Origin of the sequence: Nocardia sp. NPDC049149, from assembly GCF_043197455.1 — a bacterium.
Classification (GTDB): domain Bacteria; phylum Actinomycetota; class Actinomycetes; order Mycobacteriales; family Mycobacteriaceae; genus Nocardia.
Window position 1 is genome coordinate 706857 of record NZ_JBICTD010000005.1, and the last position, 57671, is coordinate 764527.

39 protein-coding genes and 2 tRNA genes (2 of these 41 cut by a window edge) are annotated in these 57671 nt (G+C 66.8%); 16 read left to right on the top strand and 25 right to left on the bottom strand.

The features are described 5' to 3' along the window. The 5 genes from ACGFNJ_RS23615 to ACGFNJ_RS23635 form a co-directional block, all read right to left on the bottom strand. Positions 1-860, bottom strand: partial view of an amino acid adenylation domain-containing protein gene (locus ACGFNJ_RS23615; RefSeq protein WP_393451891.1) — the start only. 15802 nt of this gene lie to the left of the window's left edge; 860 of the gene's 16662 nt are visible here — the first part of the coding sequence; its start codon is at positions 858-860; its stop codon lies off the left edge, out of view. 462 nt (positions 861-1322) lie between these two features. Beyond that, complete coding sequence (locus ACGFNJ_RS23620) at positions 1323-8759, bottom strand: amino acid adenylation domain-containing protein (protein ID WP_393451894.1); 7437 nt, start codon at positions 8757-8759, stop codon at positions 1323-1325. 188 nt (positions 8760-8947) lie between these two features. Then, positions 8948-16240: an amino acid adenylation domain-containing protein gene (locus ACGFNJ_RS23625; protein WP_393451897.1), complete on the bottom strand. Its 7293-nt coding sequence runs from the start codon at positions 16238-16240 to the stop codon at positions 8948-8950. A 221-nt stretch (positions 16241-16461) separates the two neighbouring features. After that, complete coding sequence (locus ACGFNJ_RS23630; protein ID WP_069165374.1) at positions 16462-17448, bottom strand: LuxR C-terminal-related transcriptional regulator; 987 nt, start codon at positions 17446-17448, stop codon at positions 16462-16464. 91 nt (positions 17449-17539) lie between these two features. Next, positions 17540-18391, bottom strand: a complete 852-nt coding sequence (locus tag ACGFNJ_RS23635) for a M23 family metallopeptidase (RefSeq protein WP_393451901.1) — start codon at positions 18389-18391, stop codon at positions 17540-17542. Between the two features lie 252 nt (positions 18392-18643). On the opposite strand from ACGFNJ_RS23635, the gene ACGFNJ_RS23640 reads away from it, so the two are divergent. Both ACGFNJ_RS23640 and ACGFNJ_RS23645 read left to right on the top strand, forming a co-directional pair. After that, complete coding sequence (locus ACGFNJ_RS23640; RefSeq protein WP_393451904.1) at positions 18644-19690, top strand: nitronate monooxygenase; 1047 nt, start codon at positions 18644-18646, stop codon at positions 19688-19690. Between the two features lie 63 nt (positions 19691-19753). Next, the gene (locus ACGFNJ_RS23645; protein WP_393451907.1) at positions 19754-20146 is read left to right on the top strand and encodes an SCO5389 family protein; all 393 of its coding nucleotides are present in this window, start codon (positions 19754-19756) and stop codon (positions 20144-20146) included. Positions 20147-20246: 100 nt separating this feature from the next. On the opposite strand, the gene ACGFNJ_RS23650 is transcribed toward ACGFNJ_RS23645, so the two are convergent. From ACGFNJ_RS23650 to ACGFNJ_RS23670, 5 genes are all read right to left on the bottom strand, one after another. Further along, positions 20247-21884, bottom strand: coding sequence for a long-chain fatty acid--CoA ligase (locus tag ACGFNJ_RS23650; protein WP_393451910.1), 1638 nt, complete (start codon positions 21882-21884; stop codon positions 20247-20249). Between the two features lie 30 nt (positions 21885-21914). Next, on the bottom strand, positions 21915-23210 hold the full coding sequence (locus ACGFNJ_RS23655; RefSeq protein WP_393451913.1) for a serine hydrolase domain-containing protein: 1296 nt from the start codon (positions 23208-23210) through the stop codon (positions 21915-21917). Positions 23211-23409: 199 nt separating this feature from the next. Continuing rightward, on the bottom strand, positions 23410-24423 hold the full coding sequence (locus ACGFNJ_RS23660) for a cation diffusion facilitator family transporter (RefSeq protein WP_393452267.1): 1014 nt from the start codon (positions 24421-24423) through the stop codon (positions 23410-23412). Between the two features lie 56 nt (positions 24424-24479). Further along, positions 24480-24869, bottom strand: coding sequence for an ArsR/SmtB family transcription factor (locus tag ACGFNJ_RS23665; RefSeq protein ID WP_393451916.1), 390 nt, complete (start codon positions 24867-24869; stop codon positions 24480-24482). 342 nt (positions 24870-25211) lie between these two features. After that, positions 25212-26183, bottom strand: coding sequence for an alpha/beta hydrolase family esterase (locus tag ACGFNJ_RS23670; protein WP_393451919.1), 972 nt, complete (start codon positions 26181-26183; stop codon positions 25212-25214). A 223-nt stretch (positions 26184-26406) separates the two neighbouring features. On the opposite strand from ACGFNJ_RS23670, the gene ACGFNJ_RS23675 reads away from it, so the two are divergent. The 12 genes from ACGFNJ_RS23675 to ACGFNJ_RS23730 all read left to right on the top strand — a co-directional run bounded on the left by ACGFNJ_RS23675 (position 26407) and on the right by ACGFNJ_RS23730 (position 36616). Beyond that, entirely contained in the window at positions 26407-27549 is a 1143-nt protein-coding gene (locus tag ACGFNJ_RS23675) for an acyl-CoA dehydrogenase family protein (RefSeq protein ID WP_393451922.1), read from the top strand. A 158-nt stretch (positions 27550-27707) separates the two neighbouring features. Beyond that, positions 27708-29174 (top strand): flavin-containing monooxygenase, encoded by a 1467-nt coding sequence (locus tag ACGFNJ_RS23680; protein WP_393451925.1) that lies wholly within the window; start codon positions 27708-27710, stop codon positions 29172-29174. Between the two features lie 107 nt (positions 29175-29281). Next, positions 29282-30136 carry a DUF1542 domain-containing protein gene (locus ACGFNJ_RS23685; protein WP_393451928.1) on the top strand — a complete coding sequence of 285 codons (855 nt, stop codon included), beginning with the start codon at positions 29282-29284 and terminating at the stop codon, positions 30134-30136. A gap of 123 nt (positions 30137-30259) precedes the next feature. Then, positions 30260-31633, top strand: coding sequence for a S41 family peptidase (locus ACGFNJ_RS23690; protein WP_393451931.1), 1374 nt, complete (start codon positions 30260-30262; stop codon positions 31631-31633). Positions 31634-31667: 34 nt separating this feature from the next. After that, entirely contained in the window at positions 31668-32060 is a 393-nt protein-coding gene (locus ACGFNJ_RS23695) for a hypothetical protein (protein WP_393451934.1), read from the top strand. Positions 32061-32173: 113 nt separating this feature from the next. Further along, positions 32174-33130: an SAM-dependent methyltransferase gene (locus tag ACGFNJ_RS23700; protein ID WP_393451937.1), complete on the top strand. Its 957-nt coding sequence runs from the start codon at positions 32174-32176 to the stop codon at positions 33128-33130. A 43-nt stretch (positions 33131-33173) separates the two neighbouring features. Next, a tRNA-Arg gene (locus ACGFNJ_RS23705) sits at positions 33174-33246 on the top strand. 502 nt (positions 33247-33748) lie between these two features. Continuing rightward, a complete protein-coding gene (locus ACGFNJ_RS23710) occupies positions 33749-34405 on the top strand; it encodes a hypothetical protein (RefSeq protein WP_393451940.1) in 657 nt (218 codons plus the stop codon). A 384-nt stretch (positions 34406-34789) separates the two neighbouring features. After that, positions 34790-34852, top strand: a tRNA-Ser gene (locus ACGFNJ_RS23715). Between the two features lie 310 nt (positions 34853-35162). After that, a complete protein-coding gene (locus tag ACGFNJ_RS23720) occupies positions 35163-35480 on the top strand; it encodes a hypothetical protein (RefSeq protein ID WP_393451943.1) in 318 nt (105 codons plus the stop codon). Positions 35481-35613: 133 nt separating this feature from the next. Continuing rightward, positions 35614-36180 carry a hypothetical protein gene (locus ACGFNJ_RS23725; protein WP_393451946.1) on the top strand — a complete coding sequence of 189 codons (567 nt, stop codon included), beginning with the start codon at positions 35614-35616 and terminating at the stop codon, positions 36178-36180. Next, positions 36155-36616 carry a hypothetical protein gene (locus ACGFNJ_RS23730; RefSeq protein ID WP_393451949.1) on the top strand — a complete coding sequence of 154 codons (462 nt, stop codon included), beginning with the start codon at positions 36155-36157 and terminating at the stop codon, positions 36614-36616. The genes ACGFNJ_RS23725 and ACGFNJ_RS23730 overlap by 26 nt, the downstream gene beginning before the upstream one ends. A 351-nt stretch (positions 36617-36967) precedes the next feature. On the opposite strand, the gene ACGFNJ_RS23735 is transcribed toward ACGFNJ_RS23730, so the two are convergent. From ACGFNJ_RS23735 to ACGFNJ_RS23790, 12 genes are all read right to left on the bottom strand, one after another. After that, positions 36968-38239, bottom strand: coding sequence for a HipA domain-containing protein (locus tag ACGFNJ_RS23735; RefSeq protein ID WP_393451952.1), 1272 nt, complete (start codon positions 38237-38239; stop codon positions 36968-36970). Between the two features lie 4 nt (positions 38240-38243). Continuing rightward, positions 38244-38486: a helix-turn-helix transcriptional regulator gene (locus ACGFNJ_RS23740; protein ID WP_393451955.1), complete on the bottom strand. Its 243-nt coding sequence runs from the start codon at positions 38484-38486 to the stop codon at positions 38244-38246. 823 nt (positions 38487-39309) lie between these two features. Next, a complete protein-coding gene (locus ACGFNJ_RS23745; protein ID WP_393451958.1) occupies positions 39310-45327 on the bottom strand; it encodes a type I polyketide synthase in 6018 nt (2005 codons plus the stop codon). Further along, a complete protein-coding gene (locus ACGFNJ_RS23750) occupies positions 45320-46372 on the bottom strand; it encodes a serine hydrolase domain-containing protein (RefSeq protein ID WP_393451961.1) in 1053 nt (350 codons plus the stop codon). Before ACGFNJ_RS23750 ends, ACGFNJ_RS23745 begins: the two co-directional genes overlap by 8 nt. Positions 46373-46396: 24 nt before the next feature. Then, complete coding sequence (locus ACGFNJ_RS23755) at positions 46397-47224, bottom strand: ESX secretion-associated protein EspG (protein WP_393451964.1); 828 nt, start codon at positions 47222-47224, stop codon at positions 46397-46399. After that, the gene (locus ACGFNJ_RS23760) at positions 47221-48594 is read right to left on the bottom strand and encodes a hypothetical protein (RefSeq protein WP_393451967.1); all 1374 of its coding nucleotides are present in this window, start codon (positions 48592-48594) and stop codon (positions 47221-47223) included. The genes ACGFNJ_RS23755 and ACGFNJ_RS23760 overlap by 4 nt, the downstream gene beginning before the upstream one ends. A 33-nt stretch (positions 48595-48627) precedes the next feature. Beyond that, positions 48628-49023, bottom strand: coding sequence for a hypothetical protein (locus tag ACGFNJ_RS23765; protein WP_393451970.1), 396 nt, complete (start codon positions 49021-49023; stop codon positions 48628-48630). Positions 49024-49035: 12 nt separating this feature from the next. After that, positions 49036-49218 (bottom strand): hypothetical protein, encoded by a 183-nt coding sequence (locus ACGFNJ_RS23770; RefSeq protein WP_393451973.1) that lies wholly within the window; start codon positions 49216-49218, stop codon positions 49036-49038. A gap of 237 nt (positions 49219-49455) precedes the next feature. Then, complete coding sequence (locus ACGFNJ_RS23775; RefSeq protein ID WP_393451976.1) at positions 49456-50295, bottom strand: acyl-[acyl-carrier-protein] thioesterase; 840 nt, start codon at positions 50293-50295, stop codon at positions 49456-49458. A gap of 92 nt (positions 50296-50387) precedes the next feature. After that, on the bottom strand, positions 50388-51716 hold the full coding sequence (locus ACGFNJ_RS23780) for a DoxX family protein (RefSeq protein WP_393451979.1): 1329 nt from the start codon (positions 51714-51716) through the stop codon (positions 50388-50390). 74 nt (positions 51717-51790) lie between these two features. Next, positions 51791-52393 (bottom strand): peptide deformylase, encoded by a 603-nt coding sequence (def, locus tag ACGFNJ_RS23785; RefSeq protein ID WP_393451982.1) that lies wholly within the window; start codon positions 52391-52393, stop codon positions 51791-51793. A 112-nt stretch (positions 52394-52505) separates the two neighbouring features. Continuing rightward, positions 52506-52880 carry a nuclear transport factor 2 family protein gene (locus ACGFNJ_RS23790; RefSeq protein WP_393451985.1) on the bottom strand — a complete coding sequence of 125 codons (375 nt, stop codon included), beginning with the start codon at positions 52878-52880 and terminating at the stop codon, positions 52506-52508. Between the two features lie 67 nt (positions 52881-52947). On the opposite strand from ACGFNJ_RS23790, the gene sigJ reads away from it, so the two are divergent. Next, positions 52948-53802: an RNA polymerase sigma factor SigJ gene (gene sigJ, locus ACGFNJ_RS23795; RefSeq protein WP_393451988.1), complete on the top strand. Its 855-nt coding sequence runs from the start codon at positions 52948-52950 to the stop codon at positions 53800-53802. Positions 53803-54060: 258 nt separating this feature from the next. Further along, positions 54061-55266, top strand: coding sequence for a glycoside hydrolase family 76 protein (locus ACGFNJ_RS23800; protein ID WP_393451991.1), 1206 nt, complete (start codon positions 54061-54063; stop codon positions 55264-55266). 83 nt (positions 55267-55349) lie between these two features. On the opposite strand, the gene ACGFNJ_RS23805 is transcribed toward ACGFNJ_RS23800, so the two are convergent. The 3 genes from ACGFNJ_RS23805 to ACGFNJ_RS23815 form a co-directional block, all read right to left on the bottom strand. Further along, positions 55350-56582 (bottom strand): serine hydrolase domain-containing protein, encoded by a 1233-nt coding sequence (locus ACGFNJ_RS23805; protein ID WP_393451994.1) that lies wholly within the window; start codon positions 56580-56582, stop codon positions 55350-55352. Between the two features lie 41 nt (positions 56583-56623). Continuing rightward, complete coding sequence (locus ACGFNJ_RS23810) at positions 56624-57262, bottom strand: DUF4097 family beta strand repeat-containing protein (protein ID WP_393451997.1); 639 nt, start codon at positions 57260-57262, stop codon at positions 56624-56626. 182 nt (positions 57263-57444) lie between these two features. Further along, a protein-coding gene (locus tag ACGFNJ_RS23815; RefSeq protein ID WP_393452000.1) for a class I SAM-dependent methyltransferase crosses the window boundary here: on the bottom strand, positions 57445-57671 show its end. It continues 409 nt past the right edge of the window; the window shows 227 of its 636 coding nt (coding positions 410-636); its start codon lies off the right edge, out of view; the stop codon is at positions 57445-57447.

A 57671-nucleotide genomic window follows, 5' to 3' on the forward strand; every position in this document is an offset into this window, starting at 1 on the left:
ACCACCCGCAGTTCGTCGAGCCCGGCCGGGTCCACCGAGGCCAACGCGGCGGGCGTGAGGAACGCGTGCGTCACACCCTCCCTGCGCAGCAGCGCCGCGAGCTCCTCGCCGCCGGACACCGTCGGCGCCACCGCCACCATGGTGGCCGCGCCGCCGATCGCGAGCAGCAACTCCAGCACCGCGGCGTCGTACGACGGCGAGGCGAAATGCAAAGTCCGTGCATCGCTGGTCACCTGGTAGCGCTCGCGCTGTTCGTCGCAGAAGCCAGAAAGCCCGGCCTGGGTGACGACGACACCGTTGGGTCGCCCAGTGGATCCGGAGGTGTAGAGGACATAGGCCGGGTTTTCGCCACGCAGCGGCCGCACCCGATCGATATAGGTCACCGGGTCGGCGGGGAACTCGGCGAGCAACGCGTCGGCATCGGGGCCATCGATCGGCAGCCAGTCGACCTGGTCCGGCAGGTCGCCGCGCACAGCCGACACGGTCAGCCCGAAGACCACACCGGAGTCGGTGATCATGTGCGCCACCCGGTCGGCGGGATGATTCGGATCAACCGGCACAAATCCGGCGCCCGCCTTGGCCACCGCCCAGACGGCGACCACCGATTCGATCGAGCGCGGAATGCCGACGGCGACCAGGTCTTCCGGCCCGATGCCTCGGCCGATCAGCAGCCGCGCCAGCCTGGTCGAATGCTCATCGAGCTCGGCATAGCTCAGCTGTGCCACCGTGCCGGTGGCGTCGGCCAAGGCGACGCCGATGCCGCCCGGATTCGCCTCGACGGCCATCGCCATCAGCTGCGGCAGTGTGGTGACTCTCGGCCGCCTGGTCCGGGTGGGCCGGACGCGGGTCGGGCGGGTCATGCGCACACCGTTTCACGCGCTCCAACACACCGCTGCCCAACCGCCCGAACCATGGAGATGCCTCATCCTGCCTGTTGTTGCCGCATACACGCCTCACCGGCTCTCGATCCACTGATCATCGAACGCACGCACGCGCACCGTTACCGATCACGCCTGCTCACGCCGAACACGACCGTGCGCGATCCGTCGAAACAGATCGCAAACCCGACCGCGCGGAACGAGCGCCGGGGACGATTATTCCCTGCCGAACCGTGATTGGTGTGGTCACCGGAACTGGGCAGCTCAGCGCACGAAAATCGCGCAGAACGCAGTCGTCCGGGGCTGCGGGCGAGGTCATTCGGGGGTGGCACGGCGATCGGTCGATCGACCAGTTCGGCAGGCACCGGGGGTGTCCAGCCGGTCGAAGTGGCGCGAACCACAGGCGCGGGGTCGGCCGCGCGGCGCTGTGGAAGTCCGGCGAGATCATCGCGTCCACCGTGGCGTCGCGCTGTCTTCCCTGCGAATCGGCAGCGCGGCGTGCAATGCCTGATCGGCGCCGGCGGCCCCCGGCTCCCTGATCTGCGGCACGGCCGAACCCAAGGCATGGAAGCTGGCCGCGCTGACGAACTCCGGTTCGGGAACGGCCGTTCGGTCCAGCAAGCCGCGCGGTCGCGCCGGTTCTGCGTAGTTGCCCAGGTACTCGAGCACCTCGTTGTCGCCCGCACCGTGCCAGCGGCCGATGTCGCCGGTGCGGTACATCCGAGAACCGGGTGTCCCGAACGGGTTTGCCACGAATCGGGTGGCGGTCAGGCCCGGCTTGCCCAGGTAGCCGCGGGCGAGTTGGGCGCCTGCGACATGGATCTCGCCGGGGACCTCGAGCGGGGTCGGGTGCAAGCGCGGGTCCAGCACGTAGCCGTCCAGGCCGGGGATGGCCCGGCCGATGGCATTGGCCGAGGTGTGCGCACCGAGCGGCAGGAACGACACGTGCACCGTCGCTTCGGTGCTGCCGTACATGGTCACCAAACGAGTTGTCTCGCCGTGCCGTTCATACCAGCGCTCGAGCTTGCGCGGGTCGAGTGCCGCACCACCGAGCACCACATAGCGCAACGCGAGCGAGCCCTCGGTCGCGGACCGGTCGGCCTCCACCAATTGACCGAAGGCGGACGGGGTTTGGTTCAGCACCGTCACCCGCTCACGAACGAGCAACTCGCGGAACTGGCCCGGCGCGCGCGACGTCAGATCGTCGACCACCACGACCGAGCCGCCGTGCACGAGCGCGCACCACAGCTCCCACACCGAGAGGTCGAACGCGCACGAATGGAACAGCGTCCACACGTCGTGCTCGTCGAATCGGAAGAGCGGCTGGGTGTTCGCGATCAGCTCGACGACATTGCGGTGCGCGATGCCGACTCCCTTCGGCGCACCGGTCGGGGTGGACGGGTAGGTGACGTAGGCCAGATTGTCCGGACGCAGGGGCGCGTGCCGGTCGGCGTCGGTGAGCGCCGCGTCCGGGTATGTCGTTGTGTCTTCGAACAAGACGACGGGCAGTGCACCGCTCGGGACCGCATCGCGTTCTGCCGCGGTGGTCAGCAGGCAGACCGCACGGGGACGGCTGCCCGCCGGGTGGGCATGCACAGCGGAATCGGCGAGCACGAAGCCAAGCAGCTGCGCCGGATCGGTCGAATCGATCGGCAGGTAGGCGGCACCGGTGGCAAGCACGCCGAGCAGTGCGATCGGCAGCTCCTCGGTGCGCGGCATCGCCACGGCCACCAGCGATTCCGGGCCTGCGCCGTTGGCGATCAGCGCACGGGCGACCTGGTTGGCGCGCCGTTGCAACTCAGCGAAGGTGATCGTGCGGTTGTGGTAACGGATCGCGACCTTGTCCCGGCGTCGCCACACCTGCTCCGCGATCAGGTCGGGAAGCGTGCTGCCCGGCACCCATGCGCCGAGCGAGTTGACCTCGCGCAGTACGTGTTCGCGCTCACCGGCCGTGAGCAGAGCGATATCACCGACGATCACCGCGGCATCGGTGGTGATCGCGATCAGGGTGCGGCGGAAGCGATCGGCGAAGCTCTGCACCGTTGCGGCATCGAACAGGTCCGTCGCGTAGCTGAAGGCCGCCGAGATGCCTTGCCTGTCTGCCTGTTCCGCGAGGGCGAGTTCGAGATCGTAGGTGGCAGGCGCGACCTGCGGATCGATGCCCGCCGTGCGTGACAGCTCGGGCGCGTTCATGTGCTGGACCGCCAGCATCACCGGGAACAGCGGATGCTGCGCGGTCGGGCGAACCGGATCCAGCAGTTCGACCAGTCGCTCGAACGGCAGGTCGGCGTGCTCGAACGCCGCGAGGTCGGTGCGGCGCACGTCGGCGAGCAAGGCGTGGAAGGGGACGCCTGGTTCGATCCCGTTGCGCAGCGCCAGCGTGTTGACGACCACTCCGGTCAGCGTGGCCGCACCGCGATCGGCGACCTGGGTGCCGATCACGATGTCCGTACTGCCGGACAACCGTGCGAGGAGCACCGCGAGTGCGGCGTGCACCACCATGAACAGGGTTGAATTATGTTGCACGGCAAGATTATCGAGGGCGGCATGCAGCTCCGCGTCGATCTCGAAGGCCAGCGTTGCCCCCTGATACGAGGCATGCTCGGGGCGTGGCCGGTCCGCGGGTAGCACCAGTTCGTCGGGCAGCGCGGCCAGCGCGGTGCGCCAGTATTCGGTGTGCTCGGCGCTCGCCTGAGCTCCGAACTCCTGCTCCGGCAACGCCTTCCGCGCCAGCTCGCCGTCGGCGTTCCGGGCCGCCAGCTCGCCGGTGCGATACATCCGCGCACCCGGCTGGTACGGATCGGCGACAAACCGCGCCGCGGTCAGCCCCGCACGACCGAGGTAACCGCGCGCCAACTGTGCTCCAGCGAGATAGAGCTCGCCGGAAACATCGTCTGGAGTCGGCTGCAACAGCGAATCCAGCACGTATATCTGGTTGTTCCCGTCCGGTGCGCCAACCGGCACCGATACCTGGTCATGCTGCGTGACCCGGTGGCTGGTGATCGAGCCTGCGGCCTCGGTGGGGCCGTACTTGGTGAACAGCTCGACGCGCGGATAGTCGCGCAGGAACCGTTGTGCCAGTGCGCTCGGCAAGGCTTCGCCGAGGACCAGGACCCGCCACAGCGAGTTCGGGAACGCACCAGCGGTCAACGCTTCCAGCATCGACGCCTCTACGTGCAGCGTGGTGATCCACTCGGTAGCCATCAACTCGTTGAGATATCCCGGATCCCGATGACCATCCGGACCGGCGATGACCAAACGGCCACCACATACCGCCGCCGACCAGAGTTCCCACACCGAAATATCCGCCGTCGCAGCGGTCTTCAACACGAACGCATCAGCGGCATCGACCCCGAACTCGGTCACCTGCCACTGCAACTGATTCACGATCGCAGCATGCGAAACCGCGACACCCCGCGGCCGACCCGACGCGAACAACACATACGCCGTATTCGAAGCCCGCAGCGGCGCGACCCGCTCCACGTCGATGATCGGCGCCGGGTTCAACCCGGCCAGATCCAGCTCATCGACCAGCAGCACCGGCGCGACATCGGTGTCGAACACCGCATCCGCGTTGGTCAGCACACACACCGGTGCCACGGTTTCGAGGATGTAGTTCGTGCGCTCGACAGCCTGATCCGGATCCACCGGCACATACGCACCACCAGATTTGACCACCGCATACATGGCAACGATCAGATCCACCGACCGCCGCAACGCAAGAACTACCCGCGACTCCGGGCCAACACCCAACGAGATCAAATGCCGCGCAAGACGATTCACCCGCGCATCGAGTTCACCGTAGGTCAGCTTGGCGTACGCCCCTGCTGGCTGATCGAGCACGAGCGCCTCGGCACGCGGATCGGCGGCCACGGTTGCGTCCAGCAGCGACGCCAGCGTCGCGGAGCGGTCGACGTGCTGCTCGGTGCCGTTCCATCGGGTCACCACATCGCGACGTTCGACCGCGGCGGGCATCTCGATGTCCTCGACCGGGCTCGGCGCATCGGCCGGCACCTCGGCACTTGCCGGCGCGAGCACCGGTCGTAGCCGATCTGTCGGGAATTCCATCGGGTCAGGCGGGCTATCCAGGCGCGCACGCCCGAGGTAGTCGAGGACGCCCTCGTCGTCCGCGCCGGAAGCCCGGCGCCAGCGCACCAGGTCGCCGGTGCGGTACATGCGCTCACCGGGGCCGAACGGGTTGGCCACGAACCGGTTCGAGGTCAGGCCCGGTCGCCGGACATAGCCGCGGGCCAGCTGATCACCCGCCAGATACAACTCACCGGGCACCCCGTCCGGCACCGGGCGCAGGCGGGCGTCGAGCACATAGGCGCGGGTGTTCCACTGCGGCAACCCGATCGGCACCGAGATGGCGTCCGAACCATCTGCCAGCCAATACGTCACCGACACCGCGGTTTCGGTTGGCCCGTAGAGGTTGTGCACGTCCGCGTCGAGCACCGCATGCACGGCGGTGACCGTCTCCGGCGGCAGTGCCGCACCGATCACGAAGACCTGGGCGAGTGTCGGGCACGCACCCTCGGCGGTGTGCGCGGCGAACGTCGCCAGCATCGCGGGTTCGAAGTCTGTGACGGTCACCGACTGTGCCGCAATGGTTTCCGCGAGATACGCCGGATCGCGTTGGCCGTCCGGCGTGGCGATCACCAGCTTGGCCCCGGCCCGCATCGGCAGGAACAAGCCCCACAGCGATGCGTCGGCTGTGGCGTCGGTGTGCTGCAGGTAGACGTCGTCGGGACCGAGCGGGTACTCCGCGAGCATCCATTCGAGGTGATTGTTGATCGCCGCGTGCGAGACCGCGACAGCCTCGGGTCGGCCTGTCTCACCCGGGAAGAGAACGTAGGCGGGGTTCAGCGGCGACACCAGGCGGACCAACTCGCTCGCGCGTACCGGTGTGTCGGGGTAACTGGTCAGGTCGGCAGTGTCTATTGCCACGGTCGCCACGCCGTCGGGCAGTGCGACCGAGTCGGCGGTGGTGGTCAGGACACACAGAGGTTGCGTGGTGTCGATGATGTGCGCGATCCGCTCGGCCGGATGATCGGGATCGAGCGGCACGAACGCACCACCCGCGGTCACGATCGCATACATCCCGACCACAAGATCGACCGAACGACGAACCGCCAACCCCACCAACGACTCCGCACCAACACCACGCGAAATCAACAACCGAGCAAGACGATTGACCCGCGCATCGAACTCCCGATACGACAGCTCCACACCCTCGAACGCCAACGCGACCGCATCCGGGCGGGCGGCCGCCGCCTGCCGATACCCGTCGAGCAGCAGCTTCGGCGTCACCCGGTGCCGGGTGTCGTTCCATTCGAACAGGATTCGGTCACGCTCGACCAGCGACAGCAGTTCGGCATCGCCCACCGCACGGTCGGGATCGGCCGTGACCGCACGGAACAGTCGGCGCAGTCGCGCCGCGAACCCCTTGACCGAGGCTGCGTCGAACAGATCGGTCGCGTAGGTGAACGTTGCCGACAGACCGGCGTTTTCGCCGTCGTGCCTGGCGATCGTCAGCTGGAGGTCGAGCGCGGTTGCCGCGCCGTTGAGATCGAGGGCCATCGTGGACAACCCGGGCAGTTCCCGCGCGGGCTCGTCTATGCCCTGGCAGACAAGCGCTACCTGGACCAGCGGGTGATGCGCCGGCGAACGCACCGGATCGAGCACCTCGACCACCCGCTCGAACGGCAGCTCCGTGTGCGAGAACGCCGCGAGATCAGCCGCTTTCGTCACCGCAAGCAGCGCGCGGAACGAGGTGCCCGAGCCGACCTCGGTGCGCAGCACGATCAGATTGGGGCCTGCCACTGGTGTGCCGATGGTGATGTCGCTGCTGCCGGAAAGGCGGGCGAGCAGCACGGCAAAGGCGGTGTGCACCACCGTGAACAGCGAAGCGCCTGCCTCGTGCGTGATTGCGTCGAGCCTGGCCGTGACCGCCGCGTCCACTTCGAAGGTGTAGACGCCGACGCGACCGGACGCCGTGATCGGCCGCGGACGATCCGTCGGCAGTTCCAGCCGATCCGGGACGTCCGCCAAAGCGTCACGCCAGTAACCGATTTGCGCATCTTCGGCCGAATTCGGCGCGTAGTCGTCGCTCGCGTCGATCGGCTCCCTGGCGACGAGCGGCTCGGCGGAAACCGCCGCGACCGACTCCTCCGGCACTCCGATCTGCCCTCCGGCACCGACCAGCTCCGCGAAGACCGTCGCTACCGGCTCGTCCAGCCCGCCGAACGACTCATCGGTACCGGTCGGCACGGCGAAGGCCGTCGCTACCGGCTCCTCCGGCACACCGACCGACTCCTCAGAACCGAACGACTCGGCAGGAACCGCTGCCGCCGGCTCCTCCAGCACGCCGAACGACTCCTCGGTGCCGATCGGCACGGCGAAGGCCGTCGCTACCGGCTCCTCCGGCACACCGACCGACTCCTCAGGACCGACCGACTCGGCAGTGGCCGGCACCGCCGACTCCTTCTCCAGCACGGAGATCGGCTCATCGATGCCGATCGGCACGGCGAAGACCTCCGTGACCGGCTCTGCCAGCGCCCACAGCTCCTGAGTCGGCAGTTCCGAATCGAGCAGCGCCTGGCGATCGAGCTTGTCGTCCTGGAAATCGTTGCGGCCCAGGTATTCCAGTTCGTCGTTCGCCGTCCAGCGCACCAGGTCACCGGTGCGGTACAGCCGGACTCCGTTGGCGTCGAACGGGTTGGCAACGAAGCGTGTCGCGGTGTGCGCGGGCATACCGAGGTAGCCGCGGGCCAGTTGCGTTCCACTGATGTACAACTCGCCGACCACGCCGACCGGTACGGGCGTCAACCGTGCATCGAGCACGAACTCGCTGACAGTGACCATCGGCGCACCGATGGTCACCGGAGCGTCAGGCAACAACGGCGCACTGGCGTTGGTCATGATCGTGGCCTCGCTCGGCCCGTATCCGTGGAAGACCTCGCGGCGGCTGCCGTCACCGAGCGGAATCGCCCAGTGCCGCACCAGTTCCGGCGGGCAGGTCGGGCCGGTGACCAGCATGACGCGCAACGCATCAAGCCCGTCAGGGTCCACCCCGGCGAGCGCGGCCGGAGTGACCACGACGTGGGTCACGCGCTCGCGGTGCAGCAGCGCGGCCAGCTCGGCACCGCCGGACACGGTCGGCGCGACTACGACCATGGTGGCCGCACCGCTGATCGCCATCAGCATCTCGAACACCGCAGCATCGAACGACGGTGCGGCGAAATGCAATACGCGCGCATCGTCGGTGACGCGATAGCGCGCCCGCTGCTCCGCGTAGAGGCCGGCCAGCCCCGCCTGGGTGACCACCACGCCCCTCGGCGTATCGGACGGGTAGACCACATACGCCGGATGCTCGGCACGCAGTGGCCGCACCCGATCGGCGTTGGTCACCGGATCGGTCGGGTAATCCGCGAGCGACAGGCCGCCGTCATCGATGGGCAGCCAGCCGATCCCGGCGGGCAGCATCGCCTGCGCAGCGGCGTTCGTCAGCCCCAGCACCACCCCTGAGTCCGAGACGATGTGTGTGCTGCGCTCGACCGGATCGTTCGGGTCGACAGCGACAAAGCCCGCGCCGGTCTTGGCGATCGCCCAGACCGCGACGACGGCATCGATCGACCGCGGAATGCCGACGGCCACCAGGTTTTCCGGGCCGACGCCGTGATCGATGAGCAGCCGCGCCAGCCTGGTCGACCGTGCGTCGAGCTCGGCGTAGCTCACCCGCTCCGTCGAAGCCGCTGTGGCAGCGAAGACAACGGCGATGCCGTCGGGGTTCGCCTCGGCAGCCGTCGCCATCAGCTGCGGCAAGGTGACGACCCGTGGTCGCCGAGTCCGAGCGGGCCGAACCCTGGCTGGACGCGTCATGCGGTCACCGGTGCCGCAGCCCTGCCATCCCGTCGCACGTGCACTGCTAAACGAACCATGAAGCTTTGCTCATCCTGACTGTCGAACACGTTCACACCGCGCGTCCAAGGGCCGCGCTCTAGGGCACATGGGGTATCGAGAGACCATAGCCATGTTCTTAGGGGCCTGCACCCGATACGTATCCGGTTTTACCCCGCCCGAAGCAGATCCGCGACACCGACTACGGCGCTCACCTGCGTCCATGCCGCGCCGACATGGGTACCGTCGGCGAGCACCACGGCCTGCAGATCCGGCAAGGCCGCCGGATCGAGCCCGTCCAGGCTCGCTCGATCGATCAGCAGATGGCTGACCCACTCGTCGCCGAGCGCCGCCGCCAAGTCGGCATCGTCGGGCACCAGCACCACGGAGGCGCCGCAGGAGCCAGCGGCCACCGCCTCGATCAGCGCCAGCTCGGCTGGACCGCCCAGGTGGAAGGTCCGCGATTCGAAGGTGAGCTCGGTCCGGGTCCGCAGCCGGTCCGCGGCAACGGCGAGCTCGCGGTAGCTGAATGTGCAGTCCCCGACGAACACTGGGTCGCTCCCCCGCAATACCCGGGTGCGATGCGCGTAGGTCATCGGGCGCGGCGACTCGGCCGCAATCTGCGCGACGACCGTGGGATCGTCGAGCACCAGCCAGTCGAGGTCGGCACCCGTTGGCGCCGCACCGGCGGTGAGCCCGATCTTGACCTCGGGTCCGGCCGGAAGCAGCGCACGAACCGACGAGACCGGAACCACCGCGGCGCCCGCCTTGAGCACGGCCCAGGTCGCCACGACCGCGTCGACACCGCGGTCGAACCGCACGGCAACGCCCTCGCCGGGGCCACAGCCCCTGGCGGCGAGCACCCTGGCCAGGCGCGAGGAGCGCGCGTCGAGTTCCTGGTACGACACCGAGTCCTCGCCGGAAACCAGTGCGGGACCGTCCGGATCGTCCTCGACGATGGCGGTCAGCGCCTGGGTCAGCGCAGTAGCGGTGATCGTCGTCCCACGCTCGTCGACGGGGCCGAACGCCGGCTCGGCCTGCACCTGCTGGCCCAGCTCAGGTATCGGATCCGCCGCGACCTGCCTCTGCTGGCCGAGCTCAGGTATCGGATCCGCCGCGACCTGCCTCTGCTGGCCGAGCTCAGGCATCGGCTCGGCTGCGACCTGTGCCTGCCGGCCGGACTCCAGCTCCGGCCCGGCCATAACCTGCACCTGCGCACCGAGCATCGGCTCGGCTGCGACATCGACCTGCTCGTGCTCTTCGGGATCGAGCAGATCGATATCGCCGACCCTGATCTGCGGATCGGCGACAACGGCCGCCAGGATCCGCGCCAGCCCGCGATTGAGCGCCTGCACCGTCGACTCGTCGAAAAGATCTGTCGCATAGGTGATCACGGCGACCAACTCGTCGAACGTGCCGTCCGCGTGATGCCGCGGGTCGACATTGACCTGCAGGTCAACCTTCGCCGCGATCACGTCGCTGTCCAATCCGGTGACCGTCAGGCCGGGCAGCTGCACCGTCGGCTGTTCGTCGTTCTGGAACGACAGCACCACGCCGAACAAAGGTTGCTGCGCGGCAGCGGAACCCGCGGCGACCGCCTCGGCCACCCGCTCGAACGGGATGTCCGCGTTGGCGAAGGCGCCGAGATCAGTGATGCGGCACTGGTCGACCAGCGCCGCGAAGCTCGCGCTCGGATCGACGGTGGTGCGCAGCGTCAGCGTGTTGTCCAACATGCCGACCAGGTCCTCCAGCGCGGGTTCGCCGCGGCCTGCGATCGCGGTGCCGATGGCGATGTCGGTGCTGCCCGACTCCAGGGCGAGCAACACGGCGAGCGCGGCGTGCACCACCGTGAACAGCGTCGAATTGTGTTCCCGCGCAAGCTGGACCAGCGCCTCGTGCACCTCGGGCGGCATCGCGAAGCCCGTGGTGGCGCCGCGCATCGACCCGACGGCGGGCCGCGGCCGATCCAGCGGCAGGTCGATCTCGCCGCTGAGCCCGTCGAGCTGCGCCCGCCAGTACGCGAGTTGCTTTGCCGCGAGCGAGTTCTCATCGTCGTCGGCGCCGATGACCGCGCGCTGCCAGATCGCGAAGTCCGCGTACTGCACCTCGAGCGGCGACCAGCGCGGCGAATTACCGCCGACCCGCGCCAGATACGCGGTCATCAGATCTCGGGCCAGCGGTGTCATCGACGCGCTGTCGGCCGCTATGTGATGTACGACAAGCGCGAGCAGGTGATCGTCCGAGCCGCCGGACAGCAGCAGGGCACGCACCGGAACCTGGCGTGTGACATCGAATCCGGTGGCCAGCAGCTCGGCGATGCGGCCGAGTGGATCCGCCGTGGTCGACACCTCGAGCCCGCCGGGCAGCGTCTCGGTGACCGAGAGGATCTCCTGATAGGCCTGTCCGGACGGGTCGGTCGGGTAGCGGGTGCGCAGGGTCTCGTGGCGCTCGAGCACGTCGGCGACGGCATGCCGCAGTGCAGGCACGTCGAGTCCGCCGGTCAACCGGATCGCCAACGGGATGTTGTACGCCGACGATTCCGTGTCCGCCTGGTTGAGCACCCACATCCGTTGCTGGGCAAGCGACAACGGCACCCGATCGACATGGGGCGCGCGGGCCAGCGGCGGGCGCGGCGCCTCGGTCGCGCCCGGCACCACGCGGGCCGCCAGCGCAACAACGGTCGGCGACTCGAACAGCTCGCGCACCGCCAGGTTGGCGTCCAGCGCCGCATTGATCCGGGCGACCACCCTGGTGGCGAGCAGCGAATTGCCGCCGAGGGTGAAGAAGTCGTCGTCCAGCCCGACCTCGCCCGCGCCGAGCAGTCCGCCGAACACCTCGGCCACCGCCTGCTCGACCGGCGAGCTCGGAGCGCGGAACATCGCCGCGCCGATGAATTCCGGTGCGGGCAGCGCCTTTCGATCCAGCTTGCCGTTCGGGGTCAGCGGCAACTGGTCGAGCACCACGAGCGCGTCGGGGACCATCTGGCCGGTGAGGAACTCGGCGACGCTGCCGCGCAGCGCATCCGGGTCGAGCGTGGTGCCGGTGTCCGCAACCACGTAGCCGACGAGCCGGTCGCCCGCGTGTTCGTCGGCATGTACGAGCACCACCGCCTGGCTGACGCCCTGGCAGCGCAGCAGCGCCGACTCGATCTCGCCGAGCTCGATGCGGAAGCCGCGCAGCTGCACCTGCTGGTCGCCGCGACCGGCGTACTCGAGCGCGGCCTGGCCGCCGAAGCCGACCCAGCGGCCGATATCGCCGGTGCGATACATCCGAGATCCCGGCGCGCCGAACGGATTCGCGACGAATCTGGCCGCCGTGAGCGCGGGACGGCCGAGGTAGCCCCTGGACAGCTGGGCACCGGCGACATACATCTCACCGGCCACCCCGACCGGGGACGGGTGCAATCGGTCGTCGAGCACAGCGGCGTCGAGGCCGGGTAACGCACGACCGATGACGCTGGCCGCGTTGTCTACCAGCTGCTCGTCCAACGACAGGAACGACACGTGCACCGTGGTTTCGGTGATCCCGTACATATTGACCAGCCACGGCGCATCCGCCGCGTGCCGGTCGTACCAGCGTGGCAGCTGGCGGAGGTCGAGTGCCTCGCCGCCGCACACCACATAGCGCAGCGCGAGCTCGGCCTCATCGGTGTGCGCCGCCCGGTCGGCCTCGGCGAGCCGATAGAACGCCGAGGGGGTTTGGTTGAGCACGGTGACCTGCTCGCGAATCAGCAACTCGCGCAGCAGCTCCGGCGACCGGCAGGTCGGCTGGTCGACCACGACGACGGTGCCGCCGTTGGCCAGCGCGCACCACAGTTCCCACACCGAGAAGTCGAAGGCGAACGAGTGGAACAACGTCCACACATCGGTCTCGTCGAACTCGAACAGCGTCTGGGTGTTCGCGAACAGCTGCACCACATTGCGGTGCGTGACGCCGACGCCCTTGGGCACGCCGGTGGAGCCGGAGGTGTAGATGACGCAGGCCAGGTTGTCCGGCCGCAGCGGTGCGGTCCGCTCGCCCGGTCGGATCGGGGTGTCGGCGTACTCGGCCGTGTCCGCTAGCACGATGACCGGAATATTGCCGGCGGGAACGGATTCCAGCTCGCTCACGGTGGTCAGGATGCATACGGGCGCGGCGTCGGCGAGCAGGAAATCGCGCCGCTGTTCGGGGTAGGTCGTGTCGATCGGCAGGTACCCGGCACCGGCGGCGAGCACCGCGAGCAGGGCGACCGGCAGCTCATCGGTGCGCGGGACCGCAACGGCCACCAGGGATTCCGGGCCTGCGCCCCGCGCGATCAGCGCCCTGGCAACTTGGTTGGCCCGCCCGTACAGTTCGCCGAAAGTCAACGTGGTGTTGCCGAAGCGGATGGCGGCCGCGTGCGGTCGCCTGCGTGCCTGTGCGGCAATGAGATCGACCAGCGTCACCTCGGGCACCATGGCGCCTGGGCTGTTCCACTCGTGCAGCACCAGTTCACGCTCGCCGGGCGCAAGCACGTCGATATCGCCGACGGTCACGGCGGAATCGGCCGCCACCGCAGCGAGGATGCGGCCGAAGCGGTCCGCGAAGTCTTGGATCGTCGCCTCGTCGAACAGGTCGGTGGCATAGCTGAAGATCGCCGAAATGCCTGCTGCCGCATCGTCTCTATCGATCCGCTCCGCGAGTTCGAGCTGCAGATCGACCGCGCGGAGCGGGGTCGCGATATCCATCGCCGAGACCGAGAGCCCCGGCAGTTCCAGTTCGGTGCCCGCCAGGTTCTGGAAGGTCAGCAGCACCTGGAACAGCGGATGCCGCGCCGTCGAGCGCGCAGGCGCCAACAACTCGACCAACCGCGCGAACGGCACATCGGCATGGCCGAGTGCCTCGGTGTCGACCCGGCGCGCCTCGCGCAGCAGGTCGTCGAAGGAAGCATCGGAGTCGACCTCGGTACGCAGGACAAGCGTGTTGACGAACGTGCCGATCAAGCCGTCGAGCGCGGCCTCGTCCCGCCCGGCGACCTGGGTGCCGATGGCGATGTCCCTGGTCCCCGACAGCCGGGCGAGCAGCACCGCGAGCGCCGCGTGCAGCACCACGAACAGCGTCGAATCGTGGCTGTGCGCAAGGCGGTTCAGTGCAGCGTGCACGTCGGCATCGATCTCGAAGCCGAGCGTGGCGCCGCGATGGGATGCCACGGTCGGTCGCGGGCGATCCGCGGGCAGCTCCATTTGTTCTGGCAGCCCGGCCAATACGGTCCGCCAATACGCGAGCTGCTCGGCCAGCACCGATTCCGGGTCGTCCGCGGCGCCGAGCACCTCACGCTGCCAGATCGCGTAGTCGGCGTACTGCACCTCGAGCGCAGGCCATTCCGGCGCGCTGCCGCACACCCGGTCCAGGTACGCGGCCATCAGGTCGCGGATGAGCGGCACCATCGAGAAGCCGTCCCCTGCGATGTTGTGCACCACGCAGATCAGCACCCGGTCGTTCTCGCTCAGCTCGAGCAGCCGCAGGCGCACCGGGGGCGCGGCGGTCACGTCGAAGCCCGTCGTCACCGCCGCCGCGATCAGTCCAGGCACCTCGGACGCACTGGCTTGCGCGACAACGAATTCCGGGACGGCAGCGGGGTCGCCGTGCGGCAGCACCTGCTGGTGGCCTGCGCCGTCGACCTCGGGGTAGCGCGTGCGCAGCACCTCGTGCCGCGCCACGACATCGTCGATGGCGGCGCGCAACGCGTCCAGATCGAGCAGGCCGGTCAACCGCATGGCGGCCGGAATGTTGTCGACGGCACTGGCCGGGTCGAACCGGTTCAGGAACCACATGCGCTGCTGCGCATAGGACATCGGCACCCTGGCTTGGCGCGGCCTGGCCTGCAGCACCTGTCCCGCGGCCGAACTCGCATGCTGCTCAACCCGTTCGGCCAGCGCGGCCACCGTGGTCGCCGCGAACACCAGCCGCGCAGGCACCCGGACCCGCAGCGCCGCACCGATCCGGTCCGCGGCCTGCGCGGCGAGTAGCGAGGTGCCGCCCAATGCGAAGAAGTCGTCGTCGACACCGATGCGTGCCTGGTCCCCCGCCGTCAGCAGCGCCGCGAACACGTCGGCGACGACCTGCTCCACCGGCGTCGACGGCGCACGAAAGGCCTTGGCGGCGAACACCGGCACCGGCAGTGCCGCCCGCTCCGGCAGGCCTGCCGAGGTCAGCGGGATCTCGTCGAGCACCCGAATGAAGGCATCGCCGCCCAAGGCCGACGGCATGCGACGCACCAGGTCTCCGGTGCGGAACAGCCGTGCGCCGGGATGGCCGGTGTCGGCGCCGTACGGGCTGGCCACGAAGCGTTCCGCGGTCGACCCCGGGCGGCCGAGATAGCCCTGTGCAAGGGCAGTACCCGAGAGATACAACTCGCCGACCACACCGAGCGGCACCGGCCGCAGCCGCGAATCCAGCACGAACGCACCGACTCCCGGGATCGCCGAGCCGATCGTGATCGCTTCGTCCGGCATGAGCTGCCCGGTGCTGGTGGCCAGGATGGTGGCCTCGGTCGGCCCGTAGCCGTGGAAGAGCTCGCGATCGGCCGCCCAGCGGCCGAGCAGTTCCTGATCGAACTTCTCGCCGGCCACCACCACGACCCGCAGGTCGTCAAGGCCTGCCGGATCGACCGAGGCCAGGGCGCCCGGTGTGCTCAGCAGATGCGTGACCCGTTCGCGCCGCAGCAGATCGGCGAGTTCGCCGCCGCCGACGACCGACGGCGGCGCGATCACCAGCGTCGCCCCCGACGAGAACGCGAGCAGCAACTCGAGCACCGAGAGATCGACGTTCGGCGAGCACCCGTGCAGCACCCGCGAATCGGCGCTCACGTCGTAGTGCTCACGCTCCGCGGCCACCAAGCCGGCCAGGCCGGTGTGCGTGACCACCACGCCCGTCGGCCGCCCCGTCGCATCGCCGGTGTAGAGGACATAGGCGGGATGCCGCTCGTCCAGCGGACGCACCCGGTCGGTGTAGGAGATCGGATGCTCAGGCCTGGCGGCGATCCGCGCGGACTGCACCGGGTCGTCGAGCTCGATCCAGTACACCCCGGTGCCGAGCACCGGGCGATGCGCCGAGGTGGTCAGCCCGAACACAGCGCCGGAGTCGGCAAGGACGTGATTGATCCGCTCGGTCGGGTGGGCCGGATCCACCGGGACAAAAGCGGCACCCGTCTTGGCGATCGCCCACACGGCGACCACCGACTGCAGGCTGCGGGCGATGCCGAGGGCGACCACGTCGCCCGGACCGACACCGCGATCGATCAGTTCCCGGGCCAGACGCGACGAAGCCGTGTCCAGCTGGGCGTAGGTGAGCTGCCGGTCGTCGTCGATATCGCCCGACGGGTTGAAGCGGATGGCGACCTCGGCGGCCGCGGATTCGACGGCCGCGGTGAGCAACTGCCCGAACAACGGGCTGCCCGACCTACGGCGACGGCTACCACGAGCGGAACGGCGGGCAGTTTCCATCCGAGTGCATTCACCTCTCGCGTCGAGCAAGGACCCGACCCTACCCATATCAGGAGCGCATCGTTCCGGGCCAGCGCGGTCCGAGCGATCATATAAGGACTGTTCGGTGTCCACACCTGCTGTGTTCGGATTGATCCGGCCGCCGCAGCAGTCCGGATCAATGCATCAGCATCGCGCAGCGATCGCGCAAGGGGTAGTGGTTGGGCGACGGTTGGGTCAGGTCACAACCAGCCGCGCCGAGTTGCCTGCACCCCGGCCTGGAATCGAGTGCTCGCACCGAGCCGCTCCAGTAGTCGCGCGGTCCGGCGGACGACAGTACGCCGTGACATGCCGAGCCTGCGCGCGATGGTGTCGTCGGTGGCGCCGAGACCCATCAGGGTCAGGATCGCGCGGTCGCGTTCATCGAGAGCCTCCGCCGTCGGGTTCACCGAAATCGGCGCGGCCAACGACCACAACACGTCGAACGTCTTGATCAACAGGTCGAGGGCGGGCGAGTCGGTGATCCGCAGCCCCATCGGATCCGGGCGACGCTCGTCGACGTGCAGCACCAGGCTGGCGCGCTCGTCGTCGCTGATGATCATCTTGAACGGCGGCTCCGGCAGCGTGCGGGCCTGCGCCCCACTGGCGTTGGTGGACAGCGCGTGCCGCAACCGGTCCGGGTCCTGATAAATCGTGTCCTGGTACAGCGTTTGGTAGCGGATGCCTTCGCTGAGCCGAGCGCGCTTGAGCTGGAACAGTTGTCGCTCGCGGTCGGCGTCGCTGAGATAGGGCCCGCGCTCGATGACCTTGACGCCGGTGCGCGCGGCGGTCTGCATCTCCTCGAAATCGGCCAGCATCTCGAGGCGCTCGAAAACCGGAACCACGGCGCCGTTGCTGCGCGGCGAGCGGCGCACCGAACGGAACGTCTCGCTGAGCCGCGCTGCGGCGGTATGCATCTGGTTGATCTGTTGTTGTCGCCGCCGCGCCTCGGCCTCCGACAACGATTCCGGGGCATGGGCATCCCACACCACCGGTCCACCGTCCGGCGACGGCACCCGCACCGCGGCATGCAAGTCACACAACACGTCCAAAGAAGCCGCCGCGGTCTCCTCCGAAACGCTCAGATACTGCGCAATATCGGTGAGACTCGACCGCGGATGATGCACCAGCACGGCATAGGTACGGCCGTGCGGTGATCCAGGCTCGAAGATGTCGCCCAGGTCTGTCACGTACCGAGCCTAACGACCGACCGGTCCTGGCGGGGAACCTTGCACGCCAGAGAGTGGCGTGATCGCTGGAATCGCAAGCCCGGCAGTGGAATCAGTGCGCCGACGGTCCCCACTGCAGCGGCACGCCCTTTGCTGCCAGATACGGCATCGGGTCGATCTTGCTGCCGCCGTTGTCCCAGATCTCCAGGTGCAGATGGGGGCCGGTGGAGTTGCCTCGGTTGCCGACGGTGGCGATGACGTCGCCCGCGTTCACCCGCTGACCGACGTTCACGAGCATCTCGTTCACGTGGCCGTAGACGGCGGTGGTGCCGTCGTCCTGCTGCACGCGCACCCACAGGCCGAAGCCGGACGCGGGGCCCGCCTCGATCACGGTGCCGTTGCTGACGGAGTGGATGGGGGCGCCGATGCGGTCGGCGAAGTCGAGGCCGTAGTGGAATTCGCCCCAGCGGCTACCGAATCCGGAGCTGATCTCGCCCGCGACCGGTCGCACCGCACCCGCCTGGGGGATCTGCGGGATGGCGGGGGCCACCTGCTGCTGCACGCCCTTGAGGATCTGCTCGGCCTGCGCCAGCGGGCCGGCGACCTCCGGCGGCAGGTTCTGCAGGCCGAACGGAGCGGCGACGGGCGCGACGTTCTGGGCGGCGATCGGCGCCGCCTCGGGAACGGCGGCGTCTTCGATCGGCATGGTCGCCTTGGGCGTGACCATCGGCAGAATTCCGGTGCCGCGCACGGTCATCGGGGCTTCGGGCGCCTTGGCTTCGTCGGCATCGTGCGAGCCGGGCAGCAGCGGGCTGGCGACGGCAGGGGCGATCTGCGCGGCCGTGCCGATCAGTGCGCCTGCGGCGACCGCGACTCCGGCGGCGACCTTCACGCGATCGGCCGACGTAGACTCGACGCGATGCCGCGTCGGCCGACCCGAAATATCATCGCCGATAAGGCTCATGACGGTTATGGAACTGGGGCCTACCCGATGGTGCGACAAAGCAGCGTCCTTGCGTCCGAAGAGCAATTGGTTCAGCGGATGCCTGGCCTGCTCACACACCGGCTTCTGTAACGATCTAGTGAAGCTATGCGGTGTAACGGTTTGGCATCCGTTGTGATGGGAACTCTACCCCGTCGTGACCATTTCGCAACCTAATGCGGCATAAACGCAGGTAGATACAGAGTCAGGCGTCCAGTAGGTCACACTGGGGCCGTGATCATCGATGGCTTGAATGTCCCGATCGTGCTCGCGCCCATGGCGGGCGGACCCTCCACACCCGAGCTGACCGTCGCGGTCACCGAAGCCGGCGGCTTCGGTGTGCTTGCCGCCGGATATCTCAGCGCCGCCGACACCGCGGCGCGGATCACCACCACCCGCCTCGCGACGGCCGCGCCCTTCGGCGTGAATCTGTTCGTGCCAGGTCCGGCCACACCGCCCGCCGCATTCGCCGACTATCTGGCCGAGCTCGCCCGCGACCACACGGTCGGCGCGGCCACGTACGACACCGACGACTGGGACGCCAAACTCGATCTGCTCGTCGCCGAACCGGTCGCGGTCGTGTCCTTCACCTTCGGCTGCCCGTCGGCCGCCGAGATCGATCGGCTGCACGCCGTCGGCTCCGAGATCTGGGTGACGGTGACCTCGCCGAGCGAGGCGCACATCGCGGTGGAGCGCGGCGCCGACGTGCTCATCGCGCAAGGCGCGGAGGCGGGCGGGCATCGCGCCACCTTCGTCGACCGCGTCGAGGACGACGCCACCGATCCGCTCGGCCTGCTCGCGCTGTTGCAGTTGGTGACCGCGGTGACCGACCGACCAGTAGTGGCCACCGGCGGCATCAGCACCGGCGCAGGCATCGCCGCAGCACTCGCGGCGGGCGCGGCGGCCGTGCAACTCGGCACGGTGTTCCTGCGCTGCCCGGAGGCGGGCACCAACGCGACCCATCGCGGCGCGCTCGGCGCGGCAACGCCGACCATGCTGACCCGCGCCTTCACCGGCCGCAGGGCGCGTGGCCTGCGCAATCAATTCATGATCGAGCACAGCGCGACCGCACCGGCGGCGTACCCGGAGATCCATTACGCCACCGCGCCTTTGCGGGCCGAGGCCAGGACAACGGGCAACCACGACGATGTGAACATGTGGGCGGGGCAGACCCACACCTTGACCACGGAGCTACCGGCCGGCGAACTGGTGCGCACGCTGGCCGCCGACACGAAAGCCGCACTGAAAGCAGCACTTTCGCGGCGAATCCAGGATTGTTGACAACGACTTTCGATTAGAATCGAGACGCATCGCATCGGCCATCCATCCTTGGAGGAGAGCGCTATGTCCCTCGATGTCCCCACCGCACTGCTCGAACGCGCCGAACGCGGCGAAGTCGACGACGCCGACTTCGTCGAAGTCGTCCGCAACTCGTTGCCATACGCCTGGGAAGTGGTCAGCCGGGTCGCCGGTGAACTGCACTCCGGCACAGCGGAATACGCCGACAACGTGGTGCCGCCGCCGGACGAGGTGGCACGCGGACAGCTGCTGCGCGCGATGGCCTCCGACGCGATCCGCGGCGGGCTGGAACGGCACTTCGGCGTGAAACTCGCCTTCCAGAACTGCCATCGGGTGGCCGCTTTCCCGATCTCCGCCGTCGGCGGCGACACCTACAGCACGTTCATCGGCACCAGGGCCCAGCTGTTGAATCAGAGCCCGGAGCTGCGTAACTGCTGATCGACAGTCGCAGTGGCCCGGCGCGGCAAGCGATTTCGCCGCGCCGGGCCAACTGTGCTCACCCACCCCGCCGGCTCCGCCGGCTGCCGTCCCCGTGTGGTCAGCTCAGGGTGGTGACCGTCAGATCGCCATCGGCGTACTGCGCACGCAGCCGCTTCTTGTCGAACTTGCCGACGCTGGTCTTCGGCACCTCGGCGATGAACGTCCAGCGTTCCGGCAGTTGCCATTTCGCGAACTTGTCGGCCAGGAAGTCACGCAGTTCGTCGGCCTTGGCCGCCGCGCCCTCGGCGAGCACGATCGCCACCAGCGGGCGCTCGTCCCACTTCTCGTCCGGCACGCCGATGACGGCCGCCTCGGCCACCGCGGGATGGCCCATCACGGCGTTCTCCAGGTCTACCGACGAAATCCATTCGCCGCCGGACTTGATCACGTCCTTGGACCGGTCGACCAGGGTCAGATAGCCGTCCCTGCTGATCTTGCCGACGTCACCGGTGCGCAGCCAGCCGTCGTCGAACTTGTCCGGATCGACCTCGACACCGTCCGGGGAGTAATAGGAGCCGGTGATCCACGGGCCACGAACTTCCAACTCGCCGAGCGACTCTCCGTCGTTCGGCAGCACGGTGCCGTCGTCGCCGACCAGTCGCGCCTGCACGGTGGCCGGGAAACGGCCCTGGGTATAGCGGAAGGCCCACTCGTCCTCGCCCGTCACACCCACCGGCGGGTGCGCGACGCTGCCGAGCGGCGAGGTCTCGGTCATGCCCCAGGCGTGCAGGACGCGCACGCCGTGCTTTTCCTGGAACGTGTGCATCATCGACGGCGGCACCGCCGAGCCACCGACCACCACCGTGCGCAGGTGCGTGATGTCCTGCGGGTGCGCGGACAGGCCCGCCAGCACGCCGCCCCAGATGGTCGGCACCGCGGCCGCGAACGACGGCTGCTGCGCCGCCATCATCTCCAGCAGCGGGCCCGGCTGCAGGAACCGATCGGGCATCAGCACATTCGCGCCGGACATCAACGCCGCGTACGGGATACCCCAGGCGTTCGCGTGGAACAGCGGAACGATGGCGAGCACGGTGTCGCGACCGGAGAAGGCCATGCCGCTCGGCGAACACACCTGCATCGCGTGCAGCCAGTTGGAGCGGTGCGAATACACAACGCCTTTCGGATCACCGGTGGTGCCCGAGGTGTAACACATTGCCGCGGCGGACCGTTCGTCGAGCACCGGGAAGTCGTAGGTGTCCGGCTGCCCGGCAAGGAGTTCGGTGTAGGAGTGCACCTGCACGCCCTCGGGCGCGGTCAGCGTGGACGCGTCGCCGTTGACCACGATGACATGCTGGACCGTCCGCAGATTCGGCAGATACTGGCCGAACATCGGCAGCAGCGTGCCGTCGACGAGCACCACCTTGTCCTCGGCGTGGTTGGCCACGTAGACGAGCTGGTCCGGGAACAGCCGGATGTTGAGCGCGTGTAGCACCGCACCCATCGCGGGCGCCGCGATGTAGGCGACCATGTGCTCGTTGTTGTTCCACATGAAGGTGCCGACCCGGTCACCGATGCCGATCCCCAACCCACGCAACGCGTTCGCCAACCGCGCCGCGTCCGCGCCGAGCTCACGGTAGGTCATGGTGCGCACGCCGGTACCGGTCCAGGTGGACACGGTCGCATCGCCGACAAACGTCGATGCGTAGCGCAGCAACGTCGCCAGCGACAACGGCTCGTCCTGCATAGTGCTCAACATCGGAACTCCTTTTTCTTCAGTGACTTCCAGTCAGAAAGCCAAGTCTGTTTCGGCCACCTTCGGTGTCTCCGCGGTGATCCCGTACAGCAGACCGATCCAGCGGATCAGCTCGGGATACAACACCGGTTTGCCGCTGGTGAGCACGGCGCACGAGAGCGCACGCTCCGGGTCGGCCCATGCGGCGTTGTTGGTGAAACCGAGATGCCCGAAGGCGCGGCGGGTGTCGGGGCCGTACAGGCTGACCACGCGGCCGCCGAGCATCGGGCCGTAGCCGAAGCCGAAGTTCATCCCGAGGGCGAGGTCGGGTTCGATCCTGGACTGTGGAACCAATGCGGCCGCAATGGTTTCCGGACGCATCACCCGGACGCCGTCGAGTTCGCCGCCGCGCCGGAAGATGTCGTAGAAGCGGGACAGTTCGTTCGCGGTGCTGATCACGTTCGCGGCGGGCGCGATGACCCCGAGATAGGCCGGGTCGTTGCCGGTTTCGACGGCCTCGGCGAAGGAGACGCCGAGCAGCCGGTCCATCGCAAGTGACAGCGGCGGCAGCGGGGTGATGCCGGTGCGGTAGTTCCTGGCCAGGGCGGGGATATCCTGCGGCGCCGCACCGTAATTGGTCCAGCGGAAACCGAGCGGGCCGAGGATCTCCTCGTGCAGCACGGTGCGAATGTCCTTGCCGGTGACGCGATGCACCACCTCGCCGAGGATGAAGCCGCCGGACAACGCGTGATAGGACTGGAAGCGGCCCGGCGGCATGGACGGGCGCACCGCGCACAAATTCCGTACCAGCAGTTCACGATCCGCGACCGCCTCGGCGGTCAGCGCCTCCCTCGGCAAGTTCGCGACGCCGGAGCGGTGCGCGAGCACCTGACCGATGGTGATGGATTCCTTGCCGTGGCAACCGTATTCAGGGATGTATCGGCTGACAGGTGCGTGCAGATCGATCAGGCCGCGGTCGACGAGCAGATGCACGACGAAGGCCGTGACGCCCTTGGACGCGGAATAGGTGACGAACGGTGTGCTCGGCGTGGCGAGCACCTTCGGGGTTTCCTGGCTGTCGTCCGGGCCGTTGCCGAGTGCGTGTCCCAGCGCGCGGTCGAAGACGACGACCCCGTGCCTGCGGACGCAGACCTGAACGGCGGGATGCACACCGCTGCGATACACCAGCACCATCCGCCGCCAGATCCGGTCGGCGTAGTCGGCGGGCAGGCCGAGCTCGACGGGATCGGCCTCGGCGCCGATGGTCGCGACAGACTCGACATCCTCGGGAATCCAGCTCCGATGGAGCAGGTCAGGCAGTTTCGACAGGTTCCTGACGCGCGTCAACATGGTTCCCACACCTCAACCATGAGCCACATCACAGGCTAGTCCGCCTCTCCGAGTATCTTGGCCAGACTCATGTGTCACGGTAGTCCCGTTGGCGGCCGCCGGTATCGACTGCGGCAAGTCAGCCGGTGCCCAGGGAGTTACCCATGTTCTGACGAAATCAGTTGTCGAGATGTTAGGCGATCAGTGCCGCTTCTCTTGATCAGGCGTAGTGCGCCGGATACGCGTGGACGACGGCGGTATTCAGCTTCGGGACGACGTGGGTGAGCGTGTGCTCGGCATGATGGGCGACCCGGTGCGCCTCGGCGAGGGTGATCGTCGGGGCGACATCCAGTTCGACGTCGGCGTGCAGCCGGTGGCCGATCCAGCGCATGCGCAGGCTGCGCACGCGCTGCACGTCCGGCTCGGCGGCGAGCGCGTGCTCGGCGGCGGTCACCAGTCCCGGCTCGACCGCGTCCATGAGGCGCCGCAACACATCCCTGGCCGCGGTCCGCAGCACCGCGAGAATGGCGACGGTGATCAGCAGGCCGATGATCGGGTCCGCCAGCGGGACACCGAGCGCCACCCCGCCGGCGCCGAACAGCACGGCCAGCGAGGCGAAGCCGTCGGTGCGCGCGTGCAGGCCGTCGGCGACCAGCGCGGCCGAGCCGATGCGCCTGCCGACGCGGATGCGATACAGCGCGACGGTCTCGTTGCCGAGAAAGCCGATCACCCCGGCGGCGGCCACCCAACCGAGGTGTTCGATGGGCACCGGGTCGATCAGCCTGCGCACCGCCTGATAGCCGGCGATCAACGCCGACAGCGCGATCATCCCGACGACAAAGAGCCCGGCGAGATCCTCCGCACGGCCGAACCCATAGGTATAGCGTCGCGTCGCCGCCCGGCGACCCAGCGCGAACGCGATCCACAGCGGCACCGCGGTCAGCGCGTCCGAGAAGTTGTGCACCGTGTCCGCCGCCAGCGCCACCGACCCGGACGCCGCAACCACCAGCAGTTGCGCAATCGCCGTCACCCCGAGGACAACCAGGCTGATCTTCACCGCACGGATGCCGACCGTGCTCGCCGCCAACGCGTCGTCGACGCTGTCCGCCGCGTCGTGACTGTGCGGGACGAAGATTTCCCGCAACACCCCGCGCCAGCCTGCTGGATGCGTGTGCGTGTGTGGTCCGTCGCCGTGATCGTGCACATGCGCGTTGCTGTTGCCGTGTTCTGCCATGTTCACGCCGTCACGCTCCGAAATACTTTGTCCAGTCAGATGTTTCGTGCAGGTCGCTATTGCGCGGCGCGGTCGCTGGGCAACGCGCGCACGGTGCTGTCGCCGCGATGATGCGGCGGGACGCCGGGTCCCGCGTGTTCGGCGTTGTAGACCGCGTCGACCACCAGCTGGCGGACGTGTTCGTTCTCCAGGCTGTAGAAGATCGTTGTGCCTGCGCGGCGCGTGTTGACCAGGCGTGCCATCCGCAGCTTCGCCAGGTGCTGGGAGACCGAGGGAGCGGGTTTGCCGATGTAGCCTGCGAGGTCGTTCACCGAGAGTTCGCGATCGACGAGCGCCCACAGCAGCCGAACCCTGGTCGCGTCGGCCAGCATCCGGAAGACCTCGACGACCAGATCCACCTGGTCATCGGCCGGTAAGGGCCGACCTTCCTGGCTATCTGCATTCATACGCAGATAATAGACCAACGAAAGAGGTTGCGGCGATGTCCAAGTCCCCCACGGACCGGAATGGCGGCGACACCCCCTGCGTGGCCGCCGACATGCCGGTCCGTCCCGATCGCACCACCCACCGTCTTAGTCGCCACGGCGTTGCTGCGCCACACGACCGGCCGATTAACACCCTAATGAGACACAACGTGCCACCCGCCCGCGTTCGGGCCCGCGGCACTATCAGCTGTGACCTGCGCGAATTCGACCGTGGCGCAGCAAACTACGCGCTCGGGGCGTGTGTTCACATTTGCACGTGCATCGCGTGCCGACCGGTCGTCTACGTCCGTTTTGGGCTACTACTCAGCCACAGGCCTGACGTGCGCCGCCGAGGCGATGTGCCAGCAGGAAATTCATCATGGCGCGTTGCAGGTCGATGCCCTGCGCGGATTGCATCAGCAGGCCACCACCGAGGTGATCGGGCCCGATCGGCGTCCGAAACTCGGCGAGCGCGCAGCCGCCGACATCGTAGCGCTCGACCGTGGTCGGCACCGGTGCGGCGGTGGCGGTGACCGAACTCGGCGCCGCGGGCACCCCGTCATCCCCCGCGAGTCGGTATGCGCCGAGCCACTGCACCAGATTCGTGCGCCCGATCGGATACAGGCTCGTCTGATCCGCCAAGTCCTGCAGGAAGAACCCGGGCACCGGACGCGCAAGCGAGCCCATCGCCTCGACAATCGACGCACCGGTCAGATCGGCCGAAAACGTCTGCGGATTCAGCTGATACGGCCCGCCTGCCATCGGCGCGATCGCGGCATACCGGTCGGGGTAGGTCGCGGCCATGACCGTCGACATCGCACCACCCGCCGAATATCCGCCGACGTAAACTCGCGTGCGATCCAACCCGAACTCACCGATCAGCGTCGTGGTGAGGTCCGCGATGATCGACGCCTCCCCCTGTCCGCGGTGCTGATCGGACGGAGCGAACCAGTTCCAGCAGTTCCGCTCGTTCGCCGTCGCCGGTTGGATCGGATAGGCGAGCACGAAGCCGAGCTCGTCCGCGACCTTCGTCAGCGAGAACCCGGTGTCCACCAACTGCCGCTGCGGATCGGTGCACCCGTGCAGATAGATCATCAACGGCTTGCCCGCCGGATCACCGGGCGGCACATGCAGGTAGTAGTCCCGCGCGCCCGCCGAGTTGGCGAAAGTCCGCTCGACCACCAGCGCGTCCGACGGTGCCGCCTGCGCGACTTGCGCACCTGCCATCAAGAACTGAACCCCCGACGCCAACAACGCAAGCACAACGAACGCCGCACGAGAGAAACCGCGCATCATCGACTTCCTTCCCGCCGGTTCCCGCTCGAATCTACCGACTACCGGATAGAGCACGCGCACAGCATGTTCCGTACCACCGCACCTTTTGCGGCAGGCGCCCGACGAGTGGCACACCATGGAGTGGTCTTCTCGCGATTCGCCGCAGCCATGTACCACTCGTGCCTCGTCCGGGGCCGCCGGGAAGCGTGCCGAACTTCCTGGACGGGGCACTAGCGTAGGGGGCATGCCAGTGGATCGAATGCTGCCGACGGCCGAGGCCAGGGACCTGCTCGAGTTGACTCGCGATATCGCCGACAAGGTGTTGGAGCCGCGGGTGGTCGAGTGCGAGAAGACGGGGACGTTTCCCGACGGTGTGTTTCCCGCGCTCGGTGCGGCGGGGTTGCTGAGCCTGCCGTATCCCGAGGAATTCGGCGGCGGTGCGCAGCCGTACGAGGTGTATCTGCAGGTGCTGGAGGAGCTGGCGGCGCGGTGGGCCGCGGTCGCGGTGGCCGTCAGCGTGCACAGCCTGTCCTGCCACCCGCTGTTCACCTTCGGCACCGGCGAACAGCAGCAGCGCTGGCTCGCGGACATGCTGTCCGGCGAGACCATCGGCGCGTACAGCCTGTCCGAGCCGCACGCCGGTTCCGACGCGGCCGCGCTGCGCTGCCGGGCGACCAAGGTCGACGGCGGCTACCGCGTCACCGGGGCGAAGGCGTGGATCACCAACGGCGGCCGTGCCGATTTCTACACCCTGTTCGCGCGCACCGGCGAAGGCTCGCGCGGCATCTCGTGCTTCCTGGTGCCCCGCGACACCGAGGGCCTGAGCTTCGGCAAGCCCGAGGAGAAGATGGGCCTGCGCGCCGTGCCGACCACCACCGCCGCCTACGACGACGCGTTCCTGCCCGACGAACGGCTGATCGGTGAAGAGGGCCAAGGACTTTCGATCGCCTTCAGTGCGTTGGATTCCGGTCGTCTCGGCATCGCCGCCGTCGCAACGGGTTTGGCACAGCGCGCGCTCGACGACGCGGTCGCCTACGCCAAGGAGCGAGAAACCTTCGGCCGCCACATCATCGACCATCAGGGGCTCGGCTTCGTGCTCGCCGACATGGCGGCGGCGGTCGACTCGGCGCGCGCCACCTACCTCGACGCGGCCCGCCGCCGCGACGCGGGGCTTCCCTACTCGCGCCAGGCCAGCGTCGCGAAGCTGATCGCGACCGACGCTGCCATGAAGGTCACCACCGACGCCGTCCAGGTCCTCGGCGGCTACGGCTACACCCAGGTCTTCCCGGTGGAGCGCTACATGCGCGAGGCCAAGGTGATGCAGATCTTCGAGGGCACCAACCAGATCCAACGCCTCGTCATCGCCCGCCAGCTCGCCGGACACTGACCGCACCGCTGCTGCGGATCCGCACTGGCTCTGACGGCCCAGAGCCAGTGCCGATCCACGGAAAGGGTGCGGATCCACCGGTGCGGCGTGGCCGAAAATGTTGATTCTATGACCGGGGATCTCTTCGGACCTGCGGGTTCAGGTTCTACGCTCGGATCATGACGACCCCGTCCATCATCATCATCGGCGCCGGATTCGCCGGGCTCGGCATCGCGCTGGAGCTGCGGCGGGCCGGGCTGGACACCTTCACCATCCTGGAACGCGCCGAGGATCTGGGCGGCGTATGGCGGGAGAACACCTACCCCGGCGCGGCGTGCGATGTGCCCTCGCCGCTGTACTCGTGGTCGTTCGAGCCCAAAACCGATTGGCCACGGCGGTTTTCGGAGCAGCGCGATATCCACGAGTACATGCGCGGGGTCGCCGAGAAACACGAGCTGCCGCGCTTCATCCGGTTCGGCACCGAGGTGACCGACGCCGAGTTCGACGAGCAGACCGGCCAGTGGACCGTGACCACGGCCGACGGCGCCCAGCTCACCGCGGACATTCTGGTGCCTGCGGTCGGGCAGCTGTCGCGGCCTGCCATGCCCAACATTCCTGGCATCGATACCTTCGCGGGACCCGCCTTCCACTCCGCCGAGTGGGACCACAGCGTCGAGCTGACCGGCAAGCGCATCGCCTGCATCGGCACCGGAGCCAGTGCGATCCAATACATTCCGCGCATCCAGCCGACGGCCGCGCACCTCACGCTGTTCCAGCGGTCGGCGGCCTGGGTGCTCCCGAAGTTCGACACCGAATACAGCGACATGCACAAGGCGGTGTTCAAGTACCTGCCGCCGACCCGGCTCGCCGAGCGGTTCGCGATCTGGTCGATCTTCGAGGTGCTCGCGCTGGCGTTGACCGACATTCCGGCGATGAAGACCCCGGTGATCGCACTCGCCGACCGCCATCGCGCCAAGCAGGTTCCCGATACCGGTCTACGGGCGAAGCTGACCCCCGATTACGCGGCGGGCTGCAAGCGCGGCCTGTTCTCCAACGAGTACTTCCCTGCGTTGGCCCAGCCGAACGTCACGGTGGAAACCACCGCGATCGAGGCGATCACCCCGACCGGCATCCGCACCGCCGACGGCGTCGACCACGAGGTCGACGTGATCGTCTACGGCACCGGATTCAAGGGCACCGAGTTCCTCGCGCCGATGAACATCTACGGCATCGGCGGCCGCAAGCTCGCCGACGTCTGGGGCGAGGAAGGGGCGCGCGCCTTCCTCGGCCTGTCCGTGCCGAACTTTCCGAACCTGTTCATGATGTACGGCCCGAACACCAACGTCGGCTCCGGTTCGATCATCTACATGCTCGAAGCGCAGGCCCGCTACATCCGCCAGGTCGCGCAGTACCTCACCGACCGGCCCGGCCGCCATCTCGCCGCCCGCGCGGGCACCGAGCAGCAGTGGGACGACTGGCTGCAGCGGCGGCTGAAAGATACGCCGTGGAACTTCTGCTCCAGCTGGTATCGCAACGCCGCAGGCCGCATCACCAACAATTGGCCAGGGGCCACGGTGCTCTACCGTTGGAAGACAAGGGCTTTCGACCCGGCAGACTACGCAGAGGCGCAGGCCGCCACCCCGTAATCCACGCAATGCCACCGGTGTGGCGGTGCCCTCGTTTCAGCGGAGTCTCAGCAAGCGCCCAGTAAACTGGACGGTATCTGGACTCGGCGACGGAAGAGGTATCCGCGGTGTTGTGGCTAGTGATCATCGTGCTGATCGTGGCGATTGCCGCCGTCACCCTCGTGTTGTCCCGGCAGAACAAGCAACGGACGGCGACCCAGCTCGCCGACGCGCTTGCCGACGCCCGCCAAGTCAACGAGCGGCTCGGCGGCCAGGTCTACAACCTCAGCGGCAGCAACGACGCCGCCAAGCAGGCGCTGGTCGACGCGTCCGAGCGGCATCTGGCCGCCGGGTCGCAGCTCGACCAGGCACGCACGCCCGCCCAGGCGAGACTGGCGAAACAGACTGCGCTGGAAGGGCTTTACTACATTCGTGCCGCGCGCGAGGCGATGGGCATGGACCCAGGTCCCGCCGTCCCCGCGCTCGACGGGCAGGATGCCGCAGGCAAGGTCACCGAGGACAGGGTCGTCGAACACGACGGCCGGGAGATCGCGGCCTCGCCGAACCCCTCGCCGGCGACGCCCAACTACTACCCCGGCGGGCGGGTCGCGGGCCGCCCGGTGCCCGCGGGCTGGTACTCCGAGCCGTGGTGGAAGCCGGCCCTGGTCGCCGGGGCCTGGGGTCTCGGTTCTGCGCTGCTGTTCTCCTCGCTGTTCTCCGGGATGTCCGGCGTCGGATACGACGTGCAGGGGTTCGAGAGCGGGTACGGCGACGGGTACCAGGACGGGCTGGCCGCCGGCGACAACGGCGGGTTCGACGGCGGCGGTTACGAATCCGGCGCCGAGCCCGCCGGGTACGACCCCGGTTCGGACGCGGGCGGCTACCAATCCGGCGGCGACGCAGGCGGATTCGACGACGGCGGGCTCGATGGTTTCGACGGCGGCGGATTCGACGGCGGCGGTGGATTCGACGGCGGGTTCTGAGGAACCCGCGCGGTAGCCGTTGGAGGCTGAGACATCCGTGTAGTACGGCTAGCCACACCACGCACTCGCGTGCCCACACGGTTGCCGTGACCGGCGGCTGTGTTGGACCTTTGACGAATGCCTATGCTGCGCAACAGAACCGCGGCCATCGTCGCCGCACTCATTGCGGTCGGTGCGCTCACCACCGCCTGCGGTCGACCCGCCGAGCGTCCGGCCGACGTCGACTTTCCGGCCGGATTCTGGCAGGTGGACGACTACGGGACCGCACTCGCGTTGCACGGCGACACGATGCAGACCTTTCAGCTGACCGCACTCAGCTGTCTAAAGGACACCACGGCGACCCGCGCCGGGAGTCCGGGCAGGTACGTGACAGAGGACAAGGACGTCTCCACCCTCCGCCGTGGCGACAATCCGGATCGGGCGACGCTGCACATCGATGGATCCCCCGGCGATCGTGCGCTCCATCGAATCCCTGGACTGCCAGCGCCGTGCGCCGACACGGCCGAACCGTCCACATTCGACGTCTTCTGGCAGACGTTCCAGGAGAACTACCCGTTCTTCACGGCGAAAGGTATTGATTGGCAACAGGTTCGAGAGACCTTCCGCGACCGTGCTCGCGGCGCCGATGAGCGCGGCGACGACGTCGAACTCTTTGCCGTGCTGCGCGACATGGTCGCACCGTTGCACGACATGCATGTGCCGGTATCGGCGGGGGACACCGGGTTTTTCGGCATGACCCGGCCAGGAACCACCATGCCCAGTCCCCAATTCGACCAGCAGGTCCGGGAATTCGTCCAACGCCGCGACCTCCAGCAGCCGCTCATCGAGTACGCCAACGGCCGCATCGGCTACGCGGACCTGCCCGGACAGCAGGGGTACCTGCGGGTGTCCGCGTTCAGCGGATACACCACCGAGCGCACCTTCGCCGCCGACAGCGCCGAACTCGACCGCGCCCTCGATGCGATCTTCACCACCGACCGACTGGCCAGGCTGCGCGGACTGGTGCTGGATCTACGCGTCAACGGCGGCGGCTCGGACAGCCTCGGCCTGCAGTTGGCGGCTCGGCTCACCGATCGCCCCTACTTCGCCTACGCGAAGAAGACCCGTACCAGCGGTCCGCAGCCACAGCGCGTCGTGCCTGCCCGTACCGCGTTCACCGGTCCCGTCGCGTTGCTGACCGGCGGCTCCACCGTCAGCGCCGGCGAGACCTTCACCCAGGCCATGCTCGAACGCCCTTGGCCGACAACACGAATCGGCCAGCCGACGCAGGGCGTGTACTCCGACGTGATGGAGCGCAAGCTGCCAGGCGCCCGGCACGCGGACTGGTGGTTCGGCGTGCCGAACGAGGAATTCCTGACCTCCGACGGACACACCTTCGACAGCACCGGAATACCGCCCGAACTGATCGAGCCGGTCTTCACCGACACTGAGTTCAGCGCGGACCACGACGCCGCTTTCGATCGCGCGGTGCGCTGGCTTCTCACCGGCGGCGAGTGACACGCTCCGGCAGCAACCGGCAGGATGGCACAGCATGAGCGATACTGCCCGCATTCGCGTGACGACCGCGGATCCCGACGAAGTCATCGACGACCCCTCCGAGACGGCGTTGCACGATCTGCTCGCAGACATGAACTTCAGCTGTCCGTTCGCCATCGTGGAACGCTTGGATCTGACACCGGTGGGACAGCACTACATTCAGGTGCACCTCGATGAGGAGATACGGCCAGAGGACGGCCACGGCTATTCCATCGAGTATCGAGAGGGCGGGCCAGACAAGCACTTCGGCGCCACCATCCGTGATCAAGAGCCATGGGACATGGCCCATTCACCTGCCTTCGAGCAGATGGTCCGGATCCTCAACGACTGGGTGGCGGAGCGCGACGGCTGGCGCGAAGCGTTGCCATGGGAGCGGGTCGACCTCTGACAACCGGCTGACCAGCGGCTCTTGACGGCAGCCCGAAACTGTCTGAGACTGTCAGCATCTCGATACCGGATTGGCTGGCGGCAACCGGGCGAGAGCTGAGCGCTGGAGGTCTCATGACGCTGACCACTGCCGACATCCCGGTCGAGGATCTGCGCCACCGATCGCTGCGCTGGGCCCGCGAATGCTACGAATGGGCGAAGGTGCCGCTCCTGCCGTCCGGTGAACGAGTCGGCCGGGCCTACGACGTAGTCGGACCGCAGAACCTCTTCGGCGAAGACTCGCTGTTCATCAATCTCGGCTATTGGCGCGACAATCCGGCCACCCTCGACGAAGCGAGCAGAGACCTGGCGCGGCTGGTCGGCCGCGAAGCCGAACTCGGCCCGGGTGACACCCAACTCGATGTCGGCTTCGGCTATGGCGACCAAGACTTCCTGTGGGCCAAGGAATTCGGGCCCGCACAGATCGTCGGCGTGAACATCGCCGTCGAACAAATCGAGATCGCCAGCAAGCGCGCCGACGAACTCGGACTCAGCGACCGCATTCGCTACGAATACGGCTCCGCGATCGCACTCCCCCGACCGGCCGAATCGTGCACGAAAGTCACCGCACTCGAGTCGGCCTTCCACTTCCCTTCCTACCCAAGATTTTTCGCCGAAGCACACCGCGTCCTCCAGCCCGGCGGCATGCTGGTCACCGCCGACATCGTGCCGCGCACGAACAACGCGGCCAAGGCCATGGTCCAGCTCACCGACCGGCCCGGCGTCCGCCGCATGCCCGGCGCCGTACGCGACCGCGACTTCTTCGACATCCACCGCTACCGCCAGGCCCTCGTCGCCGCAGGCTTCACCGACGTCACCGTCTACTCGATCCGCCGCCACGTCTACGCGCCACTCGCCGACTATCTCAGCAAGCGCCTCCGCGACCCCGACATGCGCCGCGTCAACCCCGCCCTCCGCCTCGCCTTCAGCCGCCCCGGCCTCACCCTCTGGGGCCCATGGGCCGACTACATCATCGCCAAGGGGACCAAGCCCGAAGGAATCGATGCGGCCTCAACGACACCGACCCGGTAGACTCCCCGGAAGTCCCGGCGGGCACCCCATCGCCCCCAGGTCAGCCCTCGTAGCTCAGGGGATAGAGCACCGCTCTCCTAAAGCGGGTGTCGCAGGTTCGAATCCTGCCGAGGGCACAGTTGCGCCGCAGGTCAGGCCGTTTTCGTACCCAGGTCTATGACCACCGCGCCCGGTTTGGTACGCAGAGAGTACGCAGTAGCGAAATCGGTGCGTGCGCTGTCCAGCTTCGCGGCCACGTCATCAAGAGCGCACCGACGGCGCTACGCGCCGGAGCGCATATGGACCTGTTCGCGTGTTCTGGCATCCGCTTCGGCGACGTGGCATCACGCGGACTCCTCAGAACTGGCCGCTTTTTCATTCACCGAGCAGTGCTGGGCACTTCGTGAGCCGTCCCCGACCTACCTCCCGCAGCTGCCCACTGAATCCGCCGGCACTCGTTCGTGGGGCCTGGCTGTGGTCCGGTCGCAGGAACTTCGAAACCGAGCTGACCTGCGCGGATGAATTGCTGAACGAAATCCGATGCCGAACAGTCGCACACGACACCTTATCGACGGGGCTCTGTCTCAAGGCCCGGTATCCTCAGCTTCTAAGTCTGATTCGTGTGAGCAGGGGAGCGACATGGGCACAAGCTCGGATATCTCCGGGAAAACTTATGCTTCATTGTTTCAACAAAACGGCATGAACGGGCACGACCTTGAAAAGTTGTCCCTGCCCGAGCTGCGTGCCGCCTATGACCTGGTATTGGACTTCCCTGAAGGGTGGGTTGCCCCCGACGGTAGTCCGCTGTCGGCGAGTCCGAGCTTCGAGATTCTAAAAGATGACATCCGACCAAGACTGAGAAACCTCAAATCTTTCATTCGTGACCTAGTGTCAAGACTTGAGGCAAAAGAGCAGGTCGTCGCGCTGCAAGGTGCGGTCAAAGCCAAAGTTCAGGATCCCGAGCTGCGTGCAGACCTCACAAGCCTCATCGCTGACTTCGCACGCGAACAGCAACGAACCGCCCTTGAAGCGAAATCGACCGAAGCGGCCGAAAAGATGCGACAGGCCGTCCATGAAGCCGAGATCAAAGAGCGCAACTGGCAGCGGTGGAAACTCATGCTTGAACGGGAACCCGTCGCAGTTCTTGTAGGTGCTGTTCTACTCGGTGTTCTGACTCTAGCCCTGGTCGTTGCAATGTTCATCCACACGGATGTCCCGGAAATCTTGGCCAGTGGCTTCTTGCTGATCCTGGGCTTCTTCTTCGGGCAGGCGGCCGGAAGCGGACGGTCGGAGTGATACCCGCATAGCCAAGGTTCCCAGCTTCCCCGGTGGCCAAAGTATCTGACTTCACTACGGGCGAGTAAAGGGCGCTGCGCGTCGCTACGCGATGGCCGAGGCCACCCTTGACTAGCCCTCCTTCAGCACAGGACAGCCAGTATGAGGAAGCAGGGGGAAGAGAAGTCGCTGAAACGGATGAATTGCTGAACGAGTCTAGTGACAGACTCCGCACGTGGAGCCTCGGCCAGACACGACGAAGTCGCGGAGCATCACACCCCCGCGACTTTCGTACGCAGTTCGTACGCAGCGCCGCCACACACGACCGATCGTCACCAACGAACCCATCACCAAATCCGCAGGTGGAGCCATCCTGACCAACGATGCCCACTACACCAATACCCAGCAAATCGGATACAAGCCGCTCTCCTAAAGCGGGTGTCGCAGGTTCGAATCCTGCCGAGGGCACAGCGAACATGGGAACGTCCGCGACGTTGGATGCGTGGTGCCGCTGGCGTTTTCCTGTGATGGCGGTTTTGGCGGTGCGTTGCGCGGCGGCCAGTGTCAGGCCCGAGAGGGTGATGCGGTAGGTCGCCCGGTGCTGGCTCTTGTTGTAGCGGATTTCGAGGCGTAGGGCTTCGAACAAGGTCCGGGCGAGTTGTTCGGGCATCTGCTCGACACGGACGTGGCCGGTGGGAAGTGATTCGATCAGCTCCGGGTTGGGCACGAGTTGGTGCTCGTCTTCCAACTCTTTGAGCCGTTCGCGTAGTTGTGATTGTTGATCGCGCAGTTCGTGACGGCGGTCGTTGATGTCGCGGATGAGTTCCTGGTCGGGTTCATCGACGAGTTCCAGGCTGCGGACGAGGCGTTTGGCTTTGCGGTCGATGTCGGCAATATCGCGCCGCACAGCGGCGAGCTGTTCTGCGTGGTTGCGGGCGGCGGCGATGCCGAGATCATGGCTGGCGAGAAGGGTGCGGCGATAGTCGCTGAAGACGTGGTGGTTGAGAAATCGTTGAGGTGGTCGATCAGGTGGCCTTCGGGCGATGCTCGCTGCGCTTCCAGCTCACCGGCGTCCGTTGATAGATACGACTTATAGCGCCAGCCAGCCGTAGTCCGCATACGACGCGGCCGCCAGTTCAGACCCATCAGCTCTGGGAAGTCATGTTCGACCGAGCACAATTATCGCCATGATGGAGCCTGCTTGCAGAATTATAGATGGCCACCGGTAGGTGATCGGCAAAGCTTGGCAGAAGTTTCGCGATTATCTGTCAGTAACAACAGGAGATGCTGGCCGGGTTGCATCAGACGCTCATCGAGGGACAGGTAGTAAGCCGGTTCGGAACGCGGCTCATGCAGTTGAAATTAAGGATGAAGGGGCCGCGAAACTGGTCGCCAATTTCAGCAAGGAAGCGGCCGAGAGATCCGTTACGAGACCGGAAATGCCAACTCAGGAACGCGGGCTGAACGCATCGAGCCTGAACGAGGAATTTCCCGACAGAAACGTACCATTGGTCGAGCACCTGAGCCCTGAGATCGATACGATCATCAGGAGGTACGAACCTGTCTTGGCGCAGAGAATACTCGATCTCACCACCGGTCATGATGCGTGGGAAATCAGGTATGGCGAGCGAGGAAGTGGGACCTGGACCAAACGGGAAGACCGTGTCATAAACATAGACGGTGGTCGTCGAGGACAAACGCTGGCGACGTTAAGCCACCTGATTCACGAGGTCAAATCACGCCCATCCAGATGGCTACAAACCCCAGCTTATGAAGCCCGAGGACAAACTCGGTGAGCTGATGGAAGCCCAAGAGGCAGCCCTCGAAGCGCATCGAGTGCACGGATCCATGGATGTCTTGACTGCACAGCTGAACGAAGCGCACACAAAGGCGCGAGTAGACTATATCGGTCATAATTCGATGGAATCATTCAAGGACGAAGGTGACGCAAATATTGAAGTGTGTGAATCTCAGAGGAGGATGTCGGCCCGGAATGGCCCGGACATCGGTGTAAAGTTCGCCACGCCGGAGATGATCGCCGCTTACCATGAATACGCTCGAATTAGGGACGAAGCAGCTCGAGACGCCGCCCGAACAAAAATCGGGCAGGAATTGGCTCAGCAGAAATGCACCTGGGGAGAAAAGCAGGGAACATACAACTATCGGGATTATTATGCGGAAGCCCATGGTAAAACCTGGGACGACGCCGTGCGACGGTGGACAACTCCGTAGCCGACAAAATGCCATGAAGGGACCGCCCCCTCGGCGACAATCGGTCTCGCGATCGGCGGTCAAATCTTCCAACTCCGGTCGGCAAGTACGGGATTCGAAGTCGTCCGCCTCACCAACAGCGGCAACGCCGACAACGGCAGACCCGAAGCATCGCGTAATCGGCTACTTATCGGATGTTCTGACCCGCTGTGCATCTCGGTCAACGACCGCGCGCGCCCAGTGGCAAATGGTGCGTTCGAAGATATTCGTGGCTGACGCACATCTCCCTTATGCGACCACAGATCAGGGACGTTCCGACAATCGTGCGCAACTTTTTACACAGTCCAAGACGATTGGATGACGCTTTCGGGGTCATGGCACGGTCCACTGACGCCGAGCCCAGAGCGCTTCGAGCCTGCTCGAGACCGACTCTGTGCCGGGCGGCAGGGGGATCGAGTGCGCGGCGTCCCAAACGTTGGCCATGACGGAGCGGACCGTGCCTTGCGCGATTCGCGGCGCCAGCCCCCACGAACGGGCTTCGGCCACAAGGTCGGCTTCGTCGACAGAGTCGATGTTGGTGCGACCGTTGATGATGTGGCCTGTGCCTTTGAATCTAGGATCCAGGTACATGACCGGTGCGCAGTCATACATCGGCGCCAGCGACACTTCGCCGCTACGACCGAGTAGCAGTGAATAGTTCTTCGAATGCGCGTCACCATTGCCCATGATGACGTTGAAGGTCACCGCCGACAGCAGGTCGACGCGGAACGCCTGGGGATCCATCGCACGGTCAGCCGCCACGGACGCGAGGCGGCGCAGCCTGGATCCGAGCTGTTCGGACTCGGCTGTACTTTCATACTTTGCGTCGGGGTCCAGACCGAGCGATTGACAGAAATCTTCCTGGTGCAGTCTATCCCCGTCTCTAGTCCGGTCATAACGGGTGACGACGAGAGCGCTACGTCCGTCGAAGGATTCCACAGTGGTCTGTGCAGCACTAAGGCCCGCGGCGCCGGCTACCGACAACGCCCAATGTTCGGCCTGAATGAGATGCGGCACGGTCGCGCCACCCAACGGCTCAGGTTTGATGATGTGTGATGACACCGCGCCGCCTTCGGGCCATCCCCAGGATCCGTCCGGTCGCGCAACCAACAGCACCTTGTCCTGAATTCCCGCAAGCGACGCTTGTGGAACGGCCCCTTCGGGGAGGTGGTAAGTGGGGAGATCAGCAACGAGCCGGTTCACTTCGTCATCGGCAAGCGCCCTGATCGCCCCCGTGGACGGCACTTCGCCTTCGGGGACGAACTGCACCGCACCCGCGCATTCGGCGCCCACTGCTCGTAGCAGCTCCAGTTTGTCGATGGAGGTAACCCCGAGACTCGCGGCGAGATGGCGGCGAAGATTCCCTTCGGGGAGGAGTCCTTCCAGGAACGCGGCCACAGGCCGACCACCCACCCCCTTTGCGTCAGCGACCGCCTTGGTATCGAAAGGCAGTGCAAGCGACAGCACCCTCACTCCCTGACCGAAAACATCTAGCGCCTCGTCGGTGAACTCGAGCTTGTATCGGTAGGTGCTGGGCTCGGTGAGGTGGGCGACGCGATGTCCGTACAACCACACATCCAAACCGGGGACCTTTTTGCGGGCCATCGAGCTACCGCTCCTCGACGGTGACCCGGCTGAACTTGGGTACTACAACGGTTTCGTAGCCGCACTCGGACAGCGCACGAATGGCGGTTTCCATACTGACCGCGCCTCCTCTTTCCAACCGCGACACAGTCATCCTCGTGACGCCGAGCCGCTCGGCAAGATCTACTTGGTGCAGGCCAAGCCGCTCCCGAGCGCGGCGCACTGCGTGGCCGAACTCGACTGAAGTCACAGCCCTAGCATGATCCATATATTGATCATAACACGCATATCCCGAAAAGATTCATATATCGATCACCTTCAAGGAAGACGCCTAAAGATCGGTATATGAATCATCATCTATCAGCCACCTGCACGACTTCGCTGCCCAGCGCTCGCTCTTCGGCCGCCTGGACTGCCACACAGGCGAAGGGAACGTGGATGGAGAGCGAGACGGCGTCCGCTGATGCCCATGACAATCGCCTGATCCGGCCCGTAGATCGACGACGCGATACCTGCGGCGGCGGCTTCGAGCCCAGGCAGCCAGGTACGGCCGACGTAGTCCGGCGGGACGATGATGTGTAGCCGTTGGCAACGCGGTGCAGCACACCTCGATCGACCAGCCGCGCGACCTCGGGCCACGGTTGGGCGTAGATGCCAGCCAAGTCCTGCGGCCGCACGGTTCGAAGCGGCGTCCGCCAGAGCTCACTGGGCAACAAGGTGCTACGACGGTCAGCCACGAGCACCACCTCCCGAGAGTATGCATTTCCTTGGCTATTAACCAATGAAGTGCATACCACTGGACCCGCTGAGCGGATCGGGGTCGAATCCGCAGTGGTCGTAGTGCGGGAAGCATTCAGGTTCGAGGCCGAAGCGGAGGCTCGAGCAGTCGCCGCCACCACAGGTGCCGCGCCGCCAACAGCAGATCATCTACGTGCCGGACAGCAAGTCCGACGAGGCGGCCTGGATTTGCGCACAAGACGAGGGCGTTGGGTTCCACTCTCGACCGGGGGCGAATAGCTGTCGCCGCCGATTCCTTGTCCCGCGGGCGTCGTCGCAGGCTTGCCTAGTGACCGAGCAGGTGCCCCACCTGATCAGTCCAGGGCTTCGCAGAGGTGGGTGGTCAATGTTGCGGCGGTGGGGTATTCGAAGACGACGGTGGTTGGGACGGGGATGCCTAGTGCGGACCGTAGGCGATTGCGGAACTCGACCGAGCTGAGGGAGTCGAAGCCGAGTTCTTTGAAGGATCGGTCGGGTCCGATTGCGGATGGGCCGTCGTAGCCGAGCACTGCGGCGGCGGTGGACTGGACAAGGGCAAGGACCTGGTCGTGTCGTTGTGCAGGGTCGAGTCCAGCTAGACGGTCGGCCGCTGGCATGCCAGGCGTGCTGCGTGGCTTCGGCGCTGCTCGCACCAGGCCGCGGACCAGTGCGGGGAGAACCTCCCCTGACTGCATGGCGGCGATGTCGAGTCGGGCGGGCAGGACGAACGGGCGGCCGAGGCTGATCGCCTCGTCGAAGAGGTCGAGGGCCTCGGCGGAGGACATGGCGATGGATCCGGTTCGCTCCAGGCGAGCCCGATCCTGTTCGCGGAGATGGCCGGTCATGCCGGTGGCAGCTGACCAGAAGCCCCAGCCGAGCGAGACGGCGGGCAGGCCGAGTTGGTTGCGGTGCGCGGCCAGTGCATCGACGAACGTGTTGGCCGCGGCATAGTTTGCCTGACCGACGGCACCGGATATGCCTGCGATCGAGGAGAAGAGGACGAACATCGACAGGTCGGATTCGGCCGTCAACTCGTGCAGGTGCCAGGCGGCGTCGACTTTCGGCCGGAGTACCGTCTCGAGGTGCTCCGGGGTCATCGAGTCGATCACTGCGTCGTCGAGCACGCCTGCCGCGTGGATCACGCCGACCAGCGGCGGGTCGATCCGCGCGATCACCGCCCCGAGCGAATCACGGTGCGCGGCATCGCATGCCACCACCTGTACGGCCGCCCCGAGTGCGCTGAGTTCGCCGTGCAGCTCGGTCGCACCCGGTGCGTCCATGCCACGACGACTGAGCAGCACGAGGTTTCGGACACCGTGGCGACGCACGAGATGCTGCGCGAGCGTCGCGCCGAGGACGCCGGTGCCGCCGGTGATCAGGACGGTGCCCGCCGACCGCTGTTGCTCGGGGATCGTGAGCGCCAACTTGCCGACATGTCGCGCCTGACCGAGGTAGCGCAGGGCTTCCGGCGCACGACGAATGTCCCAGCACCCGACCGGCAACGGCCGGAGCACACCGGATTCGAACATCGCCGCAATGTCGGCCAGCCGCTGCTGGATCTGGTCGGGGCCGACGTCGAGCACGGTGAACGTCTGATACGCCACGCCGGGATGTGCCGCTGCGACCGTGGCCGGGTCGCGAACATCGGTCTTGCCCAGCTCGACGAACCGGCCGCCGCGGCGCAGCAGGCGCAGTGACGCATCGACGAAATCGCCTGCGAGCGAGTCGAGTACGACGTCGACGCCGGCGCCGTCGGTGGTCGCGAGAAATGCCTGCTCGAACTCGACGGTGCGGGAGTTGGCGATATGGTCGTCGGCGAATCCGAGCGCTCGCAGTAGGTGTTGCTTGCCGGGGCTCGCCGTGACGAACAGTTCTGCACCCCAATGCCGAGCCAGCGCAATCGCCGCCAAGCCGACGCCGCCGGTCGCCGCGTGCACCAGCAACCGCTCACCCGGTGCCAGCTGCGTCAGGTCATGCAGGGCGATGTAGGCGGTCAGGAACACCGCAGGCGTCGTGGCCGCTTCCGCGAAGGACAAGCTGGCCGGAATCGGCACCACCAACCGGTGATCGACGATCACCGTCGACGCGATCGGACCGAGCAGACCCATCACCCGGTCCCCCGGCGCCACCGTCGTGACGTCGGCGGCCACCTCGACAACGACACCCGCACCGTCAGCACCGATTTCGGCGTGGACGTCGTTGTACCCGCCGAAGTCGACCCCGAAATCGGCGCTGGCTTCGGTGTCTACGACGAGCGCGATCATGACGTCGCGGAAGTTCAGCCCCGCCGCACGGACCGCGATCCGGATTTCGCCGTCCCGCAACGCTCGTTCCGGCTCCGGCAGCGCCTCCAGACGCAGATTGGTCGACTGCAGCGTTCCGGTACCTGCGGTCCGCAACTGCCAAGATCCGGCCTCGACCAGCTCGGGATTGCCGACCAAGTCGGTGCGGGCACGAACAAGCCTTGGCGCGTAGGCGATTCCGCGCCGGAACGCGAGCTGCGGTTCGTCGCAGGCCAGTGCCGCCGCTATCGCAACGCGACGGTTTACCCAGTCGTCGATATCTACGAGCGTGATTCGCCCAGGGTGCTCGTTCTGCGCACTCCGCAGCAGCCCCCACACCGGTGCGTGCACGAGATCTTCCACGTCCTCGCCGCTGTGCACCGCGACGGCACGACGAGTGACGACCACGAGCGTGCTGTCGTCGTCTCGTTGCCGCCACCGCTGGATCTGATCGAGGATCTCGGCCAGTCGCGCGCGCACTGCCTGTGGGAGATCACCGTCGGTGATCGGCGTTGCCTGGCAACGTAATACGTTGGGCGCCTGGCCGCTTCGGCCCTCCCGGTGCTCCGGAATCGCGACAGGCATCCAATCGATGCCGAACACTGAATCGCCCGCCAACTGCCGTCGGTCGATCGGCCGCGTCACCAGCGACTCGATCGTGGCGACGACGGACCCGGCGGTGTCGGACAGTGTCAACGCGGCGCGGTCGTCGGCCGTTATCGTTGCGTGCACACGCAGCGCTGTCGCACCTGAGGAATACAGCTCGACGCCCTCCCAGGCGAACGGCATGCTCACTGTCGCGGCGTCACGACTGGCGAACTGCTCGATCAGCACGTGCAACGCCGCGTCGAGCAGCGCAGGGTGTATCCCGAATCCCGCTGCGCTGGCAGGGAGTGGGGCAACGACCTCCGCGAACAGCTCCCTGTCCGCAGCCGAAGTCCCCTTCACCCAAACGGCGCGCAGCCCGCGGAACACCGGGCCGTATTCGTAGCCCCTGGCCGCGGATCGTTCGTAGAAGTCGGAAACGTCAACCGGCGTTGCGTCTTCCGGCGGCCATGCCGCGACGACCGGCGGCGTACTGGTGGCGCGGGTGGATACCGCGCCAGAGGCATGCAGCGTCCACTGCGCCGATTCGTCGGTTCGCATGTAGCACCGGACCGATCGCCTGCCCGAAGTCTCGGGCGTGCCGACGACTGTTTGCAGCTGCACCGCACCGGATTCGGGAACAGTGAGCGGCGCATGCAGCACGAGCTCGGACAGCACGGGGCACCCGACCCGCGTGCCTGCCGACTGGACAAGCTCGGCCGTCGCGGCACCCGGCAACAGCACCGTTCCGGCGACGGCGTGGTCGGCGAGCCAGGGCTGGCGGTCGACGGACACCGCACCGGCGAACGTCACTTCACCCGATTCGGGATGTTCGACTATCGCGTCGATGAACGGGTGCACAGCGCCCGCGCCGCCTTCGTCGGGCGCGAGCCAGAACCGGTTGTGCTGGAACGGGTAAACCGGCAGGTCGACCCGCTGTGGTTGCCGCGCTTGGAGATAGGTCCGCCACGAGGCGGTCACGCGCGCCGCGGAAAGCAGGAAGCGTCGCAGGTTGCCCTGGTCGCGCCGCACCGTTTCGACAACCGTGACGTCGTCGGTGTCGAGCGTTTCCTCGATGCCGACGGTCAGCACCGGATGCGGGCTCACCTCGACGAAGCCACGGTACCCGTGCTCATAGGCGGCTCGTATCGCCGACTCGAATCGCACCGGCTGCCGGAGGTTTTGGAACCAGTACCCGGCGTCCATCGAGGTCGGTTCGAGCAGACCGCCGGTGACCGTCGAGAAGAGCGGGACGCTCGGCTTGGCGGTTTCGATATCGGCCAGTGCCGACTGCAACTCGGCGCCGATCAAATCGACCTGTGCCGAATGCGCGGCGTAGTTCACCGGAATCCGTTTGGCACGAAGATCATTGGCGTCGCTGTGCGCGAGAAGTTCCGCGACGGCGTCCGCTTCGCCGGACACCACGATCGAACGCGGGCCGTTGATCGCAGCGACACCCAGTCGACCGGGCCACTTTTCGACAAGCACGCCGACCTCGTCGACCGGTTGCGGCACCGAGACCATGCCGCCGTCGCCTGCGATCGCGACGAGTGCACGGCTACGAACGACGACGACGCGTGCGGCGTCGGCAAGCGACAGTGCCCCTGCGACGTAGGCGGCGGCGATCTCGCCCTGCGAATGACCAACCACCGCGGCCGGTTCGACACCGATCGACTGCCACAGCCGGGCCAGCGAGGTCATGACGGCGAACAGCACCGGCTGCACCACATCGACTCGTTCGAGTCTTGGCGCATCCGGCTCGTCCCGCAGCACATCGAGCAGCGACCAGTCGACCAGGTCGGCGAACACCGCAGCGCATTGGTCGATGTGCGCGGCGAATGCCGGTGCAGTGTCGAGCAATTCGGCCGCCATCCGCACCCACTGCGACCCTTGGCCGGGGAACACGAACACGGTGTCGCCGGGCGGGACACCGGTCGCGACGACGTTCTCGGCAGCTCGCCCCTCGGCAACCGCGGTCAGACCCGCACGCAGTTCGTCGCGGTCCGTGCCGACGACGACGGCTCGGCAGGCGAAGCTCGCTCGTCCGGTCGCCAACGACCACGCGACGTCCACCGGTTCGTGATCGAGCACCGCAAGCAGCCGGGAGGCGTACTCCGACAATGCCTGTCCCGTCTTCGCCGACAGCGCGAGTGGAACGACGACAGGCGGCCTCGCTGTGGCGGCCGTTGACTCGGCGGGCGCCTGTTCCAGGATCACGTGAGCGTTGGTGCCGCTGATGCCGAACGCCGAGACACCCGCGCGACGAACCTGCGACTCCGCAGGCCATGCGGTCGGCTCGGCCACCACCCGCACGGGGCTGGTGGACCAGTCGACCGCGGTGGTCAATCGATCGGCATACAGTGTCGGCGGGACCGTCCCGCGCCGGATGGCCTCGACCATCTTGATCACCCCGGCGACGCCGGCGGCGGCCTGCGCGTGACCGATGTTCGATTTCACCGACCCGACCAGCAGCGGCATTGCGTCCGAGCGCTTTTCGCCGTAGGTCGCGATCAGGGCGGCTGCCTCGATCGGATCGCCGACCGTCGTTCCGGTGCCGTGCGCCTCCACGACGTCGACGTCGGCAGGCGTGAGCCCGGCGTCGGCGAGCGCCTTGCGGATGACCCGTTCCTGCGCGGGGCCGCTCGGTACCGTCAGCCCGTTCGACGCGCCGTCTTGACCGGTCGCCGAGCCGCGAAGCAGGGCGAGCACCGGATGACCGTGCCGACGAGCGTCGGAAAGTCGTTCCAGGAGAAGCACGCCGACGCCTTCACCGATCCCGAACCCGTCGGCGGCGGCCGAGAACGGCTTGCTCCGGCCGTCTTCGGCGAGCGCGCCGAGCTCGGCCAGCCCGATGATGGCACTCGGCGAGCTCAGCACCGTCGCGCCGCCGGCCAGCGCGAGCGTGCAGTCACCGGTCCGCAATGCCTGCGCCGCAAGGTGCATCGCGACGAGCGAGGAGGAACATGCGGTGTCCACGGTGATCGCCGGACCCGCCAGCCCGAGCGAGTACGCGATGCGCCCGGATGCGACAGCGGCCGAGATGCCGGTGGCGAGGTGCCCGGCCAGGCCCATGCGCTCGGAGGCGACCCGACCGCCGTAATCCTGTGCGACGACGCCGAAATAGACGCCGGTTTCCGTCCCGGCGAGCGACAACGGATCGATGCCGCTGCGCTCCAAGGCTTCCCACGAGGTCTCGAGCAGCATCCGCTGCTGCGGGTCCATCGCCACCGCCTCGCGCGGGCTGATGCCGAAGAACGCCGCGTCGAACGCGTCCGCCGCATCGAGGAAGTTCCCGCGCCCGGAATTGACCGAGGTCTGCAGCCTGGCCCGATCCCAACCCCGATCGGTCGGAAATGCCGAAGTGGCGCTGCGCCCTTCGGCGGCGAACCGCCAGAGATCCGCCGACGAGGCGATACCGCCCGGATACCGGCACCCGATGCCGACGATCGCGATCGGATCGGTTGACGCGCCGGCCTGCTCAGCCATCGACGAACCTGGGGTAGAGCGCCCGCACGAGCTCGAGCGCGATCTCCATGCTGATGGCGTCGACGTTCGCCGACACGTTGGTCACGACCGCGACCGACGCATCCTCTGCGGGATAGCGATACACCGCGCAGGACGCACCGGGCATGATGCCGTTGTGGCCGACCAGCGCGCCGAGGCGCTGCACGCCGAGCCCGTACCGATGGAACGCCCGCCTGCGGTCCAGGTGCGTCGACATCAAGCGCGCACGCTGCAAGTCCGCGGACAGCAGCGTGCCGTCGGCGAGCTCACGCACCCAGATCATGAGGTCGTCGACCGTCGAGGTCATCGCGCCGGTCGCCCACAGGGCATTGGGGTTCATGTCGCCGAGCCTGCGCAATGTTCGACCGTCGGGCATGAGCGCGTAGGACGTCGGATGAGGGTCGGGAAGCTTTGCGACCGAAGGGAATTCGGTGCTGGCCAAGCCGGGCACCGACGCGACGACAGCACCGTTGATCACGTCGGCGACGGGCTTGCCGGTCACCTGCTCGAGCACGAGGCCGAGCAGAATGTAATTGCTGTCGCAGTAGTCAGCCTTGGCCCCCGGCTCGAAAGCCGCAGGCCTGCTTCGCATCAGGTCGACTTTGCGCTCCTGCGGCCAGTCCGCGTCCGGGGTGTCGAAGGACAGTTCGTCGCGCGTCGGCAGCCAGTCCGGCACACCGACAAAGTTGGCGACACCGGACGTCATGTTCAGCAGGTGCCTGATCGTGATGCGCGCACCGTTCGGGATGCCGGGGACGAACGATTCGAGCGTGTCATCGAAACCGAGACGGCCACAGTCGATCTGCTGCAGCACGGCCGTCGCGGTGAACGACTTCGTGACACATCCGACGCGGTAGTGGTCGCCGAGGCGAAACGGTTCGCCGGTGGCCAGGTCGGAGACGCCGAGCGCAAGCTCCCAGCGCTGATCGCCCACTTCGACTACCGCGCCGAGACCGGGCAGGCGCTGCTCGTAGAACTTCGTCTCGAGCAGGAACTCGAGCGTGTCACGCGCCATCTCGTCGAGCATCACACTACCTCTGCGTACCCATGATCAGAGGACTCGGAAGTCGCGTTCCGCAGGCCGGTTCTCCCGGATCCGCTGGACCAATTCGACGACTCGCTGATTGACGAACTGCTCGAATGCCTTGTCGTCCACCGGAATGGCGATCGGGTTCGGCTTGGGTTCGATCAGGTAGCGGCCGTCGTCGACGAGATCGCGCCAGCGAACGAGATAGCCACGGCGGTCCTGGATCCAGTGCGCCCCGCTGCCCGGCTCGACCTTCAGTTCGCCGATCTGGGTCGCCTGCGCGTTGCGCCAGCGATCGGAGCGCGTCTGCGGCGGGTCGTTCGCCTCGAGCACCTGCGAGGAGCCGTAGCTGTAGTCCATGTCGTCCGACTGCGCAGCGGTTGCGTCCGCCTGTTCCGACAGGATCGGAATTTCGCCCTGCTTACCGCGCCCGACCTTCGGCAGCTGGCCGATCACCGCCTTGGCCAGCCCGGCGACGTCGGTCTCGTAGACGTCGATATCGCCACCGCGGTCGATACTCTCGCCGGGTTCCTGGACCAAGACCACCGCGTAGCCTTCGCGCCGCAGGCCGACGACACGGGTCATCGCCGACGAGTCCGTCTCGTCGTCCGGCGGCTCGCCCGCCGCCCAGATGACGATGTCCGGGTTCACCGCAGCCTCCCACAGCTGCTGTGCGTCGGGCGGCAGCCGCCGCAGCAGCTGTTCTGCCGTCTCCCTTTTCGCGCGGTAGTAGTCCTCCTCGTACTGGTGCGTCGGCCAATGCGTCAGCGGGAACGGCAGTTTGTCGTTCGACATCAGCTCCCACAGCACCACCAGCTCGAGCGAGGTCAGCCGCCCACGGTGCGCGGTCATCCTTCGACGACGGGCTTCGAAGTCACCGGTGCGTCACCGAGCGCCTCCTCGATGTGCTCGGTGGAGTCGAGATAGTCCGCCCGCTTGTGCTCCTTGTTCTGACCGTGGGCACCACCGGGTGAGCCTGCGGCGCCTGGTGAACCTGGCATACCCGGAGTGGCGGCCAGGCCTGCCCGGCCGATCGCCGACGCAGCCGTTCCGGCGACCGACGCCCGCGGAAACAGCTTCGAAGCCTCCGTGCCGAGCGCGCTGTTCGGCCCACCGGGCCCGCCGAGCTTGCCGGGGCCGGGGCCAGGGCCGCCTGCCTTCTTGTTCAGCTCTTTGCTCAATTCCTTGCTCAGCTCAGGGTTCAGACCGGCCAGCGAGCCGGGCAAACCTGCCGCGCTTGCTGTCTGCAGACCCTTCTCTGCCGCTTGCTGCAAACCCTGGAGGCCCTGCTGCGCCGCCTGCTGGATCCCCTGTTGTGCGGCCTGCTGAGCTGCCTGCGCCTTCTGATCCGCCGCCCGCTGCTGGGCTTCCAGGTTCTGCTTGGCGATCTCCGCCGACCGGTCCCTGGCGTCCTGCTCCGCCCGCTTGCGTGCATCGTCGAGTTGTTGCTGCTGCTGTTTGAGCGCGGCCGTGTTCAACCCGGGTCCTGGCTGCCCGAGTTTCACACCCGGCCCGGGGGGCCCGGGAGGTCCGGGAGGACCAGGAGGACCGGGGTTGCCGAGCTGGGTCGGGTCCGGCAGCCCCGTCGTCACCGGCTGCGGCAGCGGGAATACCGGCATGGCCGCGTCCACGGACTTGCCGCCGGGAACGAAGACCTGGTTCATGACGTCGTTGGCCCGCTGCGTGAGCAGTTGTCGCAGATGCGCACGGGTCTTGTCGTTGTCGTACTGGCCGGAGCTCGTCACGATCGACTTGCCGTTGGCCAGGTTGCCCTTGCCGTCCGGGATATTGTTTCGCGTGGTGTCGAGGAAATCCGCCGAGTAATCCAGACTGTTCGCGACCGCGTTGATGACGGTGGGGAGCGCCGCCAGCTGATCGGCGTAGCGCTGCACCGCCGCCGACGCGATGCGACCGCCTTCCGAATCCCAAGAATCGACGATCGTCGCTTTCACTGCGTTCGAGAATTTGCCGACGAGCGCGTTCAGATTGTTGCCGTGCCCGCGCCAATTGTTCGCCATGCCGCGTACCGACCCGGAATTGATCGAATCGCGGAATGCGACAAGGGTGTCCAGGTCCTTACCGTAAGTCTCCCAGGCGATTTGGCCGGTCTCGGTCCCGACCGACTTGTCACCGAGCACCGTAGTTTTGTCGGTGCCTCCGGTCTTCGGCTTGAACTCGTTCAGGTTGTACGACCTCGGATTGTTCGGTGCTGAGTCACCCATTTGTCACCTCCATGGCGCAAGGACGGCGGAATCCTACGACTTCGGCCGGAGATCCTTGATCGCCGTGTCGTATTTGGAAAGCTCTGCGGCAGAGGCGTGTTCGTTCTCCAGGTACGCACGGCCGGAAGCGATGAAGGTCTCCATCATGTCGTTGACGACGTCGCGGTGCTTGGTCAGCGCGTGCTCAAGCGAGGAGTCGCCGGTGGTCGCGCGGTCGTTGTAGCGCTTGGCGAGCGCGGACGCGTTCGTGATGTTGCTGCCGAAACCCTGGGTGTTGGCGAGCTTGTTGGCGTTGCCGATCGCACTGTTCAGCTCGGTGATCATGTCACTGCACAGCTTGGCGCAGTCCTGCGCGGCTTGCGGCTTCAGCCGGATGTGGCGTCCCTTCGCGGCCTTGGTGAGGCCGTCGAATTCGCTGTCGTCTGCCATCGGTCGGTCCTTCTACGACGGAGTACTCGGAAAGATGGGGTCGGCCCAACCCTGCGCGGACTGGCACAGGTGGCTGTCGAAGTGATTGTTGAGCGCGCTATCGCTCCGGGTGCGCACCAGACCGGCGGTGACCCCCTGCCCGGCCTCGCATGTGCTGGCGTCGATATACGACGTCACCAGCAAGATCGCACCCACGCCGTTCATCCTATCGGACAACCCCTACCGCAGACCCGTCCAGCGATCGAGCTTTGGAAACCGTTAACATTCCTCGAATCCCTATACATCATCTGCTGGGTCGACGAAACCCAGAACATTTCTCGGCTTGACGACATGGGCCGAACGAGCATGGCCTAGTGCGCGTTTCGCGCGGTCGAATCGTGGCCACCCAAGGGCTGCCTTCTCGCTCAGAACATTTCGCGCAGGTCGGCTCGGTTACTCGCTTCGGGTGCTACGGCGGTATTCAGGACTGAGCTTGTCCACTGTCATGGTAGTGACGATTCGGTCATCGACGATCATCCAGATCAGCAGCTGTTCGCCGTCGCGGCGCCGTCGAACGATCACCTCGGCTCCTGGCGCGATCGGGCGCAGGTAATCGATGACGGCGCGATGCGGGGCACCGAGAATATCTGGGTGCTCGACCAATTCGTCCTCGACGACTACCCAGTAGGCCGCATTGTTCAGATGCTTGAACGGGTCGAAGTCCGCGGTGCGGAGGATATGGATGCGGTCAGCGGGCATACCGGGATCGCGGTCAGGCACTGCTCGCGGACTCGTCGGCATCCGCAACCGATGGTTGTCGTTCATCGAACTCAGCCACGCGAACCCGCCGTCGCTGATTCGCGTCGGCATGCCGTTCTCGTTCACATTGATCCAGAAGGCCTCGGTTTCCACGAGGCCGTCGGGGCGCTGCGCCGGATTGAGGCGGTTCGTTTCATGGGTCGCGGTCAGTCGCACGCGCATGCTCGCCCACCGCGTCGACAGCGCGGAGCACCATCGCTGCAAGATAACCGTGGCGGGCCAGGAGATCGGCTCGAGCACATCGATGACGGTGCGCCTGACCACCCAGAAGGGGTCGGTGTTCACGAAGTCCGTGGCCTCGAGATTGTCGTTGGCGACATCCTGGAGGTAGCGAGCGACGCCGTCCAACCGCAAACGCATCTCTTGATCGATGTCGCCCGCGCGAACGCGGTAGTTCGCCTCGAAGTACTGCGCCCCCGGCAAGCGTTCGGCCAGCGGTTCGTGCACTACTTCCAGACGCGCCTGCTCGAGCATCGTGCTCCTCTCGCTTGTGCGGACAAACGCTGCGCTGGGCAGGATGAAGCTCGCCGATCGCGATTGCCGAAGAGTAGCTCATGCGGCAACACTCAACGGTTGTAGGGCGTCTCCTGGACCCAGCTGAAGCCGCGTTCGAGCAGCGGGAAGGACTGCGGCTCGAGTTCGGTGAACCAGGCGTGGATGCGGTGCCCGGCATAGTCGTCGGCGTCGATGACCATCCGGCCGGGGTCGGGCCACCAGTAGGTGAGCCGTACCCGGATCGGGGTTTCTTCGAAGGTGCCGAGGGCGATGCGGTGGCGCAGGTCGATGTGATGGCGTTTCGGGTCGATGGTGCCGCCGTACACCTCGAAGGAGGCGTCCATGTGCTGGATGGTGACCATCATCGGGTCGGAGACGTGGAAGGGGCGATCGATAATGACTCGGCGCCACCGTAATTCGTCGGTCAGCAGCGGGTCGCGGGCATAGCCCTCGGAGGAGAAGCCGTCCACTCGGTAGATGCCGTACAGCTCGGGGGTCTCCTTCGACCACTGCCGCCAGTTCTGCGCACCGATCACGCCGAGCAAGAGCAGGCCGGCCACCACCTGGGCCACGAGCGCTATCCGGTTGGCCCGCGCGGAACCGAACAGCGGCACGGGCCGGACCGCAGGCGTGGGACGACCAGCGAACAGGGCCGCCAGCAACCGGTGCCCATACGGTGCGAGCAGGAACAGGCTCAGCAGCAGAAACTGCGACGAGACTGTTTTCAGGCGGACGTCATAGGTCATGTTCAGCAGGAACACCTGCGTCATGTCCACCGCGCACAGCAGCGCACCCGCAGCAGTGGCCCGCGGCACGAGCAACAGCAGGCCCGCCAGCAATTCCGCTGCGCCGAGGGCGATTTCATACGGCTGCGACACACTGATCTGCGACCACAGCACGCCTTCTGGGCTGAAATTGCCGTAGGGCTCGACCAACCGGTTCAGCACGAACGGCATCTGGGTCGGAATCGCCTTGGCCATCCCGAAATAGAACATCGCCAGCACCAGCACGAACCGCAGCGACAGCTGAGTCCAGGCGAACAGCCGGGTGTAGCGGACCCGTCGGCGATCCAGCACCGACCACGCCGCCGTGACCACCGCGGAGAGCACCGCCAGGAGGAACAGCCCGGTCCACTGGAACGCGCTGTCGCTGCCTACCTGCGTGCTGGTCACCCGAAGGCCGAGCACATGCGTAGCGGTCCATTCGATCGGCGGGCGCGCGAGAGTGACCACGTGCAGCACCGAGCCCGCTTCGATCCCCAAGCCCGCCAACAGAATCGGGATCAGCCCGAGCACGCCGGCCAGGCCGATCGCCCCGAAATAGCACACGCCGAAACGAAACCCGATGCGCGTCAGCGGATGCCAGTGTTCCTCGACCTCGCCCTCGTCGTCCTGTGGCACCGAACCCTCCCCACGTCGAGCAAACTACGCCGCGACAGTAGGGAGGGCACCTTAACGAGGACCGGTAACTCCGCTTAAGACGCCTGTGCCCGCTCCTCGCGGTCTGCCAGCACACCGTCACGATTCTTCGCCATTTCGGCCAGGACGTCGGCGCGCTCCGCCTCGGTGAGGTGATCGATGTAGAGCGTGCCTGCCAGATGGTCGGTCTCGTGCTGCAAGCATCGGGCGAACAGTCCGGTGCCCTCGATCGTGACGTCGTTTCCGTGCATGTCCTTGCCCCGCACGATGGTGTGGGCGGCGCGGGCGAGCTGCGCCACCGGGCCCGGTACCGACAGGCACCCTTCCCTGCCGACGATCTGCGGCTCGGTGGTGACGTTCTCGATGACCGGGTTGCAGATGTGGCCGACGTTGCGTCGGCTCTCGTCCTCGGCGGTGTCGTAGTCATCCGGGCAGTCGTAGACGAAGACCTGCAGATCGACGCCGATTTGGTTGGCGGCCAAGCCGACTCCACGAGCGACGTACATGGTGTGGAACATGTCGTCGACGAGCCGAGCCAACGCGTCGGTCCCGAATTCGGTGACATCGCGACAGCGCCGGTGCAGGACGGGATTGCCGACCTCGGTGATCGCGTGGTACGAGCCGCGGGTCGGGGCCTGGTTGGTGTCGGGCGTAGTCATGCCATCCTTCATACGATGTCCGAACACTTTCGCGCGCAATACTATTAGTCATCGATCAACGACACGTCATGCGCCGATCATCGGGTGGCCTGATCTTGTCCACCGCGGTTGCTCAGAACATGCCGTGCGGGTTGGCCGCGGTTTCCGGGACCGGCTGGACCACATCCCAGTGCTCGACGACGCGGCCGTCGAGGATGCGGAGGATGTCGACAATCGCCATCGTCGATCCGTCGGGGCGGGTGAGGCTGCTGTGCACTGCGGCGAGATCGCCGTCGGCGAGGACGCGGCGGGTGCTGGATTCGGCGTGCATCATTGCCTGGCCCTGCGGCGAAGCGAGGAAGTCGAGGAAGGCTTCGCGGCCGGTCTTTACTGCGGGATCGTGCGGGACAGCAGGGTTATGCGAGACGAACTCGTCGTGCAGGAGGGCCGAAGCGGCGGCCAGGTCGTGGTTGTCGAACATGAGGTGCAGCAGTTTTTCGACGATCATTCGGTTGCTCATATAGGACAGACGGATTCGGGCGGCCCCGCGTCACGCGCTGGTACGTTCGGGTTGGATGGCAGAGGATCCGTTCGAGTTAGACCGTGCCGCGTTGTTCGGCGTCGCCTACCGCATGCTCGGCACCCGAAGCGATGCCGAGGACGTGGTGCAGGAGGCGTGGCTGCGCTGGCATCGCGTCGATCGCAGCACCGTCGACAACCCGCGTGCCTATGTGTTTCGGCTGGTCGCCAACGAGTCCATCGACCACTTGCGCCGGGCGCGGGCGCGGCGGGAAGACTATGTCGGCCCGTGGCTGCCGGAACCGCTCGTCGGCGATCATGCGGAGGCGGTCGCGTTGCGCGAGTCCGCCTCGGTGGGGCTGCTGCTGTTGCTCGAGACACTCGCGCCAGATGAGCGAGCGGTATTCGTGCTGCACGAGGCATTCGATTTCACGCACGCCGAGATCGCCGAGTTGCTCGGTCGCAGCGAGCGCGGGGTGCGGCAATTGGCGTATCGCGCCCGCCAGCGCGTCAAAGCCCGCCGACCGCGCCATGAGCCAGACAACGGCGATCACCGCGAACTCGTCGCGGGGTTCATGACCGCCGCCATGCACGGCGATATCGAGGTGCTGGTGAAACTCCTTGCGCCCGATGCCGAGTTCCGCGCCGATGCCGACGGCCGGCGCGAGACACCACGGGCGCCGATGTACGGCGCGGTCGCCATCGCCGAGTGGTTCCGCCTCGCGGCGCCGTTCTGGCCCGCGGCATTGCGCGTCGACATCACCTCGGTGAACGGTGGCCCCGGCGCGCTGGTCACCGGTGACGGTGTGCCGTTCCTGGTCGCGGCATTCGAGGTCGACAGCGCAGAGCGCGTCGCGGCGCTGTACGCGGTGCTCAACTCCGCGAAGCTTGCTGCCGTCAGCGCGTCATAACGTGCAGCGCCGCGCATAGGCGGCGGCATTTCCAGGGTGACGCGGCAATTCATCCGCAAAAGAGTTGAACGCTGCTTTACGTAGATCAGAAACGGTCCGTGAATTCGTGAAGAAATCAGCGCGAACCAGTAACTCGGTCCCGTGTCATAGCTCACCGCGAGCGCTTTGCATCGTGCCGCCGTGATTTTAGCGAGATAAACTTGTACTGCACGGTTTCCAGCTTTATTGATCGTTGTTCAGCAAGGGGAGTCCGAGCGAATGGAACGCCGGGACAGGGGGCTGAGCCGGCGCACCCTCTTGTATGCCGCCGGTACCGGGATCGCCGTCACCGTGCTGGCGCGGCCGATACAGGCAGCACCGATCACCCGGCAGGTGTCCGCCGGGCCCGATACCTGCGGGCAACGGGTGGACTTGGCGGAACAGGCCATTGTGACGCGGCACGTGCGCAGTCTCTGGGGTCTACCCGGGGTGCGGCTCGGTGTGTCCGATTGGCCACGCCCCTTGGCGGAACAGTCCTTCCTGCAATGGAATTACTGGTGGCAAGCCCACCTGCTCGACTGTGCGGTGGACGCCGCGCACCGTGACCGCACCGCAGCGCGCATCGATCGGGTCGCCGCCCTCGCGCGCGGCATCCGCACCCGCAATATCACCGGCTGGACCAACCGGTACTACGACGACATGGCCTGGTTGGCGCTGGCGCTCGAACGCGCCGACCGACTGCTCGGTGTCCGGTTCGGCGACGCTGTCGGAGATCTGCGCACCGCCCTCATGGGCGGATGGAACCCGGATGTCGGCGCGGTGCCGTGGCGGATCGGCGACGACTACTACAACACTCCCTCGATCGGTCCGACCGGCATCGCGTTGGCCCGATTGGGCGAGCTGACCTGCGCCGGTCACCTCGCCGAATTCCTGCACACCCGATTGCGCGACACCGACACCGGACTGATCCTGGACGGCGTCCACGAGCCAGGCGGCCGCGTGAACCGGGCTCTCACCACCTACTCGCAGGGCGTCGCCATCGGACTCGAAACCGAACTTGCCCTGCGCACAGGGGAATCCGAGCATCGACGGCGCGCCGCCACGCTCGTCGCCGCAGTCGAGGCCAAGCTCACCAAGAACGGCGTGATCACCGGCGCCGCCGGGGACGACAGCGGGCTGTTCATGGGCATCCTCGCCAGGTATCTCACCGTTGCCGCCTTGTCGCTCGGCGACACCACCGCCGCGCACATCGTGCACACGTCGGCGCGGGCGGCCTGGGAGCATCGCGCCGAGGTGGACGGTCTGCCGCTGTTCGGCGCCGACTGGACCCGCGCCGTCACGGTTCCGGCGCACGGCGGAATCTTCCCCCAGCTCTCGAATGCGTTCACCCCGCCGCCCGCCAACCAGAGCCGCGATCTGTCGATCCAGCTGAGCGGGTGGATGCTGCTCGAAGCCGACTACCAACTCACCGCCGCGGGATGTTGAACTCCTTGCCGCAGAAGCAGATTCGCCGCACAAACAGAAAGGCCCGCCCACTGACCGAAAGGTTCAGTGGGCGGGCCTTGTCCTCAGAGGCAGGAACGGACCGCCTCGGCCAGACCGGTCGCACGCGGATCGTCCGGCGGGAAGCTCCAGTGGTTGGTGACGTAGCCGAAGCCGACACCGGCGTCCGGGTCCGCGAAACCGATCGATCCGCCGGAGCCTGGGTGACCGAACGAACCCGGCCCGACCATCGGCAGTATCACGCTGGACCGCATGAAGCCGAGTGACATGTAGAAGGAACGGTCGGCGGGGATGTCCAATCCCGGTGGCAGCCCGTACATCCGCGTCTTGTCGGTCTGGACGGCGGTCATCCGCTCGACAGTGGACGGATCGAGCAGCCGCACCCCGTCGACCTCGCTCACCGTTGCCGCATACATCCGTGCCACCGACTGTGCGTCGGCGACCATGTTCGCGGCCGGGAATTCGGCTGCGCGCCAAGGACGCTGGGTGAAGTAGTCGGACGCGTTGTCGATGGCGCCGCCGAGTTCGGCCGCGCGTATCTGGATCGAGCCAGGACTGAACATGGTGGCGATCCATGCGGTGACCGTCTCCTCGTCGAGCCCGGACGTCGCGACCATTCCCGCGGTCAGCTCCTCCACGCTGAACGGCGCGGCGAATTCGAGCTTGGCCAGCCGTGATTCGTGTTGCTCAGGCAGCCCGATCCAGGCGCTCAGTCCGAGCGGAGCCGCCACCTCGTCGGCGAAGAACGTGCCGAGCGACTTCCCGGAAATACGGCGCACGACCTCACCGACCAGGAACCCGAAAGTCATAGCGTGGTAGACGTGTTCGGTCCCCGGCTGCCAGAGCGGCTTTTGCGCCTCGAGCGCGCGGATGACCGGATGCCAGTCGAGCGCCTGCTCGTAGGTCAGCGGTCCGTCGACCACCGGCAGGCCTGCCTGGTGGGAAAGCAACCAGCGCACCGGAATTCGTTCCTTGCCCGCGGCGCCGAACTCCGGCCAGTACTCGACCACCGGTGCGTCGAGATCCAGCTGACCGCGCTGCGCAAGCAGATGGGCACAGATCGCGGTGGCGCCCTTGGTCGTCGAGGCGACCTGGACGATGGTGTCCGCGGTCCACGGCCGGTTCGCCGCACGATCGGCCTGACCTTCCCACAGGTCGACGACTTTGCGGCCACCGACGTAGACGCAGCACGCCGCGCCCACCTCGCCGGGTTTGCCCGCGAAGTTCGCGCGGAACGCGTCGGCGACCTTTCCCCAGCCGTCCTCGACACCGGATGTCCTGCTTGCAGCGCTTGTCATGACGTAGTCCTTCTTCAGAGTCTCGGTAGCTTCAGATCGGTTCAGACCAGGGCGGCGTGGCGGATGATGATGTTGCCGAAGGAGTTACGGGCGTGGACGCGGACGGTTTCGGCGTTGGTCGGGTCGACCGGTTGCATCAGGTTCTGCACGGTGCCGCTGGTGGCATTGACCTCCAGCTGCACGGCGCTGCCCGCGGCGATGCCGATCTCGAGCTCGCCGTAGGAGGTTTCCAGCCGCAGCTCGCCTGCGGAGGCCTCGTGAATGTGGATGTCGCCCTTGGCGACCTTGGCGCTGACCGCACCGCGGGGGCGTTCGACGGTGATGTCGCCCGCCGCGACTTCGAGATCGGTGTCGGCGAATTCGCCGATGGCCACCAGATGGCCGACGCCGGAGCCTGCGGTGAGCCGTGAGCCGGTGGGGACCTCGATGAGCACCTCGATCGAGGGGTTGCCGCCGAAGGGGGTGTGGGTGCGCCAGTCCTTGGGTGCTTTGACCGTCAGGATGCCGCCGGTGAAATCGACACGCGTCTGCTCGGCGGCACGCACATCGGCCTTCTTCGAAGGATCCGCGGGGTTGACCTGCACGACGGTGTCGGTGCGGTCCGAGGCCCGCACGGTGAGCTCACCGGAGAGGATGTCGGCGATGACGGTGATCGGAGCCACGGTCTGGAAAGTAGGCATTGCAGTACTCCTTGCTGTGACAGCCCCTGCGGCCGGTGTGGCCGTGAGTGCTGCGTTGTCGATGTGAGTACTTTCGCCAGACCGGCTGATACCGACCTGACAGCGATCTGACACGCCGACTGACACGGAAGGGGGCCAGCAGACCTCGCATAGTTGCGACCGACCGCAAGGTCGGGGACGACTCAGGCGGGACGGCGGCAGTAGACGAACACGTGCGGCTCGGGGGTGGCGCCCTCGAGGTCCGGGGTGAAGGTGGTTTCCCGTGCTTCGAGGACTTCGAGGCCTGCGCTGCGGAGGCGGTCGAGGAGGTCGGGCGTCGCATAGCTGCTCACCACGGCGGGGTGGCCCATGAAGACGATGTCGACCTGTTCGAGGTCGGCGGGGACGGTGGCGAAGATCAGGTAGCCGC

Coding starts and splice junctions, on each gene's coding strand:
- ACGFNJ_RS23775 (WP_393451976.1), bottom strand. CDS start 50,295: ATGCTCGAGCAGGCGCGTCTGGAAGTAGTGCACGAACCGCTGGCCGAA.
- ACGFNJ_RS23765 (WP_393451970.1), bottom strand. CDS start 49,023: ATGGCAGACGACAGCGAATTCGACGGCCTCACCAAGGCCGCGAAGGGA.
- ACGFNJ_RS23710 (WP_393451940.1), top strand. CDS start 33,749: ATGGGCACAAGCTCGGATATCTCCGGGAAAACTTATGCTTCATTGTTT.
- ACGFNJ_RS23730 (WP_393451949.1), top strand. CDS start 36,155: ATGAAGCCCGAGGACAAACTCGGTGAGCTGATGGAAGCCCAAGAGGCA.
- ACGFNJ_RS23760 (WP_393451967.1), bottom strand. CDS start 48,594: ATGGGTGACTCAGCACCGAACAATCCGAGGTCGTACAACCTGAACGAG.
- ACGFNJ_RS23650 (WP_393451910.1), bottom strand. CDS start 21,884: ATGTTGAGCACTATGCAGGACGAGCCGTTGTCGCTGGCGACGTTGCTG.
- ACGFNJ_RS23745 (WP_393451958.1), bottom strand. CDS start 45,327: ATGGCTGAGCAGGCCGGCGCGTCAACCGATCCGATCGCGATCGTCGGC.
- ACGFNJ_RS23755 (WP_393451964.1), bottom strand. CDS start 47,224: ATGACCGCGCACCGTGGGCGGCTGACCTCGCTCGAGCTGGTGGTGCTG.
- ACGFNJ_RS23680 (WP_393451925.1), top strand. CDS start 27,708: ATGACGACCCCGTCCATCATCATCATCGGCGCCGGATTCGCCGGGCTC.
- ACGFNJ_RS23805 (WP_393451994.1), bottom strand. CDS start 56,582: ATGACAAGCGCTGCAAGCAGGACATCCGGTGTCGAGGACGGCTGGGGA.
- sigJ (WP_393451988.1), top strand. CDS start 52,948: ATGGCAGAGGATCCGTTCGAGTTAGACCGTGCCGCGTTGTTCGGCGTC.
- ACGFNJ_RS23655 (WP_393451913.1), bottom strand. CDS start 23,210: ATGTTGACGCGCGTCAGGAACCTGTCGAAACTGCCTGACCTGCTCCAT.
- ACGFNJ_RS23625 (WP_393451897.1), bottom strand. CDS start 16,240: ATGGAAACTGCCCGCCGTTCCGCTCGTGGTAGCCGTCGCCGTAGGTCG.
- ACGFNJ_RS23735 (WP_393451952.1), bottom strand. CDS start 38,239: ATGGCCCGCAAAAAGGTCCCCGGTTTGGATGTGTGGTTGTACGGACAT.
- ACGFNJ_RS23635 (WP_393451901.1), bottom strand. CDS start 18,391: ATGAGCCTTATCGGCGATGATATTTCGGGTCGGCCGACGCGGCATCGC.
- ACGFNJ_RS23790 (WP_393451985.1), bottom strand. CDS start 52,880: ATGATCGTCGAAAAACTGCTGCACCTCATGTTCGACAACCACGACCTG.
- ACGFNJ_RS23740 (WP_393451955.1), bottom strand. CDS start 38,486: ATGGATCATGCTAGGGCTGTGACTTCAGTCGAGTTCGGCCACGCAGTG.
- ACGFNJ_RS23670 (WP_393451919.1), bottom strand. CDS start 26,183: ATGATGCGCGGTTTCTCTCGTGCGGCGTTCGTTGTGCTTGCGTTGTTG.
- ACGFNJ_RS23750 (WP_393451961.1), bottom strand. CDS start 46,372: ATGCTCGACGAGATGGCGCGTGACACGCTCGAGTTCCTGCTCGAGACG.
- ACGFNJ_RS23660 (WP_393452267.1), bottom strand. CDS start 24,423: ATGGCAGAACACGGCAACAGCAACGCGCATGTGCACGATCACGGCGAC.
- ACGFNJ_RS23800 (WP_393451991.1), top strand. CDS start 54,061: ATGGAACGCCGGGACAGGGGGCTGAGCCGGCGCACCCTCTTGTATGCC.
- ACGFNJ_RS23665 (WP_393451916.1), bottom strand. CDS start 24,869: ATGAATGCAGATAGCCAGGAAGGTCGGCCCTTACCGGCCGATGACCAG.
- ACGFNJ_RS23695 (WP_393451934.1), top strand. CDS start 31,668: ATGAGCGATACTGCCCGCATTCGCGTGACGACCGCGGATCCCGACGAA.
- ACGFNJ_RS23645 (WP_393451907.1), top strand. CDS start 19,754: ATGTCCCTCGATGTCCCCACCGCACTGCTCGAACGCGCCGAACGCGGC.
- def (WP_393451982.1), bottom strand. CDS start 52,393: ATGACTACGCCCGACACCAACCAGGCCCCGACCCGCGGCTCGTACCAC.
- ACGFNJ_RS23810 (WP_393451997.1), bottom strand. CDS start 57,262: ATGCCTACTTTCCAGACCGTGGCTCCGATCACCGTCATCGCCGACATC.
- ACGFNJ_RS23690 (WP_393451931.1), top strand. CDS start 30,260: ATGCTGCGCAACAGAACCGCGGCCATCGTCGCCGCACTCATTGCGGTC.
- ACGFNJ_RS23675 (WP_393451922.1), top strand. CDS start 26,407: ATGCCAGTGGATCGAATGCTGCCGACGGCCGAGGCCAGGGACCTGCTC.
- ACGFNJ_RS23620 (WP_393451894.1), bottom strand. CDS start 8,759: ATGACGCGTCCAGCCAGGGTTCGGCCCGCTCGGACTCGGCGACCACGG.
- ACGFNJ_RS23700 (WP_393451937.1), top strand. CDS start 32,174: ATGACGCTGACCACTGCCGACATCCCGGTCGAGGATCTGCGCCACCGA.